The sequence below is a fragment of the Microbacterium sp. GCS4 genome (assembly GCF_001262495.1).
Lineage (GTDB): Bacteria > Actinomycetota > Actinomycetes > Actinomycetales > Microbacteriaceae > Microbacterium.
Genome location: NZ_LGYE01000003.1, coordinates 1 through 57,671 on the forward strand (window position 1 = coordinate 1; position 57,671 = coordinate 57,671).

General features: G+C 69.1%; 49 protein-coding genes and 1 pseudogene (1 of these 50 running past the window's edge). 20 read left to right on the top strand and 30 right to left on the bottom strand.

Annotated elements, in window-relative coordinates:
• The 10 genes from AKH00_RS11825 to AKH00_RS11870 all read right to left on the bottom strand — a co-directional run.
• Window positions 1–3,263 (bottom strand): LamG-like jellyroll fold domain-containing protein (locus AKH00_RS11825; protein WP_050722967.1); only part of this gene is annotated, 3,263 nt, incomplete at its 3' end.
• Between the two features lie 220 nt (window positions 3,264–3,483).
• Complete coding sequence (locus AKH00_RS11830; RefSeq protein WP_050722968.1) at window positions 3,484–4,170, bottom strand: hypothetical protein; 687 nt, start codon at window positions 4,168–4,170, stop codon at window positions 3,484–3,486.
• A complete protein-coding gene (locus AKH00_RS11835) occupies window positions 4,170–5,081 on the bottom strand; it encodes an ABC transporter ATP-binding protein (protein ID WP_050722969.1) in 912 nt (303 codons plus the stop codon). Before AKH00_RS11835 ends, AKH00_RS11830 begins: the two co-directional genes overlap by 1 nt.
• Complete coding sequence (locus AKH00_RS11840) at window positions 5,078–5,473, bottom strand: GntR family transcriptional regulator (RefSeq protein ID WP_050722970.1); 396 nt, start codon at window positions 5,471–5,473, stop codon at window positions 5,078–5,080. The genes AKH00_RS11835 and AKH00_RS11840 overlap by 4 nt, the downstream gene beginning before the upstream one ends.
• 269 nt (window positions 5,474–5,742) lie before the next feature.
• Entirely contained in the window at window positions 5,743–6,453 is a 711-nt protein-coding gene (locus AKH00_RS11845) for a FadR/GntR family transcriptional regulator (RefSeq protein WP_050722971.1), read from the bottom strand.
• Window positions 6,454–6,497: 44 nt separating this feature from the next.
• Window positions 6,498–7,967: an APC family permease gene (locus AKH00_RS11850; RefSeq protein WP_050722972.1), complete on the bottom strand. Its 1,470-nt coding sequence runs from the start codon at window positions 7,965–7,967 to the stop codon at window positions 6,498–6,500.
• Between the two features lie 92 nt (window positions 7,968–8,059).
• On the bottom strand, window positions 8,060–8,839 hold the full coding sequence (locus tag AKH00_RS11855) for a carbon-nitrogen hydrolase family protein (protein WP_200903852.1): 780 nt from the start codon (window positions 8,837–8,839) through the stop codon (window positions 8,060–8,062).
• 104 nt (window positions 8,840–8,943) lie between these two features.
• Window positions 8,944–9,744, bottom strand: coding sequence for an ABC transporter permease subunit (locus AKH00_RS11860; protein WP_050722973.1), 801 nt, complete (start codon window positions 9,742–9,744; stop codon window positions 8,944–8,946).
• The gene (locus AKH00_RS11865) at window positions 9,741–10,814 is read right to left on the bottom strand and encodes an ABC transporter ATP-binding protein (RefSeq protein ID WP_050722974.1); all 1,074 of its coding nucleotides are present in this window, start codon (window positions 10,812–10,814) and stop codon (window positions 9,741–9,743) included. Before AKH00_RS11865 ends, AKH00_RS11860 begins: the two co-directional genes overlap by 4 nt.
• Complete coding sequence (locus AKH00_RS11870; protein WP_050722975.1) at window positions 10,811–11,467, bottom strand: TetR family transcriptional regulator; 657 nt, start codon at window positions 11,465–11,467, stop codon at window positions 10,811–10,813. The genes AKH00_RS11865 and AKH00_RS11870 overlap by 4 nt, the downstream gene beginning before the upstream one ends.
• A 61-nt stretch (window positions 11,468–11,528) precedes the next feature.
• Between AKH00_RS11870 and AKH00_RS11875 the strand changes: the two genes are divergently transcribed.
• The 5 genes from AKH00_RS11875 (at window position 11,529) to AKH00_RS11895 (ending at window position 17,928) form a co-directional block, all read left to right on the top strand.
• Window positions 11,529–12,638 (top strand): class I SAM-dependent methyltransferase, encoded by a 1,110-nt coding sequence (locus AKH00_RS11875; RefSeq protein WP_235556765.1) that lies wholly within the window; start codon window positions 11,529–11,531, stop codon window positions 12,636–12,638.
• A 321-nt stretch (window positions 12,639–12,959) separates the two neighbouring features.
• Window positions 12,960–14,279 (top strand): quaternary amine ABC transporter ATP-binding protein, encoded by a 1,320-nt coding sequence (locus AKH00_RS11880; protein WP_050722977.1) that lies wholly within the window; start codon window positions 12,960–12,962, stop codon window positions 14,277–14,279.
• Window positions 14,279–15,277 (top strand): ABC transporter permease, encoded by a 999-nt coding sequence (locus AKH00_RS11885; protein WP_050722978.1) that lies wholly within the window; start codon window positions 14,279–14,281, stop codon window positions 15,275–15,277. The genes AKH00_RS11880 and AKH00_RS11885 overlap by 1 nt, the downstream gene beginning before the upstream one ends.
• A gap of 56 nt (window positions 15,278–15,333) precedes the next feature.
• Entirely contained in the window at window positions 15,334–16,251 is a 918-nt protein-coding gene (locus tag AKH00_RS11890; protein ID WP_050722979.1) for a glycine betaine ABC transporter substrate-binding protein, read from the top strand.
• 216 nt (window positions 16,252–16,467) lie between these two features.
• Entirely contained in the window at window positions 16,468–17,928 is a 1,461-nt protein-coding gene (locus AKH00_RS11895) for a lipase maturation factor family protein (protein ID WP_050722980.1), read from the top strand.
• Window positions 17,929–18,057: 129 nt separating this feature from the next.
• On the opposite strand, the gene AKH00_RS11900 is transcribed toward AKH00_RS11895, so the two are convergent.
• The 8 genes from AKH00_RS11900 to AKH00_RS11930 all read right to left on the bottom strand — a co-directional run bounded on the left by AKH00_RS11900 (window position 18,058) and on the right by AKH00_RS11930 (window position 23,755).
• Entirely contained in the window at window positions 18,058–18,825 is a 768-nt protein-coding gene (locus tag AKH00_RS11900) for an ABC transporter permease (RefSeq protein ID WP_050722981.1), read from the bottom strand.
• Entirely contained in the window at window positions 18,822–19,634 is an 813-nt protein-coding gene (locus tag AKH00_RS11905) for an ABC transporter ATP-binding protein (RefSeq protein WP_050722982.1), read from the bottom strand. Before AKH00_RS11905 ends, AKH00_RS11900 begins: the two co-directional genes overlap by 4 nt.
• Window positions 19,631–20,002 carry a DUF1048 domain-containing protein gene (locus AKH00_RS11910; RefSeq protein WP_050722983.1) on the bottom strand — a complete coding sequence of 124 codons (372 nt, stop codon included), beginning with the start codon at window positions 20,000–20,002 and terminating at the stop codon, window positions 19,631–19,633. The genes AKH00_RS11905 and AKH00_RS11910 overlap by 4 nt, the downstream gene beginning before the upstream one ends.
• A gap of 1 nt (window position 20,003) precedes the next feature.
• Complete coding sequence (locus AKH00_RS11915; RefSeq protein WP_050722984.1) at window positions 20,004–20,360, bottom strand: PadR family transcriptional regulator; 357 nt, start codon at window positions 20,358–20,360, stop codon at window positions 20,004–20,006.
• Window positions 20,361–20,582: 222 nt separating this feature from the next.
• Window positions 20,583–20,714, bottom strand: a complete 132-nt coding sequence (locus AKH00_RS18400) for a hypothetical protein (protein WP_268768108.1) — start codon at window positions 20,712–20,714, stop codon at window positions 20,583–20,585.
• Between the two features lie 62 nt (window positions 20,715–20,776).
• Entirely contained in the window at window positions 20,777–21,778 is a 1,002-nt protein-coding gene (gene corA / locus AKH00_RS11920) for a magnesium/cobalt transporter CorA (protein ID WP_050722985.1), read from the bottom strand.
• A 280-nt stretch (window positions 21,779–22,058) separates the two neighbouring features.
• Window positions 22,059–22,904 carry an SDR family NAD(P)-dependent oxidoreductase gene (locus AKH00_RS11925; protein WP_050722986.1) on the bottom strand — a complete coding sequence of 282 codons (846 nt, stop codon included), beginning with the start codon at window positions 22,902–22,904 and terminating at the stop codon, window positions 22,059–22,061.
• The gene (locus AKH00_RS11930; protein ID WP_082297585.1) at window positions 22,901–23,755 is read right to left on the bottom strand and encodes a hypothetical protein; all 855 of its coding nucleotides are present in this window, start codon (window positions 23,753–23,755) and stop codon (window positions 22,901–22,903) included. Before AKH00_RS11930 ends, AKH00_RS11925 begins: the two co-directional genes overlap by 4 nt.
• Window positions 23,756–23,967: 212 nt before the next feature.
• On the opposite strand from AKH00_RS11930, the gene AKH00_RS11935 reads away from it, so the two are divergent.
• Complete coding sequence (locus AKH00_RS11935) at window positions 23,968–24,846, top strand: alpha/beta fold hydrolase (protein ID WP_082297586.1); 879 nt, start codon at window positions 23,968–23,970, stop codon at window positions 24,844–24,846.
• Window positions 24,843–25,934, top strand: coding sequence for a M20 family metallopeptidase (locus tag AKH00_RS11940; RefSeq protein ID WP_050722988.1), 1,092 nt, complete (start codon window positions 24,843–24,845; stop codon window positions 25,932–25,934). The genes AKH00_RS11935 and AKH00_RS11940 overlap by 4 nt, the downstream gene beginning before the upstream one ends.
• A gap of 113 nt (window positions 25,935–26,047) precedes the next feature.
• Here AKH00_RS11940 and AKH00_RS11945 read toward each other — a convergent pair whose 3' ends face one another.
• Window positions 26,048–26,779, bottom strand: a complete 732-nt coding sequence (locus tag AKH00_RS11945; protein ID WP_050722989.1) for a TetR/AcrR family transcriptional regulator — start codon at window positions 26,777–26,779, stop codon at window positions 26,048–26,050.
• A gap of 187 nt (window positions 26,780–26,966) precedes the next feature.
• Between AKH00_RS11945 and AKH00_RS11950 the strand changes: the two genes are divergently transcribed.
• Entirely contained in the window at window positions 26,967–28,799 is a 1,833-nt protein-coding gene (locus AKH00_RS11950; protein ID WP_050722990.1) for a S9 family peptidase, read from the top strand.
• A gap of 54 nt (window positions 28,800–28,853) precedes the next feature.
• On the opposite strand, the gene AKH00_RS11955 is transcribed toward AKH00_RS11950, so the two are convergent.
• Both AKH00_RS11955 and AKH00_RS11960 read right to left on the bottom strand, forming a co-directional pair.
• Window positions 28,854–29,504, bottom strand: a complete 651-nt coding sequence (locus tag AKH00_RS11955) for a B3/B4 domain-containing protein (RefSeq protein ID WP_050722991.1) — start codon at window positions 29,502–29,504, stop codon at window positions 28,854–28,856.
• Between the two features lie 6 nt (window positions 29,505–29,510).
• A complete protein-coding gene (locus AKH00_RS11960; RefSeq protein WP_050722992.1) occupies window positions 29,511–30,122 on the bottom strand; it encodes a LysE family translocator in 612 nt (203 codons plus the stop codon).
• Window positions 30,123–30,423: 301 nt separating this feature from the next.
• Between AKH00_RS11960 and AKH00_RS11965 the strand changes: the two genes are divergently transcribed.
• The 6 genes from AKH00_RS11965 (at window position 30,424) to AKH00_RS11990 (ending at window position 37,243) form a co-directional block, all read left to right on the top strand.
• On the top strand, window positions 30,424–32,124 hold the full coding sequence (locus AKH00_RS11965) for an ABC transporter substrate-binding protein (RefSeq protein ID WP_050722993.1): 1,701 nt from the start codon (window positions 30,424–30,426) through the stop codon (window positions 32,122–32,124).
• 40 nt (window positions 32,125–32,164) lie between these two features.
• Window positions 32,165–33,130 (top strand): ABC transporter permease, encoded by a 966-nt coding sequence (locus AKH00_RS11970; protein WP_050722994.1) that lies wholly within the window; start codon window positions 32,165–32,167, stop codon window positions 33,128–33,130.
• Window positions 33,127–34,029: an ABC transporter permease gene (locus AKH00_RS11975; RefSeq protein ID WP_050722995.1), complete on the top strand. Its 903-nt coding sequence runs from the start codon at window positions 33,127–33,129 to the stop codon at window positions 34,027–34,029. The genes AKH00_RS11970 and AKH00_RS11975 overlap by 4 nt, the downstream gene beginning before the upstream one ends.
• The gene (locus tag AKH00_RS11980) at window positions 34,026–35,042 is read left to right on the top strand and encodes an ABC transporter ATP-binding protein (protein ID WP_050722996.1); all 1,017 of its coding nucleotides are present in this window, start codon (window positions 34,026–34,028) and stop codon (window positions 35,040–35,042) included. The genes AKH00_RS11975 and AKH00_RS11980 overlap by 4 nt, the downstream gene beginning before the upstream one ends.
• The gene (locus tag AKH00_RS11985; protein WP_050722997.1) at window positions 35,039–36,067 is read left to right on the top strand and encodes an ABC transporter ATP-binding protein; all 1,029 of its coding nucleotides are present in this window, start codon (window positions 35,039–35,041) and stop codon (window positions 36,065–36,067) included. Before AKH00_RS11980 ends, AKH00_RS11985 begins: the two co-directional genes overlap by 4 nt.
• Window positions 36,068–36,163: 96 nt before the next feature.
• Window positions 36,164–37,243 (top strand): tartrate dehydrogenase, encoded by a 1,080-nt coding sequence (locus tag AKH00_RS11990; protein WP_050722998.1) that lies wholly within the window; start codon window positions 36,164–36,166, stop codon window positions 37,241–37,243.
• A 59-nt stretch (window positions 37,244–37,302) separates the two neighbouring features.
• On the opposite strand, the gene AKH00_RS11995 is transcribed toward AKH00_RS11990, so the two are convergent.
• Window positions 37,303–37,653 (bottom strand): TraR/DksA family transcriptional regulator, encoded by a 351-nt coding sequence (locus tag AKH00_RS11995; protein ID WP_050722999.1) that lies wholly within the window; start codon window positions 37,651–37,653, stop codon window positions 37,303–37,305.
• Between the two features lie 265 nt (window positions 37,654–37,918).
• On the opposite strand from AKH00_RS11995, the gene mscL reads away from it, so the two are divergent.
• The gene (gene mscL, locus AKH00_RS12000; protein WP_050723000.1) at window positions 37,919–38,332 is read left to right on the top strand and encodes a large conductance mechanosensitive channel protein MscL; all 414 of its coding nucleotides are present in this window, start codon (window positions 37,919–37,921) and stop codon (window positions 38,330–38,332) included.
• 241 nt (window positions 38,333–38,573) lie between these two features.
• On the opposite strand, the gene AKH00_RS12005 is transcribed toward mscL, so the two are convergent.
• Together AKH00_RS12005 and AKH00_RS12010 are read right to left on the bottom strand one after the other, a co-directional pair.
• The gene (locus AKH00_RS12005) at window positions 38,574–39,311 is read right to left on the bottom strand and encodes a hypothetical protein (RefSeq protein ID WP_050723001.1); all 738 of its coding nucleotides are present in this window, start codon (window positions 39,309–39,311) and stop codon (window positions 38,574–38,576) included.
• Entirely contained in the window at window positions 39,311–40,450 is a 1,140-nt protein-coding gene (locus AKH00_RS12010) for a Dyp-type peroxidase (RefSeq protein ID WP_200903854.1), read from the bottom strand. The genes AKH00_RS12005 and AKH00_RS12010 overlap by 1 nt, the downstream gene beginning before the upstream one ends.
• A gap of 65 nt (window positions 40,451–40,515) precedes the next feature.
• Between AKH00_RS12010 and AKH00_RS12015 the strand changes: the two genes are divergently transcribed.
• The 3 genes and pseudogenes from AKH00_RS12015 to AKH00_RS18490 form a co-directional block, all read left to right on the top strand.
• Window positions 40,516–41,847: a right-handed parallel beta-helix repeat-containing protein gene (locus tag AKH00_RS12015; RefSeq protein ID WP_050723002.1), complete on the top strand. Its 1,332-nt coding sequence runs from the start codon at window positions 40,516–40,518 to the stop codon at window positions 41,845–41,847.
• Between the two features lie 113 nt (window positions 41,848–41,960).
• Window positions 41,961–46,643: an SdrD B-like domain-containing protein gene (locus AKH00_RS12020; RefSeq protein WP_050723003.1), complete on the top strand. Its 4,683-nt coding sequence runs from the start codon at window positions 41,961–41,963 to the stop codon at window positions 46,641–46,643.
• Between the two features lie 124 nt (window positions 46,644–46,767).
• Window positions 46,768–47,109: pseudogene (locus AKH00_RS18490) on the top strand (SdrD B-like domain-containing protein); the annotation flags it as partial.
• Here AKH00_RS18490 and AKH00_RS18160 read toward each other — a convergent pair.
• Window positions 47,064–47,234 (bottom strand): hypothetical protein, encoded by a 171-nt coding sequence (locus AKH00_RS18160; protein ID WP_200903865.1) that lies wholly within the window; start codon window positions 47,232–47,234, stop codon window positions 47,064–47,066. The pseudogene AKH00_RS18490 and the gene AKH00_RS18160 overlap by 46 nt on opposite strands.
• Window positions 47,235–47,368: 134 nt before the next feature.
• Between AKH00_RS18160 and AKH00_RS12030 the strand changes: the two genes are divergently transcribed.
• The gene (locus AKH00_RS12030; RefSeq protein WP_050723005.1) at window positions 47,369–52,414 is read left to right on the top strand and encodes an SdrD B-like domain-containing protein; all 5,046 of its coding nucleotides are present in this window, start codon (window positions 47,369–47,371) and stop codon (window positions 52,412–52,414) included.
• 101 nt (window positions 52,415–52,515) lie between these two features.
• Here the strand turns inward: AKH00_RS12030 and AKH00_RS12035 are convergent, their stop codons facing one another.
• The gene (locus AKH00_RS12035) at window positions 52,516–52,839 is read right to left on the bottom strand and encodes a cupin domain-containing protein (protein ID WP_050723006.1); all 324 of its coding nucleotides are present in this window, start codon (window positions 52,837–52,839) and stop codon (window positions 52,516–52,518) included.
• Window positions 52,840–52,941: 102 nt separating this feature from the next.
• A complete protein-coding gene (locus AKH00_RS12040; protein ID WP_050723007.1) occupies window positions 52,942–55,437 on the bottom strand; it encodes an MMPL family transporter in 2,496 nt (831 codons plus the stop codon).
• Window positions 55,438–55,506: 69 nt separating this feature from the next.
• Between AKH00_RS12040 and AKH00_RS12045 the strand changes: the two genes are divergently transcribed.
• Window positions 55,507–56,079 (top strand): TetR/AcrR family transcriptional regulator, encoded by a 573-nt coding sequence (locus tag AKH00_RS12045; protein ID WP_050723008.1) that lies wholly within the window; start codon window positions 55,507–55,509, stop codon window positions 56,077–56,079.
• Window positions 56,080–56,093: 14 nt separating this feature from the next.
• Here the strand turns inward: AKH00_RS12045 and AKH00_RS12050 are convergent, their stop codons facing one another.
• The 3 genes from AKH00_RS12050 to purL form a co-directional block, all read right to left on the bottom strand.
• Window positions 56,094–56,837: a hypothetical protein gene (locus AKH00_RS12050; protein ID WP_152926178.1), complete on the bottom strand. Its 744-nt coding sequence runs from the start codon at window positions 56,835–56,837 to the stop codon at window positions 56,094–56,096.
• 468 nt (window positions 56,838–57,305) lie between these two features.
• Window positions 57,306–57,452, bottom strand: a complete 147-nt coding sequence (locus tag AKH00_RS18165; protein WP_200903855.1) for a hypothetical protein — start codon at window positions 57,450–57,452, stop codon at window positions 57,306–57,308.
• Window positions 57,449–57,671: the end of a phosphoribosylformylglycinamidine synthase subunit PurL gene (purL, locus tag AKH00_RS12055; protein ID WP_050723010.1), read on the bottom strand. 2,108 nt of this gene lie beyond the right edge of the window; 223 of the gene's 2,331 nt are visible here — the last part of the coding sequence; the start codon falls outside the window, past its right edge; it ends in the stop codon at window positions 57,449–57,451. Before purL ends, AKH00_RS18165 begins: the two co-directional genes overlap by 4 nt.

A 57,671-nucleotide genomic window follows, 5' to 3' on the forward strand; every position in this document is an offset into this window, starting at 1 on the left:
GTGCCCGTGTCACCGAAGTCCCACGCGTACGACGCGATCGTGCCGTCCGGATCCGCCGACGCCGACCCGTCCACCGCCACCGACAGACCCGTCGCCGTCGGCGTGAACGCCGCCACCGGAGCCTGGTTCGGCGCCCCCAGAGCGATCTTTCTGTGCGATGCCATCTCGCTCGGGGTCAGGACTCGGTCGTAGATGGCGACGTTCGAGATCGCGCCCTTCAGATACGGGCTGGTGCCGGCGTTCGGCCAGCCACCGATCGTGTCGCCGCCGATCCGCCAATAGCCGGAGTAGGGGTGCGCGGACGTCGTGTCGAGGCTTGCTGCGATCTCGACGCCGTCTACGTACAGCTTCTGACCGAAGGGGCTGAGCGTGGCGACGACATGATGCCAGCGGTCGTCGTTGAAGTTCGTACCACCACCGATGGCCCGCGTCTCTCCCGGATAGACGCCGAACGACACACGTCCTGCGCCGTCGATGTAGACGTTGCGGTCGTTGTTCACGGAGTCGCGAGTGGCGGCGTCTCCGAAACCGATGATCTTGCCTCCGCTGGTGCTGTCGGTCTTGAACCACGCCTCGATCGAGAAGACCTGCGGCGCGGGAGCCGAGGTGAGCGTCCGTGCTCCCGAGCCTGCGGTACCCGCGAACGTGGTCGTCGGTGCGGAAGAGGTGGTGACGGGACCGGTCGATCCTCGCGTCCCGTTGTCCACGATGAGGTGGTTGCTGCCGGCCCGGTCGAATCCCGCGTTGCCGCTGCTCTCGTTCAGAGGCCAGTAACTGACCGGAGCCGCCGTGAGCACTGCCTCGTCGTATGCGGTGGGCGCCGGCGTTGCCGTCGGGGTGAGCAGGCCCGCCTGCCGGTGCGCGGCGATCTCGCTCGCCGACAGTCCGCGGTCGTAGATCGCGACGTTCGAGACCGCGCCTTTGAGGAACGAACTGCTGCCGGCATTCGCCCACGCCGTCGTCATGCTGCCGCCGACTCGCCAGTGCCCCGTGTACGCATCGGCGGTGGTCACCGTCGGCTTCGATCCGATCTGCACGCCGTCGACGTACAGTGTCTGCCCGGCGGAGCTCACGGAGGCGACGACGTGGTGCCAGGTGTCGTCGTTGAACCCGGGAGCGCTCGTGACCGTCTGCTGCGATCCCTTCCACACCCCGAACGTGACCCGTCCGGTGTTGTCGAGGTAGACGTCCCTGTCATGGGTGCCCGCCTTGCCGTTCTGGGTCGCGTTGAAGCCGACGATCGCGCCTCCGGTCTTGCTCGCGGTCTTGAACCACGCCTCGATCGTGAAGACCTGCGGCGCCGAGAGGGAGTTCTTGCTGCCGCCGCCCGAGGTGTCGGCGCCGGTGAACGCTGTCGACTTCGACGTCGGAGTCGACGCGAGCGGGCCGGTGGCCCCCAGAGACGCGTTGCTCATCACGAGGTCGTTGGCACTCACCCCGTTGAGCCCCGCTGCGGCGCCGCCCTCGTTGAGCGGCCAGTACGCGGTCGGGTTGCCAGCGAGCACGGCCTTGTCATAGGAATTCGATGTCGTGATGCTCGCGGCCGTGACGACGGGCGTCCAGTCCGTCTGCGTCGAGTTGCCGAACCCGTCGATCGCCTTGATGCGGTAGTTGTACGTCGTGCCCGAGGCAGCGGTCGTGTCGATGAACGACATCGTCGGGCGGGTCCAGAAGTTGGAGATCGCGGTCGTCTCGGTGAGGGGAGTCGTCATCCCCCTGTCCTGACGGAACACCTGGTAGGTCAGCTTCTGGCTGTCGCGGTCGTAGTTCGCGCTCCACGTCAGCTTGTTCCCCGCGCGCACAGCGGAGGTGGTGAGCTTCCATGCGCTGCCCTGCTCCTGCGGTCCCTGCTTGTTCGGCGCGACGTTCTTCGAGGCGAAGCGCACGATGCCCTGCTGGGCGACGCCGTTCACCTTGAGGAACTCGCCGCCGATCAGCACGTAGTCGCCGGCGGCGGTCACCTGCCACGGGCCCTGGGACTGGCCGGTGTACGTGCCAGGGGTCCAACTCGGGTACCACTGCAGCAGCGTCGGTGCCTGATTGCCCTCGAAGTTCCCGTAGGCTCCTCCGACCTTGTCCTTCGTGATGACCGGGCCGGTCGGCGCCTGCGAGAAGGCCAGCGAGTTCTTGAACCGCAGTTCGGACGACTCAGGGAAGCCGCCGATGTTCGAGCAGTTGTGCGGGTGTCCGACGACGTAGACGGTCGACGGCGTGGGGGCGACGTCGTAGCTGTCGCCGTGGCAGTCCTCCATCCAGACCAGGCTGCCGTCGCTCCAGTTCGCACGGAACGCACCCTCGAAGGCGCCGCCGTCGGCCTGGAAGTTGTGTGCGGCGCCGGTGCCGTACACGCTCTCGCCGTCCGACGAGAGCGAGTACATGATGCCGTAGCCGCTCGCGCTCGCGCCGCCGTTGCGGAGCACGCTGTTCATGGCCCACGGCATGATCGCACCCGTGCTCGCGTTCAGGGCGGTGATGCCTCGGCCCGGGTTCGTCGATCCGTTCACCGAGGTGAACGATCCCGAGACGACGACCTTGGAACGGTCGGGGGACACCACGACGGCCTTGGCTCCGTAGCCTCCCTGCACGTTCGCGGTGAAACCCGTCACCGCGCCCGTCGTCGTCGACACGGCGGCGACCTTGGTGCGCTGAGTGCCGTTGATCGTGGTGAACTCGCCCGCCAGATAGACGGCGGACTCGGTGACGGCGAGGCCGTCGATGCGTCCGTTGGCCTCGGGAGCCCAGTTCGTGACGAGCGCTCCGGTCGCGGTGTCGAAGGCGGCGACCCGATACCGCCACGCTCCGCCGGCCTTCGAGAACATGCCGGCGACGTAGATGCGGGTGCCGTCGGCGGACTTCTTGATGTCGAGCACGGTGTTGTTCGCGCCCGGGTTCCACGACGCGATGAGCTCGCCGGTCGTGAGGTCGTACGCCAGCAGGTTCGCGCGAAATGTCTCGTTCGTGCCGGGAGCGGCGCCGGCGGGTCGGGCCTTGGTGAAGCTGCCGCCGACGTACACGGTGTTGCCGACGACCTCCTGTGCGTAGACGACCCCGTCGATCTGGACGGTCGGCAGCCCGTCGGCGGCGACCGTCTCCGGCGTGCCCGGCGCCGGAGAGGTGTCGGCCGTCGACGCGGCGGGAACGGACAGGCCCCCGAACGTGAGCCCCAGTGTCAGGGCGACGGCTCCCCAGAGCGTCGTCCTTCGCGCGCGGCGAGCGCCGCCGTTCCCGGCCGCGCCGAAGCGGCCATCCCCAATGGTGTGCACGTCGTTCTCCCCAGAATTCAGCACAGAGCACGCCCCAGCGTGCGGATCGATGTATGGTCGCCGCCGCCCACGGGTGGACGGCGGCGGGTATGGGAATGAGGGTAGAGGAGGGGTGTTCACACTATGCCGTCGGTGCTGTGTACACGCGTCGGCGCGGCACAGGAGAAGGGGTGGGACCGCGTCGAGACGCGGTCCCACCCCTCGGAGTGGTCGTGAGAGGTCAGGGGATCGCCCGGCGGAACGCGAGGAACGACACCCCCGCGAGGACCGCGACCACGACGAGCCCCCACAGCGCCAGGCCGAGGGCACCGAGGTCGCCGATGCCGCGTCCGACGTGACCCCACAGCTCGAGGCGAGTCACGAGGAACACGAGCCCGACGAGCACGAGTGCCAGCGCGATGCTCGCGATCGTGAGCACGAGTGGACCCCAGCTCTTGTAGATCGTCGCGCCCGTGAATCCCACGACGAAGAAGAACAGTGCGAGCGTGAAGTAGACGATGAACGCCCCGACCGGACCGGCCTCCCACAGCCACGGCAGGTAGAAGACCCACCCGTTCACGCCGTATCCGTTCGTGAGGGTCTCGACGGCTCCTCCGAGGAGGAACAGCACGCCCATGAACGCGCTGCCCAGCACGGCCGTCAGCACGGTGCCGAGGAAGAAGTCGCGTCGCGTGATGCTCATCGCCTGGGAGAACGGGAAGGTGAGTGTCATGGCCGACATCCCGATCGCGAAGAAGTACCAGAGGGGCGCCTGTCCGCCGCCGCCGTACTTGGGCTCGTCGCCCGGGATCATGGCGTAGATCAGCACCGAGATCAGGGTCGCGGCACCGAGCACGATCAACGGGACCCAGACGAAGGTCTGCCGGTTGATCAGCTGCAGGCGGATGACGTTGAGTGTGCGTCGCATCAGCGGACTCCTTCCTTCGCGGCGTCGCCCGTCGGGGTCGACTCCGCCTTCTGCGTGAGCCGGACGATCAGCTGCTGCAGCGAGACCGGCGCGAGATCCAGACCGGATGCCGTGATCTCGGCGCGCTCCTCGGCGCTGAGCCGCCCCAGTACGGTGACGGACGCCACCCGGCCGAGCGACTCGCGGTGCAGGACCTCGCGGCCGGAGGCCCAGGCATCCACCTTCGCGGCATCGCCGACGACGGTGACGGCGCGGTCCCGCACGGCATCCGTGTCCTCGTTCAGCAGGATTTGCCCGTTGTCGATCACGATCACCTTCTCGATGAGGTTCGAGACCTCGTCGATCAGGTGCGACGAGAGGACGATCGTGCGCGGGTGCTCGGCGTAGTCCTCGAGCAGCCGGTCGTAGAAGATCTGCCGCGCCACGGCGTCCAGGCCCAGGTAGGGCTCGTCGAAGAACGTGAGGTCGGCCCGCGAGGCGAGCCCGATGATCACCCCGACCGCCGACAGCTGGCCGCGGGAGAGCTTCTTGATGGTCTGCTTCATGGGCAGCTGGAACTGCTCGATCAGCTCGTCCGCGAGCGCCTGGTCCCAGTTCTCGAAGAACAGGCTCGCGGCCTGGAAGGCGTGGCGCGGATAGGCGTCGTCCGGGTACTTCTGGCTCTCGCGCACGAAGCAGACCCGGTTGAGGACGTGCGTGTTCTCGTAGGGGTGCTCTCCGAACACCTTCACGGTGCCGGACGACTCGAAGTTCTGCGCGGTGAGGATCGACATGAGTGTCGTCTTGCCGGCGCCGTTGCGCCCGAGGAGGCCGTAGATCGCGCCCCCGTCGAGGCTGAGCGACACGTTGTCGAGTGCGCGCTTGTCCTTGTAGCGCTTCGTGAGGTTCTGCACCTCGATGACGGCGGTCATGCGGGGTTCTTCCCTTCTGTCTGTGCTGCATCGGTCTGGGCGGCCCGCTCGGTGAGCAGGGCTGCGAGGTCGTTGGCGCTGAGCCCGAGCGTGCGGGCTTCGGCGAGGAGCGGGTCGATGTAGCGGTCCGCGAACGCCGAGCGACGCTCCCCGAGCACGATGTCGCGGGCGCCGGCGGCGACGAACATGCCGATGCCGCGGCGCTTGTACAGCACTCCCTTGTCGGTGAGCATGGCGACTCCCTTCGCTGCCGTCGCAGGGTTGATCCGGTAGAAGCCGGCGAGCTCGTTCGTCGAAGGCGCCTGCGTCTCCTCCTCGAGCGAGCCGTCGATGATCGAGTCCTCGATCTGCTCGGCGATCTGGAGGAAGAGGGGCTTTCCTTCTTCGATCACGAGTCCTCCGCGCTGGTTGGTGGGTTAGTTACTGGACTAGGTAACCACTTAACCCCGCGCGTGTCAACCGTGCGGTCGCGGGACTGCTCTGCCCGGGCACAAGTTCGGAGCGGATGCCGCGCCACGCCGGTACGGCAGGGAAACGACCGGCGTGGCGGCCGCGGGCTCCGCAGTTGTGCCCGGGGTGGGGGCGGGGTCCGAGGGTGGGGGCGGGGCCCCGGGGTGTGGAGGGGCGCTCGGGACGGGGCGGGGTCGGACCGGGGCCCGCTTCAGGCGCGCGGGCGGCCCACGTACATCGACCCGTGCAGCTCGGCGACGTGGTCGAAGGCGAGACGGCTCGCAGCACCGGCATCCCCGGCGCGCAGCGCGTCGACGAGGCGGGCGTGCTCCTCGTTCGACTCCCGCAGATACTCGATGCGGTAGGGGATGAAGTACGCGTAGAGCTCGTGCGAGACCCGGTGGTGCAGGTCGACGGCGCCCGCAGCACCGCCCATCGCGGCGAGCTCCTCGTGGAACGCCGCGTCAGCGGTGCGGAAGCCCGTCCAGTCCGGCACCGTGCGCATCTCCTCGACCAGGGCGTCGAGCCGCGCGAGCCGGGCGTCCTCGGGCGCGGCACCCGCCACCGCCGCGAGGCCTGCCTCCAGTACGGCGCGCTGGTCGATCAGGGCGTGCACGTGCGCGGCATCCGCCCGGTACGCGTCGATCTCGCCGACGGTCCCGACGGCCGGCGAGTCGGCGATGAATGTGCCGCCCGCGTGGCCCTTGCGCCGCACGACCACGCCCTCCTCGCTCAGCGCGCGGTAGGCGCGGCGCACGGTCATCTCGCTGACCTCGAACGCGCGGGCCGTGTCGTCCGTGCCGGGCAGGCGCTGGCCGGGCACCAGCATCCCGAGCTCGACGGCCAGGGAGATGCGGGCCCGAACGGTGTCGACGGCCGTGGTGCGGCGGATCGCGCCGAGCGCCGGGGAGGCCAGGTCCATCGTGCGTCCTCGTCTCGGGTCGGCACCGGCCGGGCCTGGTCGGCCTAGCTCGTCGCGCGTTCCTCCGCGCGGTCCGGTGCGGCGTCGTCCTCGGCGGGGTCGGCGTCGAGGCGGAAGCGCCTGCCCCACACGATACCGACGACCATCGCCGCGGCGGGGATGAGCGCGAGCACGGTGCTCACCACGACGCTGCCGCCGGTGACGAGCGTGAAGTTCGACAGCACGAGCCACAGCGCGAGCACGAGGCCGATCACCGCGAGCACCGGGAAGACCCTGGACTTCACCGAGCGCCCGGAGGCGAGCTCGGGGCGTCGTGCGAAGAACACGAGCACCGCGATCGAGGTCGTCAGCATCAGCAGCACCATGCCGACCGTCGCCACTCCGGCCATCGAGCCGAAGACCCCGACGAGCGGGTCGAGACCCAGCACGGCCAGCACCGCGAGCACGATGGCCGCCGTGATCGTCTGCACGACCGAGGAGAACGCCGGGGAATGGTGCGAGGCGTGCCGACGGCCGAGCCGCGCGGGCAGCACGGACTTCTGCGCGAGTGTGAACTGGTAGCGCGCGATCACGTTGTGGAACGAGAGCACGCACGCGAACAGGCTCGTGATCAGCAGCACCTGCACGACGTCGCGCACGATCGGCCCGAGGTACTGCGTCGTCGTGTCGAGCAGCAGGTTGCCCTCGCCGGCGAGCGTCTGCTGCGCCACGGCCACCGCGTTCGCCGCACCGACGCCCGTGACGAGCGCCCAGCACGAGATCGCGTAGAACACGCCGATGATGATGACCGCGAGGTAGGTCGCCCGTGGGATCGTGCGCTCGGGCGCGCGCGCCTCGTCGCGGAACACCGCCGTCGCCTCGAAGCCGATGAATCCGGTCAGAGCGAACAGCACGGCCACGCCGATGCCACCCGTGAACACGTTCGCGGGATCGAAGGTCTCGAGCGCGATGCCGTCGGCGCCGCCCGTCGCGAAGATGACGACGTCGAGCACGACCACCACGAGGATCTCGAGAGCCAGGGCGATGCCGAGCACCTTGGCGCTCAGGTCGATGTGCCGATAGCCGAGCACCGCGACGATCGCCATGGTCGCGAACGAGTAGAGCCACCAGGGGAGGCTCGGTCCGCCGAAGAACGTGACGAGGTCATCGACCGCCCAGCCCATGTAGCCGTACACGCCGACCTGGATCGCGGTGTAGGCGACCAGCGCCGTGAAGGCGGTGCCGAGACCGAGGCGTGAGCCGAGGCCTGCCGTGACGTAGGAGAAGAAGGCTCCGGCCTCCTTCACGAACGGGGTCATGGTCACGAAGCCGACCGAGAACACGAGCAGGATCACGGCGGCGAGCGCGAAGCCGATCGGCGCACCGGGGCCGTTGCCCGAGCCGATCGCGATGGGCACGTTGCCGCCGATCACGGTGAGGGGTGCGGCGGCGGCGATCACCATGAAGACGATCGCGCCGGTGCCGAGCTGGCCGTCGAGGCGCTGGCGCGGCTCGGCGAGGGGGGAGACGGTCATGAGGGTCACTTTCGACTGAGCATCCATGCACGGATGCGGGAGCGGAGGGTTCGGGACAGCGAGAGTGGTGCGGGTGCGGGTGCGGGCCGAGGTCAGTACAGGTCGGTGCGGCGGTCGTGGAGGTACGGGTTCTCCCGGCGAGCGCTGCGGGTGGTCTCGGGATCGATCGTGGCGATCAGGAGACCGGTGTCGTGCGGGCCGAGGGCGGCGAGCGTCGTGCCGTCCGGGGCGGCGATGCTGCTGCGGCCGACATAGGCGAGGTCGCCCTCGACGCCCACGCGGTTCACGTAGACGACATGTATCTGGCTCTCCCAGGCGCGCACCGGGATGAGCCGTTCGGCGATGTGCGCGTAGGGCTCCATCTGCGCGGTCGGCACGATCACGGCATCCGCTCCGTCGAGGGCCGCGGCGCGCACGGTCTCGGGGAACTCGACGTCGTAGCAGATGAGCGCCGAGAGCCGGACGCCGTGCAGCTCGACCGTGCCGGGGAGGGCGTCGCCCGGCACGAACAGGCTGCGGTCGAGGTCGCCGAACAGGTGCGTCTTGCGGTAGCGGAGCAGTTCGCGCCCGTGGCGGTCGATCAGGACGAGGGAGTTCGCGATCCCGCCTCCGGGCATCGGCTCGGGGAGTCCGGCGACGATCGCGATGCCCTCGGCGGACGCGATCGTCGCGACGCGGTCGGTGAGGTCGGGGGTCGCGAGCGGGGCGAGGCGCTCGCCGATGTTGTACCCGGTCACGAACATCTCGGGGGTCACGAGCATCTGCGCGCCCTGAGCGACGGCATCCCGCGCGGCGGCGGCGACGATCGCCAGGTTGGCGTCGACGTCTCCCGGGACGCCCTCGTGCTGCAGGCCGGCGATGGTCAAGGTCATCGGATGCTCCTCGTGGTGCGACGATGCACCCATCAAACAGATCATTGTGATCTATTAGATGACCATTGTGTTCCGATCGTGTTACCTCCGCAAGGGCGAGTCCCTCAGCCGCGCAGATCGCGGGCGCGCAGCGCGACAGCCGACGCGACCACGAACACGACCGCGAGACCCCACGTGAGCGCCAGACCCCCGGCATCCACTCCCTCGGCCAGAGGCGACTGCCGGTACACCCAGGCGTACGGCGAGAGCGCGTTCATCCACTTCAGATCGCTCGATTGCTTCGCGAGTGCCTGCAGGATGTACCCGAGCACCGCGATGCCTGCGCCGACGCCGGTCGCCCAGATCCGGCGACCCGTCGCGGCCCCCGCGAGCAGTGCGGCGGATGCCGTGAGGAACGCGAGGCCGGTGAGGGCGGCGCTCGCACCCACGATGCGCCAGCCGTCGAGCCCGAGGTCGGACGGGCCGTTCAGCGCCGCCACCATCAGGCCCGAGAGCCCGCCGAGCCACAGCAGCCGCACGAGCACACCGAGAGCTGACTCGAGCGCGTACTGCCCGCGACCGATGCCGTGCGCGAGGTCGAGTTCGGCACGGCCGCTCTCCTCGGCGCCGGCCAGCGCGGCAGACCCCCACACGACCGCGGCGATCGTCAGCAGGAGGAAGCCCATCAGTCCGTAGAAGGTGCTCTGCGTGTAACCAGCGCCGCTGGAGATCTGGTCGTAGCCGATGGTCTCGACGAGCTGCTTCGGGAGGGCGGCGATGAGGTCCTGCAACTGTGCGCTGCCGCCGAGGCTCGGGTACAGCGGCAGGTAGAGGGCCAGGACGGCCGCGAGTCCGAGGGTCCAGCCCAGCAGGCTGCGCCACGACTCGCGAAGACTGCGGCGGAACACCGGGAGGATGCCGTTCATCGCCGCTCCTCCCGCCGTGCTCGTCGTGTTCGTGGAGCGGTGCGCGCTCCCTCGACGCCCCTGCCTGGCGCCGAGGCCCCTGCGGGATCGCGTGAATCGGAGGGGGCGTCGGCGACGGAGGGGGGCGTCGGCGTCGGCGCGGCCGGTGAACCGGATTCGCCGTAGAGGCGCAGCACGGACTCCTCCAGGTCGGGCTCCTCGACCGTGAGATCCTGCACCTCCCACGCGGCGAGCGTCTTCACGAACGGATCGATCGCACCCTCCACCGTGCCGTTGACGTGCAGGATGCCGTCGGCGTCGCGCACCTCCAGGCCTGTGACCCCGGGCAGGGCCTGGAAGGCGGATCGCGCAGCCACGGCATCCGTCGCCCTGATCGCGGCGCGGATGCGGCGGACCGACCCCAGACGCAGCGAGGCGACGTCGCCGTCGGCCACGACCCGCCCGTCGGCGAGCACCGCCACCTCGTCGGCGGTCTGCTGGATCTCGCTGAGCACGTGCGAGCTGAGCAGGACGGTCTGCCCGGCATCCTGCGCCTCGCGCACCATCTGCAGGAACTCGCGCTGCACGAGCGGATCGAGGCCGCTGGTCGGCTCGTCGAGGATCAGTAGTTCCGGGCGGTGCATGAACGCCTGGATCAGGCCGACCTTCTGCTTGTTGCCTTTCGACAGCGTGCGCACGGGGCGGTTCAGGTCGACGCCGAGGCGGTCGGCGAGCTCTCGCGCGGTACGCAGCGTCGTGGCGGTGTCGCGGGCACCGGACACCTGCGCGTAGAACGACAGCATCCGGTGCCCGCTCGATCGTCCGTCGAGGCGCAGCTCGCCCGGCACGTAGCCGAGTCGGCGGCGCAGCGCTGCACCGCCGTGCCGGGGGTCTTCGCCGAGCACACGCACGCTTCCCGAGGACGGGCGGATCACGTCGACCAGAGTGCGCAGCGTCGTGGTCTTGCCGGCTCCGTTCGGGCCGATCAGCCCGAACACGGTGCCCGGGCGCACGTGGAGGTCGAGCTCGTGCACGGCGACCCGATGGCCGTAGCGCTTGTGCAGCCTCTGGATCTCGATCGCGTCGGTCATGACGTCTCTCCTTCCGTCGCAGCCTCGTCGTCGGCGAGGGCCTGCCGCGTGCCCTCGAGCAGCGCGGTCGTCGAGTACACCCCGTGGGTCAGCAGCTCCATGGTGGGCAGCGTCAGACGTCGGAGTCCGGCCGCGCTGAGCTGGTCGGAGCCGAGCACACGGGTGAGCTGTGCCCGCATGACGAGCGGGCCGAGCCCGATCAGCGTCACGAGCAGCGTCGTCATCTCGGGGTCGCTCATCGGCTCGAGCATCCCGGCGTCGCGCTGTCCGTCGAGCACGGCGCGGGTTCCATCGAGGATGCTGTCGAACAGCCGGTCGGCCGCGGGCGAGCCGTCGACGAGCATGCGCGCGAGGTAGTCGATGTAGGGGCCGTAGCGCTCGATGTCGTGCATGGCGGCGCGGATGCGGTCCTGCGTCGGGGCGTCGATCACCCCGTGGTCCTCGTCGATGAAGACGCTCACGACATAGGAATCGCACTCGTCGCGCAGCGTGTTCTTGTCGCCGAAGTGGTGCACGATGAGCGCCGCGCTGACGCCGGCCTCCCGGGCGATGCTGCGCAGGCTGGCGGCGGCGAAGCCGTCACGGGCGAAGGCGACGATCGCCGCGTCGCGGATCCGCGCGCGGGCGGTGAGGTCATCAGATGCTGAACGCATGTACAGAATGCTAAACGTACGTTCAGTCCGCGTCAAGAGGTCGCGCTCGTACGCTGGTGGAGTGGACTTCCCCTACTCGCGCCTGCGCCGTCGCCCCGACGTCGAGGCGGAGAACCTGCAGGCGCACGACGCGACCGACCTGCTGCTCGTCGACCGCGCACTCTCCCTCGGCGTGGAGGGGCCCGAGATCGTCGTGATCGGCGACGAGTACGGTGCGGTCACGCTGCCGTTGACGGCGGCCGGGCTCCGCGGCATCCGCGTGCACCAGGATCTCGCGACCGGCCGCCGTGCGCTCGCGCTCAACGCCGCGGACCTCGGTCTCGAGGGATTCGAGCCGCACGAACTCGGGGCGGCGCTGCTGTCCGGGGCGAGGCTCGTGTTGCTGCAGCTGCCCAAGTCGCTCGCCGAGCTCGAGGAGATCGCGGATGCCGTCGCACGGTGGGCCGCTCCCGACGTCCTGCTCGTCGCGGGAGGCCGGGTCAAGCACATGACTCTCGCGCAGAACGAGGTGCTCGCGCGAAGCTTCGGCCGTGTGCAGGCCGAGCGCGCCGAGCGCAAGTCGCGTCTCATCGTCGCCGCCGAGCCGCGGGAGGTCCCAGTCGAGCCGCCGTTCCCGGTGGAGCAGCGGCACGGAGACTTCGTGATCTCGGCCCACGGCGGTGCGTTCGCCGGCGCGAAGCTCGACATCGGCACGCGGGTTCTCCTCGATGTGCTCGGCGAGATGGATACCGCGGCGGCGGACGCCGTGGTAGACCTCGGCTGCGGCACGGGCGCGCTCGCCGTCTCGTACGCCCTGGCCCACACCGATGCCCGAGTCATCGCGACCGACCGCTCCGCCGCGGCCGTCGCCTCGGCGCGCGCCACCGCCGTCGCGAACGGCGTCGCCGACAGGGTTGCCGTCATGCACGACGACGCGGCCTCGGACCTGGCTGACGCGAGCGTCGACCTGGTGCTGCTCAACCCTCCGTTCCACCTGGGGACGAGCGTGCACACGGGGGCCGCGACGCGGCTGTTCGAGGCCGCCGCACGCATCCTCCGCCCCGGCGGCGAGCTGCTCACCGTGTTCAACTCCTCGCTCGGCTATCGCGCCGAAATGACCCGCCTCGTCGGGCCGACAGACCAGCTCCACCGCACCCCGAAGTTCACCGTCGCGCGCAGCATCCGGCGCTGACGAAACGCCCGGGCGACACCCGGGCAATCCCCCGGTCAGGCGGAGAAAGTCAGACAGGCTAGCAAATGCGGATTTGCCCCTGACCGGCCATTTCGTTACGTTGGAAGTCGGGCCTGACGGTCCGTAGACCAGTCCGCGGTCGCGTCCTTCTTTCGATGAGCTGTGCTGCGAAGAGGCGTGGGCGTACGGTCGATGCTCTATCGCGGTGGATCCGAAATCCGCCGTCCGCGCCGCCACAGCAGCATGTCGAAACGGCCGGGAGCGTCACCCGGGCGTAACCGAAGCAGGCTCAGCCACCCGAAGGCGAGCCGCAGGGGAAACGTGTCCGAAATCGCTCTTGAAGCGCGCAATCTGTACAAGGTGTTCGGGAAGAATCCGACCGCCGCTGCCCGTCGGTTGAAGGCCGGTGAGAGCCGCGCCGACGTCGCCGACAACGGAACCGCTGCCGTCATCGACGCCAGCTTCACCGTGAACCGCGGCGAGATATTCGTCATCATGGGGCTCTCGGGCTCCGGCAAGTCCACCATCATCCGCATGCTCAACGGCCTGCACGAGGCGACCGACGGCTCCGTCCTCGTGGGCGGCGACGCCATCACCGGCATCCCCGGTTCGCGTCTGCGCGAGATCCGCCGCGACCGCGTCTCCATGGTGTTCCAGCACTTCGCCCTGCTGCCGCACCGCACGGTCGCTGCGAACGTCGCCTACCCGCTCGAGCTCAAGGGCGTCGGCAAGGCCGAGCGCCTCGCGAAGGCCGAGGAGATCCTCTCGCTCGTGGGCCTCGAGGGCCAGGCCGACAAGCTGCCCTCCGAACTGTCCGGCGGGATGCAGCAGCGCGTCGGCATCGCCCGCGCGCTCGCCGCCGACTCCGACATCCTGCTCATGGATGAGGCGTTCAGCGCCCTCGACCCGCTCATCCGACGGGAGATGCAGGAGCAGCTGCTCGAACTGCAGGAGAAGCTGCAGAAGACCATCGTGTTCATCACGCACGATCTCAACGAGGCCATGTTCCTCGGAGACCGCATCGCCGTGATGCGCGACGGCCGCATCGTGCAGATCGGCACGCCCGAGGACATCCTCACCGACCCGGCCAACGACTACGTCGAGCAGTTCGTGCAGGACGTCGATCGTGCTCGGGTGCTCACCGCCGCGAACGTCATGGAGCGTCCGCGTCCGGTCGTCGCCGACACCGCCGGCCCCCGTACGGCCCTGCGCCACATGCGGGATGCCTTCATGTCGGCCACGTACGTCACGGGACGCGACCGCAAGCTGCTCGGCATCGTCACCGACCGCGACGCCGTCAAGCTCGTGCGCCAGGGCGTCACCACGCTCGACTCGATCCTCAAGCCCGCGCCGCAGAGCGTGAGCCAGGACGAGGTGCTGATGAACCTCTTCATCCCCTCGGTCGAGTCGCCCCTGCCGCTCGCCGTCGTCGACGCGCAGGGTCGCCTGGTCGGCGTCATCCCCCGCATCACCCTCCTCGCCGCTCTCGGCCCCGGGCCCGGCGCGACCGGCGAGCTCACGCTTCCGCTCCTGCCCATGCCGCAGGCGGAGATCGATGCCGTGCTCGACGACGGCTGGACCGCTGATCCCACCGCCGCGCCGCCGCGAGACGAGACCCCGACCCCGGAGGAGGTGCGCTGATGGACTTCCGCATTCCCCTCGGTTCATGGGTCGCTGCCGGTGTCGACTGGATCAAGACCAACCTCGACGGCCTGCTCGACGTGATCTCCTTCGTCGTGAGCTTCCTCGTCGACGGCCTGACCCGCGCGCTGCTCACCCCGCACTTCGCGGTCATCATCGTGATCGCTGCGCTGATCGCCTGGTTGGTGCGCTCGTGGCAGCTCGCGATCGGCACCGTCGTGTCGTTCACGCTCATCGTCGCGATGGACCTGTGGGTTCCTGCGATGCAGACGCTCGCGCTCGTGCTCGTCGCGGCCGTGATCGCGGTCATCATCGCGGTCCCGCTGGGCATATGGTCGGCCCGCAACGCGACGGTGCGCGCGATCCTGAAGCCGGTCCTCGACTTCATGCAGACGATGCCCGCGTTCGTCTACCTGATCCCCGCGATCGTGTTCTTCAGCATCGGCGTGGTCCCCGGACTCGTCGCGACCGTGATCTTCGCGCTGCCCCCGGGCGTGCGACTCACCGAGCTCGGCATCCGCGGCGTCGACTCCGAGACCGTCGAGGCCGGACAGGCCTTCGGCGCCAAGCCCGGTCAGATCCTCCGCGGCATCCAGCTCCCGCTCGCGATGCCGACGATCCTCGTCGGCGTCAACCAGGTCATCATGCTCGCCCTGTCGATGGCCGTGATCGCCGGCATGGCCGGCGCCGACGGGCTCGGCAAGATCGTCGTCGAGGCGATCTCGACCATCAACATCGCCAAGGGCGTCGAGGCGGGACTGGGCGTCGTGCTCATCGCGGTCTTCCTCGACCGCGTGACCGCCGCGCTCGGATCGCCGTCCGAGAACCGTTCCTCGCTGCTCGGCATCCTGTCGCGTCGCCGTGACCGTCGCCGTCTCGACGACACGGCCGCGTCGATGGCCCGCGAGAACGCGGCCTCCGACACGAAGGATGCTGCGGACGAGGCCGAGCGCATCAAGGCGTCGCCGCGTCGCGCACCCGGCGGCGGCATCGGCTGACTCGACTCATCCCTTCCCATCACACAGCACCCATACGTAACGAGAGTGAGACACACATGAAGAAGAAGCTCCTGACGATCACCGCGCTCGGCGCCGCCGCGACCCTGGCCCTCGCGGGCTGCAGCGGCGACGGCATGGGCGGAACCGGAGGCGGTTCCGGCAGCGGCAGCGAAGGCGGCGGCGACAAGGGCACCATCACGCTGGGGTTCCTGCCCTCGTGGACCGACGGCCTGAGCACCGCTTACCTGCTGCAGGACCAGCTCGAGAAGATCGGCTACACGGTCGAGATGAAGACGCTCACCGAGGCGGGCCCGCTGTACACGGGTCTCGCCCAGGGCGACGTCGACATCTACCCCTCGGCATGGCCCGAGCTGACCCACAAGTCCTACATGGACGAGTACGGCGACGACATCGAGGATCTCGGCGCGTACTACGACAACGCCAAGCTCACGATCGCGGTGCCCGAGTACTCCGAGCTGAACTCGATCGAGGACCTCGCAGGCAAGGGCGCGGAGTTCGACGGCAAGATCATCGGCATCGAGCCGGGCGCAGGCCTCACGGCGCAGACGCAGAAGATGATGCCCGAGTACGGTCTCGACGGCGAGTACGAGCTCGTCACCTCGTCGACCGCCGCGATGCTCACCGAGCTGAAGTCGGCCACCGACGCCGAGCAGGACATCGTCGTGACGCTGTGGCGTCCGTTCTGGGCCAACGACGCCTTCCCGCTGAAGGACCTCGAGGACCCCAAGGGCGCCATGGGCGAGGCCGAGGCACTCCACTTCCTCGGCACGAAGGGCTTCGCGGAGGAGTTCCCCGAGGCTGCCGAGCTGATCGAGAAGATCAAGCTCGACGACGAGCAGTACGGCTCGCTCGAGGACCTCGTCGTCAACGAGTACGGCGAGGGCAAGGAAGCGGATGCTGTCGACGCGTGGCTCGAGGAGCACGGCTCGGACTTCGACTGGGTGGTCAGCTGACCTGACGCCGGGGCACGCCCCCGGTCGTTGAGCGAGCGTAGCGAGACGAAACGCGGTGAGGTTCAGATCGCCTCACCGCGTTTCGTCTCCTCGCTTCGCTCCTCGCTCAACGACCCGCGGTCGTCGCACAACCGTCTTCCCGTGCCGCTGGTCGCGGCGCGCTCGTCGACCCGCAATCCCCTTCGCGACCGAGGCGGCGCGTCGTAGCCTGACTACGTGGACGGGTTCGCGGCGGTCGACTTCGGGTTCGCTCGCGAGGTGTTGCAGCGGGGCATCGCGGCGCTGTACCTCGTGGCGTTCGTGTCGAGCCTGAACCAGTTCCGGCCGCTGCTGGGCGAACGGGGTCTGCTCCCGGCAACCGTGCTGCTCGCGTGGGTCGGCGACAAGCCCTCGCGGCGACGGATGCTGCATCCCACGCTGTTCCTGCGGATCCGTTACACCGACCGGCGTCTGGTTGCGCTGTGCGCGGGCGGCATCGTGGTGTCGGCGCTGCTCGTGGTCGGCGTCCCGCAGCTCGGGCCGCCCTGGGTGCCGATGATCGCGTTCCTCGCGCTGTGGCTCGGGTACATGTCGATCGTCAGCATCGGGCAGACCTTCTACTCCTTCGGCTGGGAGATGCTGTTGCTCGAAGCCGGGTTCCTCGCCGCGTTCCTCGGCTCGCACGACCAGCCGCCGCCGACCGTCGTGATCGTTCTGTTCTGGTGGTTGCTGTTCCGGGTCGAGTTCGGCGCGGGCATGATCAAGATCCGCGGTGGGCGCGAGTGGCGCGATCTCACCGCGCTCATGTACCACCACGAGACGCAGCCGATGCCCGGGCCGCTCAGCAGGTGGGCGCATCTGCTGCCGCGCTGGTTCCACCGCGGGGAGGTCGTCGGCAACCACATCGCGCAGCTCGTCGTGCCGTTCTTCGTGTTCGCGCCGCTGCTGTCGGTGTGGGTGCCGGGCCCGGTGCCGCAGATCGTCGGGACCGTCGCGGCGCTCATCATGATCGCGACGCAGCTGTGGCTCGTCCTGACCGGCAACTTCGCGTGGCTGAACGGGGTGACGATCGTGATCGCCTTCTCGGCGGTGGCTCTCCCAGGCGTCGGGGCGCCCGAGGCCGCGGCCGCGCCGTGGCCCGGCATCCCGCTGTACTGGTTAGTGATCACGGCCGCCGTCGGTGTGCTCGTGATCGCTCTGAGCTGGCCGGCGCTGCGCAATCTGTTCGCGCGACGCCAGCTCATGAACGCGAGCTTCAACCGCTGGCAGATCGGCAACGCCTACGGCGCGTTCGGCACCGTGACGAAGGAACGCGTCGAGATCGTCGTCGAGGGAGCAGCGGATGCCGAGGGCGAGGACTGGCGGGAGTACGGGTTCCGTGGCAAGCCAGGGGACGTGCGCCGGGTGCCGGGGCAGTTCGCGCCGTACCACCTGCGCCTCGACTGGCTGATGTGGTTCCTGCCTCTCGGGCGTTCACTCGACGACTGGTTCACGGTGTTCCTGCTGCGGCTGCTCGAGGCCGATGCTCCGACCCTGGCGCTGCTGCGAACGGATCCGTTCGACGGGGAACCTCCTCGGTGGGTGCGAGCGGTGTCGTATCGCTACCGCTTCGCGACCCGGGCGGAGCGTCGTGCCGACGGTGTGGTCTGGGTGCGAACGCGCCAGCGGGTCGTGCTCGGGCCGCTGTCGTTGCGCTGATCGGCGAGCATCCCACCGACATCCGCTCTGCCCGCCCGGCATCCGCTCTGCCGCACCGCCGCCGAGCGCGGCGAAACGCCCCGGCCGGACGCAGGGTCCGGTCGGAGCGTTCCGCCTCGCTGGGCGAGGTCAAGAGATCTTCTTCTTGTAGGCGATCGTCGCGAACACGTACGCCACGACCAGGATGCCGATGCACCAGGCGAGCGCGACCCAGATGTCGTTCCCGACGGGCTGCTCGGCGAACAGCGCCTGGATCGTGTTCACGATCGACGTGACCGGCTGGTTCTCGGCGAACCAGCGCACCGGTCCCGGCATGGTGTCGGTCGGTACGAACGCCGAGCTGATGAACGGGAGGAAGATCAGCGGATACGAGAACGCGCTCGCTCCGTCGACCGTCTTGGCGCTGAGTCCCGCGATGATCGCGAGCCACGTGAGCGCCAGCGTGAACAGGAGCAGGATGCCGATCGCGCCGAGCCAGGCGAGCACGCCCGCCCCGGTGCGGAACCCCATCGCGAACCCGACCCCGAAGATGATCGCGAGGGTGATGGCGTTCGCGGTGAGCGACGTGAGGACGTGCGCCCACAGGACGCTCGACCGCGCGATCGGCATGGAGTGGAAGCGTTCGAAGATCCCGCTCTGCATGTCGGTGAAGAGTCGGAACGCCGTGTAGGCGATGCCGGACGCGATCGCGATCAGCAGGATGCCGGGGAGCAGGTAGTTCACGTAGTTCTCGGAGCCGGTGCTGGTGCGCAGCGCCCCTCCGAAGACGTACACGAACAGGAGCATCAGCGCGATCGGGGTGACCGCCGTGGTGATGATCGTGTCGGGACTGCGGAAGATGTGCCGCATGGAGCGGCCGGTGAGCGTCGCGGTGTCCGCGGCGAAGTGCGTGCTCATGCTGCGTGTCCTTTCGTTTCGTCTCGCTCCGCTCGCTCAACGACCGAGTCGGACGGGCCGATGAGGGTGAGGAAGATCTCCTCGAGGGTGGGCTGCTTCTCGACGTACTCGACCGTCGCGGGAGGCAGCAGAGCCTTGAGGTCGGCGAGCGTGCCGTTCGCGATGATGCGGCCCTGGTGCAGGATCGCGATGCGGTCGGCGAGCTGTTCGGCCTCGTCGAGGTACTGCGTCGTGAGCAGTACGGTGGTGCCGGAGTCGGCGAGCCGCTTCACGACCTCCCACACCTCGATGCGGGCCTCGGGGTCGAGGCCGGTGGTGGGCTCGTCGAGATAGATGACCTCCGGATGACCCACGAGGCTCATCGCGATGTCGAGGCGACGCCGCATTCCGCCGGAGTACGTGCCGGCTTTGCGGCCGCCGGCATCCGTCAGTCGGAACGTCGCGAGCAACTCGTCGGCGACGTTCCCCGGGTGCGGCAGGTGGCGAAGCTTGGCGACGAGCATGAGGTTCTCGCGTCCGGTGAGGATCTCGTCGACCGCGGCGAATTGCCCGGTGAGGCTGATCGACTCGCGCACCCGCAGAGGCTCTGCGGCGACGTCGTGTCCCTGCACGGCCGCCGTGCCGGCATCCGCTCGCAGCAGTGTGGAGAGGATGCGGACCATGGTGGTCTTGCCGGCGCCGTTCGAGCCGAGCAGGGCGAAGATCGTCCCCTTCTCGACCTCGAAGTCGACTCCGCGCAGCACGGCGACGTCCTTGTAGGACTTCTCGACGCCGCGGACGCTGATGGCGGCGGTTGCGGTGGCGGTCATGATCGGTTCTCCTTCTTCTTCGCATCGTCGACGGCCTCGATGAGGCGCGCGCGCTCCTTGTCGACCCACTGGGTTCCGCCGTAGGCCTCGGCGTAGCTCTCCGCGTACTCGACGGGGTCGTCTCCGACGATGTCGGCGATGGGGGTTCCGTCGACGGCCGCGCGCTCCCAGAGGTCGGCGAGGTCGAGGAAGATCTGCACGAGAGTGTCGCCGTCGGTGATCCCGCCGTAGTACATCGTGTAGCGGTGCTGGGCGTTCGCGACCGTACGGTACGGCTCGGGGAGGGCGTCGATGCGCTTCTTCGCATCGCGGTACTGCTTCTTCTGCTCGAGCGGTCCGGTGATGAGCTCGATCCACTTGGCGGCCATGTCAGTTCTCCTTGTTCGTGGTGTTCGTGATGTTCGTGGTGCTGTTCAGCTGTTCGATGTGCTGCGCGAGGAAGGTCCAGGTGGTCCAGAACTCCTCGAGCTCCTTCGTCCCCGCGGGGTTGAGGGAGTACACCTTGCGGGGCGGCCCCTTCTCGCTCGGGACCTTCTCGACGTCGACGAGCTTCTTCTGCTCGATGCGCACGAGGAGCGCGTAGATCGTGCCCTCGGCGATGTCGGTGAAGCCGCGTTCGCGCAGGCGGGCCGTGATCTCGTAGCCGTAGGCCGGCTGCTCGGCGAGGAGCGCGAGGACGATGCCCTCGAGAGTCCCCTTGAGCATCTCGGTCATCTGCTTGCCCATGAGCTGCTCCCTTCTGTCGGTTGAGTACTCAGTGTTGCTGGGTACCGGTACAAAGTAACACTGAGTACCGGTACTTAGCAACACCGAATACTGGATTGCTTTCGCGGGCCATCCACCGACGCCCCACCTGCGCGCCGACGCCCCACCTGGTCGACGTCGATCAGGTGGGGCGCGGACGCTCAGAGGGGGCGTCGGGATGGAGTGGGGGAGGCGCGGTTCGCGTCAGACCAGGCGGGCGGCGAGCACCTGCGCCTCGAGCAGCGGGAACGTGCGCGACACGGCAGGACGGATGCCGAGGGCGGCACCGGCGAGCAGGTCGGCGAGACGGGCGAGGTCGGATGCGGCGGAGGGCACGTTCCGACCTGCCCGCGCGCGTCGCGTTCACTGTCCGCGCAGAACGCGGGAAGCGGATGCCGTCACAGCCAGCGCTTGTACTTGAACACCCCGTACAGACCGACCGCGAACGCGGCCATCGCGCCGATCGCGAGCGGGTACCCGAACTGCCAGTGCAGTTCGGGCATGGCGTCGAAGTTCATGCCGTAGACCGTGCCGACGAGCGTCGGGGCGAAGATGATCGCCGCCCACGAGGAGATCTTCTTGATCTCGTCGTTCTGCGCGAGTCCGGCCTCGGACTGCCGCCGCGCCACGAGCGCCGACTGTACGGTGAGGGCGTTCTCGAGGATCGCCCGGAACGAGTCGACCTTCTCCTGCACACGGATCACGTGGTCGAGCACGTCGCGGAGCGACCGCTGCAGCTCCTCGTCGATGCGGTACTTGTCGGATCCGCGGCGCAGCCACTGCAGCATCCCCGCGAGCGGGTGCACGGCCCGCTGGAAGCCGATGACCTCGCGCGACAGCTGGTAGATGCGCCGGGAGAGCGCGTCGTCGTCGCTGTCGCCGAACAGCTGGTCCTCGATCTCGTCGATGTCGTTCTCGAGTCCTGCGACGATGGGCTCGTACTCGTCGACGACCTCGTCGAGGATCGCGTACAGCACCGCCTCCGGTCCCATGGCGAGCAGCTCGGGGTTCGACTCCATGCGGCGGCGCACCGCGGCGAGGTTCGGCGACTCGGCGTGCCGGATCGTCACGACGAAGTCGGGTCCGATGAACAGGTGCAGTTCGCCGAACTCGATCGACTCCTCCTTGTCGCGGTAGCGCGCCGGGCGCAGCACCGCGAACAGGGTGTCGCCGTAGCGCTCCACCTTCGACCGCTGGTGCCCCGAGAGCGCGTCTTCGACGGCGAGCGGATGCAGGTCGAACTCGTGCGCGACGGACTCGACCTCCTGCGGGCTCGGCCGGTACAGCCCGATCCAGGCGATGCCGCCGAGGGCGCCGAGCGTGCGCGCGGTCTGGTCGAGGTTCTGCACGGTCTCCACGCGACGTCCGTGGACGTACACGCCGTTGTCGATGAGGGCCATGATGAGGCTCCGTTCTCGCAGGTGCGCGCCGCGAAGGGTCGGCGATGCGCGCAGGATTCGTCAGGGGGCGGAAGACGCCGCCGACGGCTGCGGAGCAGGACGGGTCGGTGCGGAGCCGGAGCTCAACGCACGGAGGCCGTCAGGTGCGACGCAACGAAGGCGGCGTCGCTACTATCACCGGACATCGCCATCACCGCCTCTCGCACCTGGGGATTCGGGCCACTCGACCCGACGAGCCAGTGTACTCCTGCATCCTGGGTGTGTGACGCGTCCGCCCGATTCAGGATGCCGGGATGCCGACGAGCTCGGCGCTCCGCTGCCAGAGGGACTGGGCGAGCGCAGCATCCTCGATCCTGAGGTTCACGCGGCGGGTGTGCACGCGCTCGTCGTAGTACTCGCCCGACTGCCAGGTGTCGCCGGGGGTGCCGTCGATGAACCAGGTGAGGTTCGCGCCGCCCTTCTCGGTGCTGATCGTGAGCAGACGCTTCAGGGGCGTCCGGTAGATCACGCGCATGACGCTCGACGATCCGGCGGCGAAGTTCGAGCGCACGACTCCGGGGTGGAACGCGACGGCGCTGATCCCCTGGCCGTGGAACTTCGCGTGCAGGCTCTTCGTGAACAGCACGTTCGCGAGCTTCGCGTCGCCGTAGGCCTTGTTGGGGCTGAAGCGCCGCCGGTTGTCGAGGTCGTCGACGTCGATGCGTCCGAACAGCCGGTGCGCGACGCTGGAGGTGTTGACGACGGATGCCCGCCCGCGCAGCAGTGACGGCAGCAGCAGGTTCGTGAGCAGGAACGGCGCGAGGTGATTGACCTGGATCGTCTTCTCGTGGCCGTCGACGGTCGGGGTGCGGTCGCCGAAGATGCCGCCCGCGTTGTTCGCCAGCACGTGGATGCCGTCGTCGCCCGCGGCATCCGAGATCGAGGTCGCGAGGGCGCGGACGTCGTCGAGCACGGCGAAGTCGGCCGTGAACCATTCGGCGCCGATGCCCTCCGCGACCGCGCGCGTCTTCTCGGGTGAACGCCCGACCAGGATCAGGCGATGCCCTCCTGCGGCGGCGAGTTCGCGCGCGGAGGCCGCGCCGATGCCGTCGGAGGCGCCGGTGATGACGACGGTCCTGTCGCTCATGCCTCGGCGCCGGGGAACGTTCGCGGCTGCGCGGTCGGCTTCGGCTGCGCGATCGGATTCGGCTCTGCGGCCGGGATTCGCTGCGGCTCGGGTGCCGGGTCGCTCTCGGATGCCGGCGCCGTGGTCGTCGGCTCCGCGGGGAGCTCCCGGGCGACCTGCTTCTCGAGCACCTGCACGGCCTCGTCGCTCAGGAGGATCAGCCCGTCGAGCTCGTCGCGCACGCGCTTGTAGGCCACGTTGCGCTCGGCCTGGGTGGCCGATTCGTCGACCGCGACCTTGAGCAGCTGCTGTGCGCGGTCGAGGCGCTTGCGCTCGGGTTCGCTGAACGTCGTGGTGCGCAGCCGACGGGCATCCTTCTCGGCGATCTCGAAGGCGACCGCGTAGGCGCCGACGGCGTCGAGGTACTCCGTGACCCGCTGCTCGCTCACCTCGGACTCGGCGGATGCCGGGCGCAGGGCGTCGGCGGTCTTCTTGGCGCGCAGGAACGCGGCGACGAGCGGCTGGCGGCCGTCGCTCATGGCGGGGAAGGCGATGAGCTTGGCGACGTCGAGCTCGTAGTCGAGCCAGCGCGCGGTGATCTCGTCGTGCTCGGCGAACAGCCGCTCGAGCAGCGCGTTGGGGGCGACCGGGGCCGCCGTGGTGTCGACGACGGAGGGGCCGATGCGCCTGCCGCCGCCGCGTGCTTCGAGCTGGGCGGTCTTGATCTCGGCCTTGAGCTTCATGGTCTCGAGGCGTCGCTCGTGGCGGCGCTTCGCGCCCCGCTCCCACGCCTTCGCGGCCCCTCCTGCCATCCCCATGATCGGGAAGATGAGCCACCAGAAGCTGCCCGCCCACTGCAGAAACTCTTGCATGATGCGTTCAGCCTACTTCGCGGTTCTCCCCGGGGCACAGCCTCGGAGCCGGCATCCGACACGCCGCGGCACCGAGCGCGATCAGGGCGCGTCGTCCTCTGAGGTCCGAAGCCGTGCTCACCCTTGGGCGGTTCGCGGCGGATCGGGGGTGGCGGAATCGCTGGTCATTGCTATAGTCAACGCTATTGACTTGCAGTTCCGACGGTTGGACGATGATGACCAGACCCCGCACCGCGACACCCGTGACGATCGACTGCGACGGCATCCGGATCGCGGCGGAGACCCGCGGTTCCGGCCCGGCCGTGCTCCTGCTGCACGGCTACCCCGAGACCAAGGCGATGTGGGATGCCGTCGCCGAGGCGCTCGCCGCAGACCACACGGTCGTCGCCGCCGACCTCCGCGGGTACGGCGACTCCGGCAAACCGCGCGACGCCTCGTACGCCAAGCGCGACATGGCCCGGGACCAGCTCCTGCTCATGCGGGAGCTGGGACACGACAGCTTCGCCGTGATCGGCCACGACCGCGGTGGTCGCGTCGGTCACCGCCTGGCCCTCGACCATCCCGAGGTGGTGACCGCGCTCGCGGTGCTCGACATCGTGCCCACGCTGCACATGTTCGAGAACGTCGACCGGGCGATGGCGACCGCGTACTTCCACTGGTTCTTCCTCGCGCGTGACGACGGGATGCCGCAGGCGCTGATCGGCGCCGACCGCGAGACCTGGTTGCGCAGCCGCTTCACGGGGCGCCGCCATGACGGCGATGCGCTGCCCGACGCGTTCGACGAGTACCTGCGCTGCTTCGACCTCGACACCGTGCACGCCTCGAGCGCCGACTACCGTGCAGCCGCGACCGTCGACCTCGAGCACGACCGCGCCGATCGGGGAGCAGGGCGGACGGTCGGATGCCGCACGCTGGCGCTCTGGGGCGCGCACAGTTACGTGGGGCGGAGCTTCGATGTGCTCGCGACCTGGGAGGCGTACGCCCCGGGAGTCGTCGGGCAGGCGATCGAGGCCGACCACTATCTCGCGGAGGAGGCGCCGGACGCCACAGCCTGGGCCCTTCGGGGATTCCTCGCGGAGGTGGGGGCATGAGCGCGCGCGACGTCGACCGACTCGATCAGCTGGTGTCGATCGAGACCCCGACCGGTGACACCGCCGGCCTCGCCGCTGCGCAGGACCTCGTGCGCTCCTGGCTCGCACCGCTCATGGGCGAGGGCGAACTGGAGACCGTCGACGGCGTCACGCACCTGCGCTGGACGGGCGGCGAGGATCCGAGCGTCCTGCTGATCGGACACCTCGACACGGTGTTTCCCGCGGGCACCCTCGCGGAGCGTCCGTTCCGCGTCGACGGCGACCGCGCCACCGGGCCTGGGGTCTTCGACATGAAGGCAGGCATCGTCATCCTCGCCGCGGCCCTCGAGCGGGTCGCGCATCCGGAGCGGGTGGCCGTGCTGCTCACGAGCGACGAGGAGGTCGGGTCGATCACCTCGCGCGCCCTGATCGAGAGGGAGGCCGCGCGGGTCGGCACGGTGCTCGTGCTCGAGCCCAGTCTCGACGGTGCGCTCAAGATCGCCCGCCGCGGGGGCAGCATCTATCGGATCGGGTTCTCGGGACGTGCGGCGCACGCCGGCCTGGAACCCTGGAAGGGGCGCAGCGCGCTCGCCGAGCTCGCGCACCACGTGCTCGCGCTGCCCGATCTCGCCGACGACGAGCGAGGGACGACCGTGAGTCCTACGGTCGCGCAGGCCGGCACGGCGACGAACGTGATCCCCGAGCACGCGGAGCTGCGGGTGGACGTGCGCGCGTGGACCCTCGACGAACTCGAACGCGTCGACGGTCGGATGCAGTCGCTCGGCGCCCACACGCCCGATGTGCGCGTCGACGTGGACGGCGGCATCAACCGGCCTCCCATGGAGGAGACCGTATCGGCGGAACTGCTGGCGTGCGCGCGCCGGGTCGCCGGGCGGCTCGGGCATCCGAAGGTCGAGGCGGTGTCGGCGGGCGGTGCGTCCGACGGCAACTTCACGGCCGCGGTCGGGGCGCGCACGCTCGATGGGCTCGGCCCGCGCGGGGCCGGAGCGCATGCCGACCACGAGTGGGTGTCGCTCTCGTCGATGCACGAGCGGGTCGACCTGCTCGCCGGGATGCTCGACGAGCTCGACGTCGCCTCCCGGGCGTAGCGCGTTTCGTCTCGTCGCCGCGCTCGTCACCCCCCCGCTCGTTGAGCGAGCGAAGCGAGACGAAACGCGTCAGGTCTGTGAGGCGCGTTTCGTCTCGTCGCTGCGCTCCTCGCTCAACGACCGGGGCGACCCCCGGGCGCGTGGCGCTCGATGCTCTCCAGCAGCAGGTCGAGCGCAGTCTCCCAGGCGCGGGGATCGCGGATGCCGGGCAGCGCGTCGCCCGCCCAGGCGATCTCCGGGTATTCGGCGGGGTCGAGCCGGCGGTGATCCATCTGCCAGCTCAGCTCGTCGGCGTCCTGCACGTCGGCCGGCAGCACGCTCAACGCGGCCTCGATGCTGGATGCGGAGCGGATGAGCTGCCCGAGGGCCCGCGCGTAGAGGGCGGCCTGGTCGCGGTCGAAGCCGCCGCGACGCAGCGCTCCGATCGAGTACTCCATGGAGGAGAAGTCCGTCGGGCGCCGCAGCGCCCTCTGCAGGGCGAGCTCGGGGTAGCGCATGTAGTGGTCGTGGATGAGGTGCGCCTGTGACCGCAGATCGGCGAGCCAGTCATCCGTGGCGACCATGGCGCCGCTGTACGAGCGCGTGCGGAGCATGTCGATGAGCGCGAGGAGGAGCTCGTCCTTGTCGCGGAAGTGACGGTAGATCGAGGTCGGGTGGGCGCCGAGCTCCTCGCCGATCGCCTGGAACGTGAGGCGGTCGAGGCCGTCGCGTTCGACGACGCGGTCGGCGGCGGCGACGATGATCTCGCGGCTGAGGGAGTCGCGGGCGCGGCGCGGGCGTGTGCTCTTCGCGGAGGCGGTCGCCTTCTTCGTGCCAGCGGGGCTCGCATCCTTGCGTGTCGCCATCGGGGACTCCGTTCGCAGATCGGCCGGGTCCCGGCCGCAGACATCACGGTACCTCACGTCTGTCAGCGTGTCTGTCAGGGGCGTGGACAACGTCGGAACACTGGCCGATCACGATAGCCACTGTTATAGTCAACGACGTTGGCGAGGTGCGCGCGGCGTACCGTGAGAACGACGAGAAGGAGCAAGGATGCTCGAGGTCCCCGCAGTCCCGTCCGATGAGGCGCTCGAGGCGCGCTTCGCGGTACCGTACGTCCTGACGGTGCGCCCCGTGCCCGGCCCGGCCGACCTCGCCCTGCTCGTCGAGAACCACCCCGACGGCTCCCGGGCCCGCATCTGGCGCGGTCGCGAGGCCCCCGGCGACCTCCTCCCCTTCCCCGTGGGAGTCGGCGCGATCCTCACCTCCGATGCGCAGTGGGTCGTCGATCTCGACGACGGCGGCGGCTCCGAGGTCGGCGGACTCGTCGCGATCGCGGTCGACGGGGCCGAGCGTGTGGCCCTCACGCCCGGCCGCGCCCCCTACGTCCTCCGTGGTCTGGAGTCGTCGTGCGACGGCCGTTCGATCGTTGCGACGGTCGTCGACGAGGAGGGCTTCCACGTGCTCGTGATCCCCGCCGCGCCCTGGGGCGAGCCACGGGTCGTCTACTCGAACCCGGTCGAGGCCTGGTACGGCCAGATCTCGCCCGACGGATCCCTGGTCTCGGTCGACACGACGGCGCACAACCCGGGCATCCGCCGCCCTCTGCTCACGGTGGTCGACGGCGCCACGGGCGAGGAGGTCGCGACGCTCGACGATCTCCCGGCAGGGCCCGTGCGGGGCGTGCGCTTCGCCACGGATGCCGGTGACGACCGCCTCCTGCTGAACACCGAGCGCAGCGGCTTCTCACGGCCCGCGATCTGGAACGTCCGCACGGGCGAGCGCGTCGACTTCGACCTGACCGAGCTGGCGGGCGAGGTGGTCCCGGTCGACTGGCATGCGCCGAGCGGCCGGATCCTCGCGGTGCACGTCGCCGACGGCATCCACCGCCTGATCGAGGTGGATGAGGAGTCGGGCGCCGTGCGCGTCGTCGTCGAGGGCGGCAGCGTCTTCGACCCCGACGTCGCCGACCTGCATCCGTTCCAGTGGGCGTCGTACTACGCGCCGGGTGGCGAGATCCGTGCCGTGCGCTCCACGTGGGACGTCCCCCTGCATGTGGAGGAGATCACGACCGACGGCAGTGCCATCACGCTCATCGAGCCGGCCCCTGTGCCGGCGGGAACGCCGCTCGCCTCGGCCATGGTCGCCAGCGCGGACGGCACGCGCGTGCAACTGTGGTGGGCGCGGCCCGCGCAGGGCGAGCCGCTCGGCACCGTGCTGACGATCCACGGCGGCCCGAACCTCGTGACGGTCGACAGCTACGACCCCTCGGCGCAGGCCTGGCTGGATGCCGGCTTCGCGGTCGCCTCGCTCAACTACCGCGGCTCGGTGACGTTCGGACGGGACTTCCGCGAGGGCTTCTGGGGCGTCGGCGGAGATCGCGAGATCGAAGACGTCGCCGCCGCGATCGGCTTCCTGCGCGAGCAGGGCCTCGCCGACCCGACCACGACGTTCATCACGGGCGCCTCCTACGGCGGCCACATGACGCTGTTGAGCGTGGGTCGGCTCCCCGACTTGTTCGCCGGCGGGCTCGCGCACGTCGCGGTGGCCGAGTGGTCGGCGGCGATCGAGGCCATGAACCCCGCCGTGCGCAGTGTGTGGAGCTCGTGGGTGCCACCGGAGCTCGTGAAGCCGTTCTCGGCCATCACCTACCTCGACGACGTCACGGCATCCGTCTGGATCAACCAGGGCGACGTCGACACCCGCACGCCGATCGTCGGGGTGCAGCGCTACGTCGACGAGCTGAGCGCGCGCGGCGGCGATGTCGTGCTCGACGTCTTCGAGGGAGGGCACGAGCCCACCGGTCTGGAGGCCGCCGCCGTCGACCAGCGCCGCATGCACGAGCTCGCCCGCCGCACCCTCACGGGGGAGCGCTGGGACGCCTGATCCGCGGTGCGCCAGTCAGAGAGAGGCGCACGCTGCACCCTGACGACGTGCTCGCTATCCGCTCGGTCGCCAGTGCTGTGCGAGCGCGTCGGACAGTTCGCGACGGAGTGCGACGACGTCTGCAGAGGCCGTATCGTGCAGCGCCTCGCTGACGATGATGGCGCGGTGCGTGTCGGGGCGGACTGCCGAGAGCGCACTCTGCCGGTTCGTCCACCTGCGGCAATGGGCGTTGCCAGCCTCGTCCAGGAAGATCACCTCGCGCGCCTCGGGGGCTTCTGTCTCGCCGGCGAAGCTCAGATACTTCTCCGAGCCTGTCGCACGGGTGACGGTCAGGTCGCCGGTCACCTGTGAGAGGTCGAAGACGGCGATCGGAATCGCGTACGCGATCGAGACCGCGTTGCAGAGGTCGACGAGCGGATGGATCGCCGGGAGCCGGCCGTCCTTCTTGAAGCGTCGGAGGAGGGCTTCTGACGCGCACCGGTACTGGGTGGGCTTCAATCCCATCTGACTGAATGCGCGTCGCCACGCCGCGATCTCAGGGAACTCGCTTTCGGGCCGGTCGGCGAGACGCGCAGAGGCGCGCTCCAGGAACGGTGCTGCTGTCCTGGTCACGTCGACGCTGGAGGTCACGTCGTCCAGGGTGAGTGTGGCGACGGCGAGCTGAGGGAAGTCGGCGAGCAGGGCCGGGTCGTGGGTGACGCGCATCGGCGACTACCGCGACTCGAAGGCGAGGCGGCCGGCCAGGAGCACGTAGGTGGCGGCGAAGGTGCGACGCAACCACGCCATGACCTTGGGTCGGGTGATCACCTGGTTGCGCATCACGGCGGCGAACACCCCGTACAGCGCGAAGACGACGAACGTCAGACCCATGAACACCAGGCTGAGCCCGACCATGTGCCAGGTGCCGTTGGCCTCGCCAGCGGGCACGAACTGGGGCAGGAAGGCGAAGAAGAAGATCGTCAGCTTCGGGTTGAGCAGGTTGATGAGTATCGCGGTGCGGATGACGCGCCAGAACGACGCCGGCGCCGCGTTCTCGTCGACGTCCATCATCGACTTGTCGCGGAGCGTCTGCCAGGCGAGATAGATCAGATAGGCGACCCCGAGCCACTTGATGGTCTGGAATGCGATCGCGGAGGCGTTCAAGATCGCGGCGAGACCAGTGATCGCAGCGATCATGTGCGGAATGACTCCGAGTGTGCAACCGAATGCGGCAACAATGCCTGCTTTGGTGCCCCGGGAGAGTCCCGCAGCGATGGAGTACACGGCGCCGGTGCCGGGGGTGGCGACCACCACGAGCGTGGTCAGCAGGAATGCAATGCTCATTTCGTCCCCTTGAGAGTCGTTGCCTCCGTACAGTACAGCGTGCCCGAGTCCGTCGGCGTCTGGGTGTTTGTGGATTTCAGCGCTCACCGGAAACGATCGGTGTCGACGGTGTGTCCAATGCCGATGCCCGACGCTCCAGACCCCACGACACCGGCAGGCAGAGCATCTGCCCGTCTCATAGTCACGAACATTGACTAAAGTGCTTGCTATCTCGTCTCGACCGTCCTAGAGTCAGACCACCACCCGCACCACAGCACGGTCGTACCCGCCCGATTCGCATCGATCACTGGAGATCCGGCTCATGTCGCAATCACGTCTTCGCACTGCTGTACCCGCTTCCCGCCGCATCGTCATCGCGGCCCTCGCCGCCGCCGCCCTGGTCGGATCCCTCGCCGCGTGCAGCTCCTCCGGCACGACCCCCGAGCCGAGTGACGTCGCGGTCGTCGACGGCGGCGAGCTCGTGATCGGCGCCGAGCAGGAGCCCGACTGCGCCGACTGGATCGCCACGTGCGGCGGCTCTATCTGGGGCACCTACGTCATGCAGATCCCGACCATGCCGAGCGTGTTCCAGACCCGTCTCGACGGCGACGACTGGAAGCCGGTCCCCTCCGACCTCGTGACCGGCGAGCCCGAGACCGTGGTCGCCGACGACGGCACCCAGACCATCACCTACTCGATCAACCCCGACGCCGTGTGGTCCGACGGCGAGCCGATCACCTCGGCCGACTTCGCGTACACCGCGCTGCAGATCCGCGACGGCGACGACATCTTCGACAAGACCGGCTACGACCGCATCACAGCCGTCGATTCGAGCGACCCGGCGACGGCGGTCGTCACCCTGAACTCTGCGTACGCCGGCTGGCGCACCCTCTTCAGCGTGTACGGCATCATGCCCGCGCACCTCCTCGAGGGCCAGGACCGGGCGGCGATCATGGCCGACGGCTACGACTTCAGCGGCGGCCCATGGAAGATCGAGAAGTGGACCCGAGGCACCTCGGTCACGCTCGTCCCGAACGAGAACTACTGGGGCGAGAAGCCGCACCTCGACAAGGTCACCTTCCTCTTCCTGCCCGACACGACCGCGGCGTTCCAGGCGCTCAAGAGCGGCCAGGTGAGCGTGCTCGCCCCGACGCCGCAGCTCGATGCGCTCACGCAGATCGACGCGGGCCTCCCCGGCATCCGCTCGCAGGTCGACGCACGCAGCGGCAACCTCGAGGCGATCTGGCTCAACAACTCCGTGGCCCCCTTCGACTCCGTCGCCGTGCGACAGGCCCTCGCCTACTCGATCGACCGCGATGCCATCGTGAAGCGCCTGTTCGGCAGCCTCGGCATCGACAAGGCCCAGCAGAGCTTCAACTCCCCGATGGTCGCGCCGTTCGCGGCAGACGGCTTCGCGCAGTACACGCTCGACCTCGACAAGGTCGACGAGCTGATGACCGGCGACGGCTGGAAGAAGGACGGCGACGGCGTCTGGGCCAAGGGCGGCGAGACCGCGAGCTTCTCGATCAAGACCCTCGCCGGCAACAAGCGCCGCGACCTCACGGTGCAGGTGCTGCAGTCGCAGCTGGCGGATGCCGGGTTCGACATGTCCATCGACCAGGTCACGCCCGCCGACCTGTTCGGCACCATCGCTCCGCAGGGCGACTTCCAGGCAGGGATCTGGGCGCTCGTCGACACGTTCCCGGACCCCACGCTCTCGTCGACGTTCTCCTCGGTGAACATCCCCAGCGAGGCGAACGGGTTCTCCGGCATCAACTTCTACCGCGCGGACATCGCCGGGCTCGACGACCTGCTCGCCCAGGTCGACACCGAGGTCGATCAGGACGCCCGCATCGAGGTCTCGAAGCAGGCCGATGCGCTGATCGCCGAGAACGTCCCCTCCCTGCCGCTCGACGTCGTGCCCAACGTGCTCCTCTGGAGCGAGAAGGTCGGCGGCCCGCTGCAGATCAACCCCATCGAGGGTCCCTTCTGGAACCTCGCCGAGTGGGGCCTGGCCGGCTGAGCCCGCGCTTCGGCACAGCAGGACAGGAGACGAGGCGACGATGCTCACGTTCATCACGAGACGGGTGCTGTATTCGATCCCGGTGATCGTCGTCGCCTCGTTCATCCTGTTCTGGGCCGTGCGGTCGACGTTCGACCCGCTGGCGAAGCTGCGCCAGGCGCACGACCCCGCGGTGATCGCGCGGGAGATCGAGCGACTCGGCCTCGACCGCAGCATCCCCGAGCAGTACTTCCTGTGGCTGCGATCGCTCGTGACGGGCAATTGGGGCCTCAGCACCCGCACGGGCACCCCGGTGCTCCCGCTCATCGGCGACGCCCTGTGGCCCACGCTGCAGCTCGCGTTCTGGGGACTGCTCGTCGCGGTGCTGATCGCCGGCGGCGTGAGCGTGTACTCCGCCGTGCGGCAGTACTCCCTCGGCGACAACATCCTCACCGGTGCCTCGTACCTCGGCATCGCCATGCCGGCGTTCTGGTTCGGCCTCATCCTCATCCAGACCTTTGCGGTGTGGCCCAAGGAGACGTTCGGTCTGAGCGAGCCGCCGCTGTTCTTCATCGGCCTGAACTCGCCAGGGCAGAGCGATCCGCTCGACTACATCCGGCACCTGATCCTGCCGGTCGCGGCGCTCATGATCGCGCTCGTCGCCTCGTGGAGCCGCTTCGGCAGAGCGGCCATGCTCGACGCGCTGTCGAGCGACTACGTGCGCACCGCCCGCGCCAAGGGCGTGCCGCGTCGTCAGGTGATCTGGCGTCACGCGGTGCGCAACTCGCTCGCTCCGTTCGTCACGGTCGTGGCGCTCGACGCGGCGATCCTCATCGGCGGTCTCGTCGTGACCGAGCAGATCTTCGCGATCCCCGGGATGGGGCGGCTGTTCCTGCAGTCTCTCGTCGCGGGTGATGTGTACGTGCTGCTGCCGTGGATGATCGTGGTCGCCGTGGCTGTGGTCATCTGCAACCTGATCGCCGACATCGCCTACGCGGTGCTCGATCCGAGAGTGAGGCTGTCATGAGCGGTGCAGGCATCGCCGGCCAGGAGGGTCTGCTCACCGAGCAGGACCCGCAGAAAGCCCCGACGCGTCAGCTGCTGAAGGGGTTCCTGAAGCACCGGCTCGGGGTCGTGAGCCTCGTCGTGCTCGTGATCCTGCTGGTCGCGTGCTTCGGCGCGGGCTGGATCGCACCCTACCCGCAGGGGCAGCAGGACCTCCTGACCGGACCCACCCCGCCCTCGGGTGCGCACTGGCTGGGCACCGACGAGCTGGGCCGCGACTACCTCAGCGAGATCCTGTTCGCCGGGCAGATCTCGCTCGCGATCGGCCTCGCCGTCGCCCTCCTCGCGACCGTCGTCGGCACCGCGCTCGGCGCGATCGCCGGGTACGTGGGCGGGTGGATCGGCGAACTCATCATGCGCATCACCGACCTGTTCCTCATCGTGCCGGCGATCGCGCTGCTCGCGGTGATCCTGCAGGGGCTCGGGGCCTCGCCCACCACGATCGTGTTCGCGCTCACGGCGCTCGGGTGGACGTACATCGCCCGCGTCGTGCGCGCCCAGGTCCTGTCACTGCGCGAGAAGGACTTCATCGATGCGGCACGCGGCATCGGAGCATCCGGGTTCCGCATCGTCGTCTCGCACCTGCTGCCCAACCTCGCGGGCGTCATCGCCGTCGCGATGAGCCTGGCCGTCGCCTCGTCGATCATCGCCGAGTCGACCCTGAGCTTCCTCGGGTTCGGCGTGCAGCCGCCGCAGACCAGCTGGGGGTCGATGCTCAGCCAGGCCGCGGGCTACGTCGGCACGCCTCAGGTGTACCTGCTGTACTTCCCCGGCCTGTTCATCCTCGTGACCGTGCTGTGCGTCAACTTCATCGGCGACGGACTGCGCGACGCGCTCGACCCCCAGGGGAAGAACCTATGAGCACTCACCCCGATGCCGCCGAGATCCTCCTCGAGGTCGAGGACGTGTCGATCGCCTTCCGCACGGATGCGGGGCTGGCGCGCGCGGTCGAGGGCGTGTCCTTCGTGCTCCGCACCGGCGAGACCGTCGGCATCGTGGGCGAGTCCGGTTCGGGCAAGTCCATGACCGCCATGGCGATCATGGGGCTGCTGCCGAAGAAAGCGGTCGTCACGGGATCGATCAAGCTACGCGGCCGTGAGCTCGTCGGGCTCTCCGACGACGAGCTGCGCGAGGTGCGCGGCAAGGACATCGCGATCGTCTTCCAGGACGCCCTCACCGCGCTCAACCCGGTCATGACCGTCGGCGAGCAGCTGGTCGAGGCCGTGCGCGTGCACGATCCCCGGAGCACCCCGGCCGACCGCAGGGCGCGGGCCGTCGAGCTGCTCGACGTCGTCGGCATCCCCTCTCCCGAACTGCGCGTCGACCGCTACCCCCACGAGTTCTCGGGCGGTATGCGGCAGCGCGTCATGATCGCCATGAGCATCGCGAACGAGCCCGACCTGCTGATCGCCGACGAGCCGACCACCGCGCTCGACGTCACGGTGCAGGCGCAGGTGCTGGAGGTGCTGCGCGAGGTGCAGCGGCGCACGGGCACGACCGTGCTGCTCATCACGCACGATCTCGGCGTGGTCGCCGGCACCGCCGATCGGGTCATGGTGATGTATGCGGGCGGGCTGGTCGAGACCGCCGACGTGGATCCGCTGTTCTACGAGACCGCGCATCCGTACACGGCGGGGCTGCTCGCGTCGCTGCCGCGGCTCGACAGGAGGTCGTCGCGCGACGAGCGGCTGTACCAGATCGCCGGACACCCGCCCGTGGCGACGGAGTGGCCCGAGGGATGCCGGTTCGCCCCGCGCTGCGCGCACGCCGTCGCGGGGCTGTGCGATGTGAGCGTGCCCGAGCCGGTGGCGGTCGGGACAGGGCATACCGCTGCGTGCGTGCGGGTCGACGAATGGCAGAAGGAGGCGTCATGAGCGGAACTCCGGTCGTGGAGCGCACAGGGAGCACCGGGCTCATCGTCGACGGACTCGTCAAGGAGTACCGCGTCGGCGGCGGGCTGTTCGGGCGAGGTCGTGACGTGGTGCAGGCCGTGTCGGACGTCAGCCTCGCGATCCCCGGCGGTCAGACGTTCGGGCTCGTCGGGGAATCCGGATGCGGTAAGTCCTCTCTCGGCCGCAGCGTCGCCCGCCTCCAGCCCAGTGACGGCGGGTCCATCCGGCTGGGCGACGACGATGTCACGGCGGTCTCGGGAGAGCGACTGCGCCGGCTGCGCCGCCGCGTGCAATTCGTGTTCCAGGACCCGTACGCCTCGCTCAACCCGCGCAAGTCCGTGCGGGCGACGCTCACCGAGCCGCTCGTGATCCACGGTCTGCACCGCGGATCGCGAGATCGTCGGGTCGAGGAGTTGCTCGACCAGGTGGGGCTGAACCCGGCGCACGCCGACCGCTTCCCGCACGAGTTCTCGGGCGGACAGCGACAGCGCCTCGGCATCGCGCGGGCGCTCGCGGTCGAACCCGAGGTGATCGCGCTCGACGAGCCGGTCAGCGCGCTCGACGTGAGCGTGCAGGCCGGGGTGCTGAACCTCCTCGACGACCTGCAGCGCGACCTCGGCCTCACGTACCTGTTCATCGCGCACGACCTGTCGGTGGTGCGGCACCTCAGCGACCGCGTCGGCGTCATGTACCTCGGAAAGCTCGTCGAGGAAGCGCCGGTGGACGAACTGTACGAGCGCCCGCTGCATCCCTACACGCAGGCGCTGCTATCGGCGATCCCGGTGCCCGACCCGCGTGCCGAGCGGGCGCGCGAGCGCATCGTGCTGACGGGAGACGTGCCGAGCCCGGTGTCGCCGCCGAGCGGATGCCGGTTCCGCACGCGCTGCTGGAAGGCGACCGAGATCTGCGCCGAGGTCGTGCCCGAGCTCGCCGAGCCCGACCTTCTCGACCCCGCTCCCACGCATCGCGTCGCCTGCCACCACCCCGCCGAGCGCGACGTGCTCTGAACTGCCCGGGCTTTCGAATCGCCTGTGCGACTTTCCACCTCGAGATCTTGCACATCAGGCGATTCGCAAGCCGCCACCCCTTCCGGAAGGACCCTCATGACCACCACGCACCGCATCGCCGTGATCGCCGGAGACGGCATCGGCACCGAGGTCATGCCCGAGGGACTGCGCGTGCTGCGCGCCGCCGCGGCCCGCTTCGACATCGCCCTCGAGTTCGAGGAGTTCGGCTTCGCGAGTGCCGCCTACTGGCAGGAGCATGGACGGATGCTGCCGGACGACTGGTTCGAGACGCTCCGCGGATTCGACGCGATCTACTTCGGGGCGGTCGGTTGGCCCGAGGTCGTGCCCGACCACGTGAGCCTGTGGGGGAGCCTCATCCAGTTCCGCCGGGCGTTCGACCAGTACGTCAATCTGCGGCCCTGCCGGCTGATGCCGGGCGTCGTCTCGCCGCTGGCCGGGCGTGAGCCGGGCGACATCGACTTCTATGTCGTGCGCGAGAACACCGAGGGCGAGTACTCGTCGATCGGCGGTCGCATGTTCGAGGGCACCGACCGGGAGTTCGTGCTGCAGGAGACGGTCATGACCCGCACCGGCGTCGACCGGGTGCTGCGCTACGCCTACGATCTCGCGGCCCGCCGATCGGGACACCTGACCTCGGCGACCAAGAGCAACGGCATCTCGATCTCGATGCCGTATTGGGACGAGCGGGTCGCCGCGGTCGGCGCCGACTACCCCGACGTGACGCGCGACCAGTTCCACATCGACATCCTCACCGCGAACTTCGTGCTGCACCCGGACTGGTTCGACGTGGTCGTCGCGAGCAATCTGTTCGGCGACATCCTGTCGGACCTCGGACCCGCGTGCACCGGCACGATCGGCATAGCCCCCAGCGCGAACATCAATCCCGAGGGGGTGTTCCCGAGCCTGTTCGAGCCCGTGCACGGCTCGGCTCCCGACATCGCCGGACGCGGGATCGCCAATCCGATCGGACAGATCTGGTGCGGTGCCATGATGCTCGAACACCTCGGATACCGGGATGCCGGTGCAGCGGTGCTCGCGGCGATCGAAGAGGTCCTCGCCCGCGGCGCGGAGGACGCACCCTTCACGCCCGACCTCGGCGGCACCGCCACGACGGTCGAACTCGGGTCGGCGATCGCGAAGGTCGTCGCGGGCTGAGACCCGTCGGTGCTGCCCGTCTCGTCTCGTCGCTGCGCTCCCGCTCGACGACCAGCTGCTCAGAGGCCGAGCCGCTCCGCGCACGCGACGCAGTGCGTGGCGAAGGGACGCACCTCAAGGCGTGCGGCCGGGATCTCGCGACCGCACGCGGCGCAGACGCCGTAGGTTCCCGCATCCACTCTCGCTATCGCGTCGTCGACCTGCCGGAGTTCGGATGCCGCGGCTCGCGCGAGCCCGGTCAGTCGCGACCACTCGGACGACAGCGTCACACCCTCGGGATCGTGCTCGTCGTCGTCGTTCGACCCCTCGCGGTCGTGCGTGAGCTCGTCGAGCGTGGCGGACGCCGCGGCGATGCGAGCTTCGGCGTCGGCTCGCAGCCGCACGAGCACGGAGCGGGGGTCGGGGTCCATCCGCTCACCCTAGACCGAGCCTCCGACATCGGCCTTCGCGTGGGCCGGAGACATGTCGCCATTTCGTGCAATTGCGCGGTCAGATTGCGGTGCGAATAGACCAATTCCGTCGCCACGATATCAGCATTGCGTTCACAGAAAAGTGCCACAACAGTGAACGCGCAGAATGTTGGAATTGTTGCTCGAAGACCGTCATCATCGGTGGGGACAAATGCGCGGGAGATGCCTATCTGCGCGCTCTCGACGACACGGAATGAGAACGACAATGCTCAAGGGCTTCAAGGAATTCATCTCGCAGGGCAACGTGATCGACCTCGCGGTCGCCGTCGTCATCGGCGGGGCGTTCACCGCGATCGTGAACGCGGTGGTCGCGAGCATCATCACGCCTCTCGTGAGCCTGTTCTTCCGCGCCGACGACAGCGGCAAGTTCGGGCCTTCGGTCACGAACCTGTACGGCGACACCGTGGTGTTCCCCCTGGGCGACCTGATCTCGGCCGTGATCAGCTTCTTCGCCGTGGCGCTCGTGGTCTACTTCGTCTTCGTCCTGCCCATGAACCACCTCAAGGCGCGCCAGGCGGCCCGTCAGCCCGTGGTCGTCGAAGAGGTGCCCGTGACCGAGACCGACCTGCTGGTCGAGATCCGCGATCTGCTGCGCGCATCTCGCGGAAGCGCGGACTGAACGTCGTCTACTGAACCCGGGGACGGAGTTCGTACCCGTCCCTGATCATCGTCGAGCCCGGTTAGCTGTGGCGGGCTCGGCCGTCGCTCCGCCTTCCTCACGGGCTGGACGACGTGGACTCGGGCCGCACCGAGTCCGACACGGTGCCGCAGGACTCTCCCCCTGCGCACCGCGAGGGGTGGTCGTTCGGGCGACCACCCCTCGTTTCCGCGCACAGCGAGGATGCTCGAGTCCGCGGTCGTCACCCGAGCTCAGGTGCGGCCGCGATGGGCACGTGCTCCTCGATCCCGAGGTCGATCACGACCCCGCCCGAGGGCAGGTCCGCCTCGATGCGATGGACGGCGCCGCGGTCGTCGACCCAGTACCGGACCGTCCCGGCCCCCTCGCCGGTGTCGGCATCCGAGGGGCCCGCGAACACATCGACCGGCACGCCGTCGACCTCGTCCGCGCGCATCCACGCGGCATCCGACTGCTGCAGCAACTGGGCGTTCTCGGGACGATCGCCTCCGAGCGAGAGCAGCAGCGCGAGCACCGTGTCGACGCGAGACGCGGAGGGATCGAGGGGACGAGCACCACCCGGCTCGCTCGGGGCGGCCACAGGGATGCCGTCGCCCACGCTCGCTTCGGCCCAGCCGACGAACGTCGCGCCGTTCCATGTGATGACGGCGCTCTCGTCGCCGGCCCTCGCGCTCGCGAGGCCGATCCCCGCGCGGTAGTCGACGCGTCCCTCGAGCTGCACGACGACACCGTCTGCCGAGACCTCGGTGCGGAACGTGCGGCTGCCGTCCTGGTACGCGAGGAATCGCCCCACAGCCAGGCGTTCCGACTCCTCCGTGGTGAGCGCTCGGGGTCCGGCGGAGGCCGAGGCGGACGCCGTCGGCTGCGGACCGGATGCCGGGTTCGCGAGCACCACCGCGGTGATCCCGCCCGCCAGCACGACCGCAGAGGCTGCCGCGACCAGCACCCAGCGCCGTCGCATCACGATGCTCCGAACAGCGTGGAGCCGAGCGGTCGCGACCGATCGAAGCCGGGGAGCACGAGGAACGTGCCGGAGGCGGTCGTGGTCGTGAAGGCGAGCAGGGCATCGGACTCGCTCATCCGCTCCAGCGTCCGCACGAAGGTGCGGAGCTCGGTCTGCATGCTGACGAAGAGCAGCCCCATCGGATCCTCCATCGAGTACGAACGGCGCAGCATCAGCGGGGCGCCGATCGGCCGCGGATGCGCTCTGCGGGCGTGCGCGTCCGCCGGCAGCCGGTAGCGACCGTCGGACGTCTTGGCCTGCAGGTCGACGTCGTCGGCGATGCGCCCGCCCGAGAGCGGAGCCCCACTCGAACGCCGACGGCCGATCGCGGCTTCTTGCTCGCCGACCGACAGCGCCTGAAACGCCGGGACGTCGATGACCATGCGCCGCACGACCATGATCGTGCCGCCCGCCGCGGGGCCGTCGTCGATCCAGACCGAGTCGGCGAGATCGGTCTTCGAGGTCGGCACCGCGATTCCGTCGATGAACCCCAGGACGTTCCGTGCGGCGGTATGACCCCGACGCACGGGCACGGCAGGACCACGGATGCCGCGCTGCCGCCAGCGTTCCCGCAGCCCGGGCGCGACCCGCATCAGGTGGGCGACGGTGAGCGGCAGCAGCAGCGGGTCCGAGGCGCAGACCTGGAGCACCACATCGCCGCCGCGGTGGCGGTCGTCGATGGCCTCACGGGGGAAGGGAGGGAGGTCGGCGCCGCCGGGGGCAGAGGGCCGCGCGGCCGCGGCCAGGCGCGGACCCACGCCGACCGTGACGGTCAGGTCGCCGGCCGGGATGCCGGCCAGCGCGGGGTGATCGTCGTCGACGAGATCGACGATGGCCCGCCCGAGGTCGGCGAGCACGGGACCGGGCGATTCGTCGAGGTCGAACACCACGAGGAGCAGATGCGGCTGCACCTGCACGGGGCGCGCGACTCCCGCCTGATGACGCCCCTCCGGCCGCACCCGCGCAGTGGCGGTGGTACCGGTCTCGACCGCATCCTGCCGGGGTTCGCGGCCACCGAGCACGGTGCCGAGGGCAGCAGCGCCACCCGCGCCGAGCAGGGCCCGGCGCGTCAGATCCCCGGGTCGGTTCGCGTGCACGAGTTGATGATAGCCATGACCGCGGCCGTGTCCAGCGCCCTCGGACGGATGCCTATGATGGGGCGATGTTCGCCCGAGAGCTCTCCGCCGCCGCCTTGCTCGCGGCCCTCGTCCTGGTCGGATGCGCGCCGACGCCGTCCGCCGACAAGCCCGCGGAGACAGCATCCGTCGCGCCGCGGATGCTGTCCGTTCCCGCCGACTTCCCGACGATCTCGGCGGCCGTGGACGCGGCATCCGAGGGCGACACGGTGGTCGTCGAGTCCGGTGTCTACCGCGAGACCGTCGCGATCGACACGGCGGGCGTGACCCTGCGCGGGAAGTCCCGCGACGGCGTGGTGATCGACGGCGAGGTGCTGCGCGGCAACGGGATCGTCGTGTCCGCTCCGCGGGTCACGGTGCAGAACCTCACCGTCCGCAACGCGACCCAGAACGGCGTGCTCGTCACGGGGATGCGCGACGACGATGGCGCGCCGGTGGGCGGCCATGACGGGTATCGGGCGATCGACCCGGAGGACTTCCCGCTGCTCGACGGATTCCGCGTCGACCATGTGACGGCGTCGAACAACGGGCTCTACGGCATCTACGCGTTCAATGCGTCGAACGGCGTGATCACCGACTCGTATGCGTCCGGCGGCGCGGACTCCGGCATCTACGTGGGGCAGTGCGACCGCTGCAACATCGTCGTCTCGGGCAACGTCGCCGAGCGGAACGCGGTGGGATTCGAGATCGCGAACGCGGGCGGCGACCTGTTCGTGGTGGGCAACAGGTTCGCGGGCAACCGCGTCGGCGCGACGATCGCCTCGGACTACCAGGAGGCCTACGTGCCCCAGACCGCGGCGACGTTCGCGGGCAACGTCGTGGCGGCGAACGGGCAGGCCGACACCCCGGAGCAGGCGGAGGGGGCCTTCGGCATCGGGGTGGGCATCGCCGGCGGCGTCGACAACCTCGTCGCCGCGAACCTCGTCGAGGCGAATCCCGCGGCGGGGGTCGTGCTCGCCTCGGCCGAGGACATCGGGCCCGAAGGAAATCGGCTCACCGGCAACGTCTTCGCCGGGAACGGGACGGATGCCGTGTTCGCGGCGTCGTCGCGAGCACCGGGTGAGGGAAACTGCTGGGAGGGGAACGTGCTCGCGACCACCGAGCCTGCCGGGCTGCAGGAGCTGTCGCCGTGCGGGTCTCCCGGTGCTGTGACGCCCGGGGTGTTCGCGCCCCCGGCTGCGCCGTCCGGCATCCCGTTCACCGATGTGGTCGCGCCGCCTGCGCAGCCGGATCTCGGTGGGCTGGATGCTGCAGCGAAGCCATGGGCGGGAGCGAGCGACGTTCCCGTCGTCGACCTCGCGGCGATCACCGTGCCGGATGCGTCGCTGTTGGCGGAGTGGGCCGCGATCCGCTGGTGAGTCGCGGTCGGCTGCGCCCGCCGACGCGGTATCGCCGACCGGCTGTACACAGTCGACTCGATTTCGTGTGAACACGAGATTGCTAGCTTCTCCCCGTCAGTAGAGGGAGCAGCATGGGGGTTGTCTGGGGTGTCGCGAGCACGCGCGGGGAATCGGTGATCCGCAGGGTGGTCGCTGCCGCGATCGTGGCGATCATCGTGATCGCCGGTCTGATCGGGGGAGCCGAGGCGGCCCACGCCGTGAACGGCACCGTCGCCGGTGCCGTGTATCAGGACTTCGACGACGACGGCACGCGCGATCCGGCCGCTGGGGACTTCGGCGGCGACACAGGCTTGGCCGGCGTCGCCGTGACGGTCACCGATTCGACCGGTGCCGTGGTGGGCACGGCGACGACAACCGCGAACGGCTCCTATTCGGTCAACGCGGTGAATGCCGCGACCGCGGCGGTGCGGGTGGAGTTCACCCTTCCGAACGACTTCCGTTCGGCGCGGATCGGCGCCGGCAATGGCAGCACCGTGCAGTTCGTGAACCTCGGTGCGACGAACGTGAACGTCGGCATGACCCAGGACGGCATGGTCATGACCGAGCGGCCGCCGTTCGTGGTCGTCCCGAATCAGCGCGCGCGCATCACGGCGAACACATCGCCGCAACCTCCGACCAGGCCGACACCGAATTTCGGTTCGCTGCCCGCACTGTTCCGGGTTCCCTACTCCACGATCGGCAATCCGGGATCCGGACGCACGACGATCGCCCTGCAACGGCAGATCGGAACCACATGGGGAACGGCGAACTACGGCACCGCCTTCGTGCTGAGCGGCGCCTCCTTCCGGCGAGGCACAGAGGTGGGTCCCGCCGGACTCGGGGCGATCTACCTGACGGATGCGACGTCGGCCACCCCGAACGCGACGCCCTTCGTGCAGATCCCCAACCCCGGGGTCGATCCCCGCGGGCCGATCAACCCCGCGAACTACGACTGGTTCCATGACTCCGCGGCCTTCGATGCGGTGGGAAGGATCGGCCTCGGCGACCTGGAGATCTCCTCCGACCAGCGCACGCTCTACGCCGTCAACCTCAACGACCGACAGCTCTATGCGGTCCCGATGATCCCCGGCGCCAACCGAGGCGCGGCGCCGACGGCCGGCACACCTGAGGCCATTTCGATCCCTCTGTCCGCGGCGAGCGGCTGCGCCCCCGAGAACGTGCACCCGCACGGGCTCGGGACGTTCCGTGGAGCGCTCTACGTCACGCTGACGTGCGTCGGCCCGACGACATCGGACCTGCGTGCCTACGTCATCCCCATGGATCAGAGCACGCGGCAATTCGGGGCGCCGGTCCTGAATGTGCCTTTGAACTTCTCGCGCCCGGTCTACTACTCGGAGGACCCGCCGACCACGGCGACGTCGCCCTACGGTTCCTGGCGGACCACTTTTCAGTCGAGCCCGACGAGTCCGACGGCACGCGATACGCCGACACCGCTCGCGTCGAGCGTCACGTTCGACGAGGCAGGCAACCTGGCGCTCTCCATCAAGGACAGGACAGCCGACCAGAACGGCGTTGCGATGGGCAGCCTCAACCCGAACGACAACGCGGTGTACAACTACATCGGCGTCGGCGATCTCCTCCGTGCGTGCGTGTCTGCGAGCGGAGAGTACGTGCTCGAGAATGACGGCCGGTGCGGTGCCTTCACTGCCACTCAGCCCATCAACAACTGGGGGCCCGGTGGGGGCAAGTTCTACGAGACCGTATTCGCTCGCAGCAACAACACTGCCTATCACGGCAACACGGGCCTGGGATCAGCACTCCAGCTTCCCGGCTATCCCAACGTGCTCGGAACCGTGATCAATCCGGTGACCTTCGGCAGTGATGGCGTTCGTCTCTTCAACAACGTCAACGGCCGCGCGATCCGCAGTGCGCTGCTCGGAGGCGGCCCTGACGAGGAGGGCACGGGTGCGTTTGCGAAGGCCGGTGGTTTGGGTGATTTGTCGGCGCTGGTGGCGGTGGCGCCGGTGGAGATCGGTAATCGGGTGTGGTTCGATGCGGATGGTGATGGTGTCCAGGATGCGGGTGAGCGGCCGATTGCCGGGGTGACGGTGCGTCTGTTCGATGCGAATGGGATTGTTGTGGCGACGGCGGTGACGGACGCGCAGGGCAATTATCTGTTCTCGTCGTCTGCGGGGACGTCGTCGGGGTCGGCGATCTATGGTTTGGGGCTGCTGCCGGACACGGAGTATGAGATCCGTCTCGACAATGCGAATGATTATGGTCCGGGTGGGCCGCTGGACAACCTGATCCCGACGCGGACGAGAGCGGGGTCTGATCCTGCGGTGGATTCGAACGGGGTGGTCGAGGGGCCGACTCTGATCACCGCGACGGTGCGGACTCCGGGTCCGGGTGCCGCGGACCACACGTTCGATTTCGGGTTCGCGCCCGAGCTGTCGCTCGGCAACAGGCTCTGGTTCGACACCGGGGCGGGTGCGGCGACGAACAACGGGGCGTTCGATGCGGGTGAGCAGCCCGTCGTCGGCGCTGTGGTCGAGCTCCTTGGCGCGGACGGCGCTCCGGTGCTCGACGCCGACGGTGACCCGATCACCACGACGACCGACGCGAGCGGCTTCTACCGCTTCGACGGCCTCACCCCGGGCGACTACATCGTGCAGGTGGCGCCGAGTGCGTTCGCTACGGACGGCCCGCTGCATGACTTCCTGTCGAGCACGGGGTCTTCTCCGGCGTTCGACGGGGCGTCGAACAATTTCGACAAGGGCGTCGATGCGCCGTTCCCTGCGATCACGGGCATTCGGTCCGGTCTGATCGCTCTGGCTCCCGGTGTGACCGGCGAGGTCGACCCCGGCGCGAACGGTCCCGGCGCGAACGGCCCGTTCGGGGACCAGTTCGACAACCTGACGGCGGACTTCGGGTTCGTGCCGGCATTGTCCCTGGGCAACCGCCTGTGGTTCGACAGTGGCACGGGTGAGGGCGCGGCGAACAATGGCCGCTTCGACGCGGGCGAGGCCCCGGTGGTCGGCGCCGTGGTCGAGTTGCTCGACGGGACGGGCGCGGCGGTGCTCGACGCGGATGGTGACCCGATCACGACGACCACCGACGCGAACGGCTTCTACCGCTTCGACGGACTCGCCACCGGCGACTACACGGTGCGAGTCGCGGCGTCGAACTTCGCACCCGGCGAAGCCCTCGATGGCTGGTTCTCGTCGACACCGACCTCGACGAATGCGCAGGAGAACAACGCCGACAAGGGGGTGAACGCTCCGACCCCCGCGGCGGCCGGAATAGTGTCCAACGTCGTCACGCTGTCGCACCTCACCGCCCCGCTCGGCGACGTCGATGCGGGAGCGGACGGTGCGGGCGGTCATGGTCGCAATGGCGATGCCGCGGATCTCCTGACGGTCGACTTCGGTTTCACGCAGGCGTTCGCGGTCGGTGACTTCGTCTGGCTCGATAACGACGGGGATGGACAGCAGGATCCCGGCGAGCCTCCCGTGCCCGGTGTCCTCGTGACCCTGCTCGACGAGGAAGGCAGCCCGGTCGTCGATCTCAACGGAGTTCCCGTCGCTCCCGTGCGCACGGATGACAACGGACACTACGTGTTCGACAACCTCCCTCCCGGGATCTATCGGGTCGGGTTCAGCGACCTGCCCGCGCAGCATCGACACACTCGTCATCACGAGGGCGACGTCACGACCGACTCCGACCTCGAACCCGACGGCATGTCGCCCGGGTTCGTGCTCGGCCCGGCGGGCGACAACACCACGGGTGTGGTGCCGGGTGATGGGGTGACGGTCGCGCAGCGGATCGATCGGACGATCGATGCGGGTATCGTGCCGGTGCTCGCGGTGGGTGATTTCGTGTGGATCGACGCGAACCGGGATGGTCGTCAGGATCCGGGTGAGGTCCCAGTGGCGGGGGTGACGGTGGAGCTGCTCGATGCGAACGGCGACCCGGTGCTCGATGCGAACGGTGACCCGGTCCCGGCGACGACGACCGACGCGGCGGGGCATTACGTGTTCGACAATCTGTTCCCCGGTGACTACCGCATCCGTTTCTCGGGGTGGCCCGCGGGGTATGTGCCCACGATCCAGTCCGCGCCGGGGACATCCACCGCCGAAGACTCCAACCCCGATGCGACAGGTCTCACACCGGTGTTCTCGATCACGGGCGGGGGCACGAACATGCGGCCGGTCGAGGCGGGGGACGGGACCACGCGGGCGTTGCAGATCAACCCGACGATCGACCTCGGTATCGTGGCGCCGCTGTTCGCGGTCGGTGACTACGTCTGGTTCGACAAGGATCGCGACGGGGTCCAGGACGCGGGCGAGAAGCCGGTTCCGGGGATGACGGTGACGTTGTTCGCTGCCGATGGCACGCCGGCGCTCGACTGGCGCGGACAGCCCGTCCCGCCGGTGAAGACCGACGGCAACGGCCACTACCTGTTCGACGGGCTTCCCGCCGGTGACTACTACGTCGAGTTCTCCGGAGTCCCCGCCGGATACCGGTTCACGGGCCAGGGCCCGGGGGGAGCATCCGATTCGAATGCGAACACGCTCGGACGCACCCCCGTGTTCACCCTCGGCATCGGTGCACGCGATATGCGCACCGTCGTCGCGGCGGACGGGACGATCCTCGCGTCGTTCCTGAATCCGACCATCGATGCCGGTCTCGTCGAGATCGAGAAGCCGCTGCCGCCCACCGGCGCGGTGATCCCCTGGATCCTGATCGTCCTCAGCCTCGTGCTGGTCGGCGGAGGAGCGACTCTGCTGACGCTCCGACGCCGGCGAGGCTGACGCCGACACAGGAAAAGAGGAGGGCCTCCACGAGCGCGGAGGCCCTCCTCAACCTGTAAACATCGCGCGGCCAGATCAGTAAACACGAGATTGCTAGTTTCTCCCCGTTAGCAGAGGGAGCAGCATGAGCGTTGTCTGGGGTGCCGCGAGTTCGCGCGGGGAATCGGTGATTCGCCGGGTGGTCGCTGCTGCGATCGTGGCCGTCATCGTGATCGCGGGTCTGATCGGGGGAGCCGAGGCGGCCCACGCCGTGAACGGCACCGTCGCCGGGGCCGTGTATCAGGACTTCGACGACGACGGCACGCGCGATCCGGCCGCCGGGGACTTCGGCGGTGACACGGGTCTGGCCGGTGTGACCGTGACGGTCACCGATTCGACCGGTGCCGTGGTGGGCACGGCGACGACGGCCGCGAACGGCTCCTACTCGGTCAACGCGGTGAATGCCGCGACCGCGGCCGTGCGGGTGGAGTTCAGTCTCCCGAACAACTTCCGTTCAGCGCGCATCGGCGCCGGCAACGGCAGCACCGTGCAGTTCGTGAACCTCGGCGCGACGAACGTGAACGTCGGCATGACGCAGGACGGCATGGTCATGACCGAGCAGCCTCCCCTCGTCGTCGTCCCGACGCAGCGCTCCCGGATCAGCACCAATAACGTGCAGACCACGCAGGCACCCACGCAGAACATCGGCGGCCTTCCCGCACTCTTCCGAGTGCCTTACGGCGCGAGTGGGAACCCCCCCCACCGGTCGCATAGTCATCGCGCGTCAGTTCCAGATCGGCACCACCTGGGGCACGGCGAACTACGGCCGCGACTTCGTGTTCAGCGGCGCCTCGTACAGGCGCAGCACCGAGGTCGGTCCGAGCGGTCTCGGCGCGATCTACCTCACGAACGCGAACAACCCGTTGCCCAATGCGACTCCCTTCGTACAGATTCCCAACGCCGGCACCGATCCGCGCGGCTCGTTCAACCCCGCGACCTACGACTGGTTCCACGACTCCGCCGCCTTCGACGGCGTCGCCAAGGTGGGGCTCGGTGATGTCGAGATCTCGACCGACCAGCGCACGCTCTACGCGGTGAATCTCAACGATCGACAGCTGTACGCGGTGCCCGTCATCCCGGGGGCGACTCCTGCCGCAGCGCCGACCGCAGGGGCACCGGTGGCGATTCCGCTGCCGTTGACCGCTGCGACGGGATGTGCTCCCGACCAGGTGCGGCCCTACGGACTCGGCACCTTCCGCAAGTCCCTATACGTCACGCTGACCTGCACGGGCCCGACCGTGAACGATCTGCGCGCCTACGTGATCCCGATGGACCAGGCGACGAGGCAGTTCGGTGCCGCGGTGCTGGACGTACCGCTGACCTTTCCCCGAGCGATGGCGTACTCCGACGGTGCTCCCGGGGGTTCGGCTCCCTACGCGCCGTGGCGGAGTACGTTCGCGATCGACCCGAACATCCCCACCCGGGCCGCAGGCCCGACACCGGTCGCGTCTTCGGTGACGTTCGACGCCGCGGGGAACATGGCGCTGTCGATCAAGGATCGCTCCGCCGATCAGAACGGAGCCGCACTCGGCAGCACAGACAGTACCGATCAGCGGATCTACAACTACATCGGCGCCGGTGACCTTCTGCGCGCGTGCGTGTCTGCGACCGGATCGTACGTGCTCGAGAACGACGGGCGGTGCGGCGCGGCCGTCAGCACACAGCCCAACAACAACTGGGGACCCGGTGGGGGCAAGTTCTACGAGACCGTGTTCGACACGAACGGCTCGAACTCGCACGCCAACACGGCTCTGGGCTCCGCGCTCCAGCTGCCGGGGTACAACAACACGTACGCCACCACGATCGACCCGACCCAGCTGTTCAGCGATGGCGTCCGCCTGTTCGGGAACAACGACGGCCGAGTGATTCGCGGCGCGATGCTCAGCAGCGCGTCCTCGGAATCCGGCTCGGGTGCGTTTGCGAAGGCTGGTGGTTTGGGTGATTTGTCGGCTCTGGTGGCGGTGGCGCCGGTGGAGATCGGTAATCGGGTGTGGTTCGATGCGGATGGTGATGGTGTTCAGGATGCGGGTGAGCGTCCGATTGCCGGTGTGACGGTGCGTCTGTTCGATGCGAATGGGATTGTTGTGGCGTCCGCGGTGACGGACGCTCAGGGCAATTATCTGTTCTCGTCGTCTGTGGGGACGTCGTCGGGGTCGGCGATCTATGGTCTGGGTCTGCTGCCGGACACGGAGTATGAGATCCGTCTCGACAATGCGAATGATTATGCTCCGGGTGGGCCGTTGGACAATCTCATTCCGACGCGGACGACGGCGGGGTCTGATCCTGCGGTGGATTCGAACGGGGTGGTCGAGGGGCCGACTCTGATCACGGCGACGGTGCGGACTCCGGGTCCGGGTGCTGCGGATCACACGTTCGATTTCGGGTTCTCGCCTGAGCTGTCTTTGGGTAACAGGCTCTGGTTCGACACCGGGGCGGGCGCGGCGACGAACAACGGCCGGTTCGATCCTGGTGAGCAGCCGATCGTCGGCGCGGTGGTGGAGTTGTTGGACGGGGCCGGGCTGCCGGTGCTGGACGCGGATGGTGATCCGGTGACGACGCGGACGGATGGGAACGGGTTCTATCGGTTCGATGGTCTGCTGCCGGGGGATTACCGGGTGCGGGTCGCGGCGGAGAACTTCGCTGCGGGTGAGGTCCTCGAGGGGTGGTTGTCGTCGACGGGTGCGTCGTCGGCGTTCGATGCGGCGAGCAACAACACCGACAAGGGTGTGGATTCGGCGGATCCTGCGTCGACGGGGATCACGTCGGGGACGGTCACGTTGGCGTTGAACGCGGTCACGGGTGAGGTGGATGCGGGTGCGACCGGTGCGGGGGCGAACAGCCCGGGCGGGGATGCTGCTGACAACCTCACGGTCGATTTCGGGTTCATCCAGCCGTATGACCTGACTCTGGTCAAGCAGCTCACCTCGGGCGCGGGCCCGTACCAGCTTGGCGACGAGGTGACGTTCTCGTTGACGCCGACGAACAACGGCCCCGGTGATGCGGTCACCGGGTTCACGGTCACCGACCGGCTCCCGGCGGGTCTGGTGTTCGTCGAGGCGGAGGGTGAGGACTGGTCCGCTGCGGTGGTGGCGGGGCAGGAGATCACGCTGACGTGGAACGGCCCGGCGCTGGGTGGCGGGGATGCGGCGGAGCCGGTCACGGTGACGGCGCGGGTGAGCGCGATCGATGCGGGCAGGTTGCGCAACGTCGCGGTCGTGGAGCCCTCTCCTGGCCAGCGCACCCCGGAGACGATCCCGGTGGGTTCGACTCCGGACCGTTTCGAGAACGGGGATCCGACCCCGGATCCGTCGAACCCGTCGAACAACGACGACGGGGTCGAGGTGCCGATCGCACCCCCGACGCTGTCGCTCGGGAACCGGCTGTGGTTCGACACCGGCACCGGCCCGGATTACGACAACGGTGCGTTCGATGCGGGTGAGCAGCCCGTCGTCGGCGCTGTGGTCGAACTCCTCGACGCGAACGGCGCACCCGTGCTCGACGCCGACGGCGACCCGATCACCACGACCACCGACGCGAACGGCTTCTACCGCTTCGACGGCCTCACCCCGGGCGACTACGTGGTGAGCATCCCCGCCCGGAACTTCGCGGCCGACGGTCCCCTGCGCGACTTCCTCTCATCGACCGGATCGTCCGCGGCGTTCGACGCCGCGAGCAACAATGCCGACAAGGGCGTCGATGCGCCGTTCCCCGCTGTGACCGGCATCCGGTCGGGTGTCATCGCGCTCGCCCCCGGAACGACGGGCGACGTCGATGAGGGTGCTGCAGGTGCGGGCGCGCATGGCCGCTTCGGTGACCAGTTCGACAACCTGACGGCGGACTTCGGGTTCGTCCCCGGGCTGTCGCTGGGCAATAGGCTGTGGTTCGACAGCGGCACCGGCGACGGAGAGGCCAACAACGGCCGCTACGACGCTGGCGAGGCCCCGGTCGTCGGCGCCGTCGTCGAGCTGCTCGACGATGCCGGTGAGCCGGTGCTCGACGCTGACGGCGAGCCGATCACCACGACGACCGACGCGAACGGCTTCTACCGCTTCGACGGACTCACCGCCGGCGACTACCGTGTGCGCGTGGCCGCGTCGAACTTCGCCGACGGTGAGCCACTGGCCGGCTGGTTCTCGTCCTCGCCCACCTCGACGGACGCGGAGGAGAACAACGCCGACAAGGGCGAGAACTCTCGGACGCCCGCGACGACCGGGATCAGCTCCGGGGTCGTGACTCTCTCGCACCTCACGGCGGCGCTCGGCGATGTCGATGCGGGAGCGGACGGCGCGGGCGGTCATGGTCCCAACGGCGACGCCGCGGATCTTCTGACGGTCGACTTCGGCTTCACGCAGGCGTTCGCCGTCGGCGACTTCGTCTGGATCGACAACAACGGCAACGGCAGGCAGGACCCGGGCGAGCCCCCGGTGCCCGGTGCTCTCGTCAGTCTGCTCGATGAAGAAGGCGACCCGGTCGTCGACCTGAACGGAGACCCGGTCGCCTCTGTGCGGACCGATGACAACGGACACTACGTCTTCGACAACCTCCCGCCGGGCGTCTACCGGGTCGGCTTCGCAGACCTCCCGGCTCAGCACGTACCCACGCGGATCCGCGAGGACGGCGTGCCCTCGACGGACGACTCCGACCTCCGGCTCGACTTCACCTCGCCCGGGTTCGTGCTCGGCCCGGCGGGCGACAACACCACGGACGTGGAACCCGGTGACGGTGTGACGGTCGCGCAGCGCATCGATCGGACGATCGATGCGGGTATCGTGCCGGTGCTCGCGGTGGGTGATTTCGTGTGGATCGACGCCAACCGGGATGGTCGTCAGGATCCGGGTGAGATCCCGGTGGCGGGGGTGACGGTGGAGCTGCTCGATGCGAACGGCGACCCGGTGCTCGATGCGGATGGCAACCCGGTCCCGGCGACGACGACCGACGCTGCGGGGCATTACGTGTTCGACAATCTGTTCCCCGGTGATTACCGGATCCGTTTCTCGGGGTGGCCCGCGGGGTATGTGCCCACGATGCAGTCCGCGCCGGGGACATCGACCGCAGAGGACTCCAACCCCGATGCGACAGGTCTGACACCGGTGTTCTCGTTGACGGGTGGAAGCACGAACATGCGGCCGGTCGAGGCGGGGGACGGGACGACGCGGGCGTTGCAGATCAACCCGACGATCGACCTCGGCATCGTGGCGCCGCTGTTCGCGGTCGGTGACTATGTCTGGTTCGACAAGGATCGCGACGGGGTCCAGGATGCGGGCGAGAAGCCGGTCCCGGGGATGACGGTGACGCTGTTCACAGCCGATGGCACGCCGGCGCTCGACTGGCGCGGACAGCCCGTCCCGCCGGTGACGACCGACAGCAACGGCCGCTACCTGTTCGACGGGCTTCCCGCGGGTGACTATTACGTGGAGTTCTCCGGGGTTCCCGCGGGTTACCGGTTCACGGGCCAGGGCTCGGGGGGAGCGTCCGATTCGAATGCGAACACGCTCGGACGCACCCCCGTGTTCACCCTCGGTATCGACGCGGCGGACATGCGCACGGTGGTCGCGGCGGACGGGACGATCCTCGCGTCGTTCCTGAACCCGACCATCGATGCCGGTCTCGTCGAGATCGAGAAGCCGCTGCCGCCCACCGGCGCGGCGATCCCCTGGATCCTGATCGTCCTCAGCCTCGTGCTGGTCGGCGGAGGAGCGACTCTGCTGACGCTCCGACGCCGGCGAGGCTGACGCCGCCACAGGAAAAGAGGAGGGCCTCCACGAGCGCGGAGGCCCTCCTCGACCTGCATCCGTGACCGTGGCGGTCACATGCCAACGGCGAATGACGTCGACTATTCGAGCCACTCCGTCACGAAGCGGTCGTTCGCATGGATGTGCGTCGCGTTGTAGGTTCCGCCGTCGAGCACCTCGAAGCGATGCGACACGAGGCCCGGCACCACGAGCACCTGTCCGCCCGAGCCCACGACCTGTTCGTCGCCGACCGTGAACAGAGCGCGGCCCGAGTGGATCAGGAAGGTCTCCGCGTAGGGATGCCGATGCAGACGCGGACCCGACCCGGCCACCGCCGTGAACTCTCGGATCAGGCTCACGGGCGAGCCGATCAGGTATCCCTCGATGTTCTCGTCGGGTCCGATCGGGGTGGGCTGGATGGTCATGGCGCCTCCTTGCTCGCCGAGGCTACCGTGACCGCGGGCCTCCCGCACAACGGGTGGCGCGGATTGCTCCGGGCGAGGCGGTCCTTCCGCCGGGCAGGCGGGTCAGTCCGCGTGCACAGACGGATGCGCGCGCTCGAGCGCCGCGCCCTCCATGTCGACGTTCGGCAGGAGGCGGTCGAGCCATCGCGGCAGCCACCACGCCGAACGACCCAGCAGGTGCATGAGCGCGGGCATCAGCAGCATCCGCACGACGAACGCGTCGAGCAGCACACCGAACGCGAGGCCGAAGCCGATCGATCGGATGATGGTGGACTCCGAGAAGATGAACCCGCCGAACACTGACACCATGATGAGCGCCGCGGCGATCACGACCGACCGTCCGGCGCGGAAGCCCTGCGCGACGGCATCCCTCGCGCTCGCTCCGTGCACGTACGCCTCGCGCATTCCGGAGGCGAGGAACAGCTGATAGTCCATCGCGAGCCCGAACAGGATGCCGACGAGGATGACCGGCAGGAAGCTGAGGATCGGACCGGTGCTGTGCAGGCCGATGAGCTCCGCACCCCACCCGAACTGGAACACGGCCACGATGAGGCCGTACGTCGCGAACAGCGAGAGCACGAACCCACCGGTTGCGATGATCGGCACGAGCAGCGAGCGGAACACGACGATCATGATGAGCAGCGACAGCCCCACCACGACGACGAGGTACAGCGGCAGCACGCCTGCCAGTGCTTCGGAGATGTCGATGTTGATCGCCGCCTGACCCGCGACGCCGAGCGTGACGCCGTCCGTCGACGGCAGCGAGCGGATGTCCTGCACGAGGCGCTCGGTGGAGGAGCTGTTCGGCCCCTCGGCGGGGAGCACCTGGAAGGCGAGCAGGGTGCCATCGTCGGAGGCCGCGATCGGCGCGACGGCGTCGACGTCGTCCTGGTCGGCGAGCCGCTGCGCGATCTCCACCTGGGTCGTCAGCAGGTCGTCGTCACTCAAGGCGTCGTCGAGCGTGGCGGTGACCAGGAGAGGGCCGTTCGCGCCCTCGCCGAACTGCTCGTCGACGGTCTGGAACGCACGATAGCTCGTCGAGTCGGCAGGCTCGCTCGAGCCGTCGGGCAGTCCGAGTCGCATCGACATCGACGGGATCGCGACCACGAGCAGGGCGATCACGCTCACGAGCACGGTGACGATCGCGCGCAGCGTCGACATGGGCTTCACGGGCTTTCCCGCGGCGTGCGGCTGACCCACGGTCGCGCGCGCTCGGCGGCTCAGGAGGCGCATGCCGGCGAGTCCCAGCACGGCGGGGGTGAGCGTGATCGCGACGAGCACGGCGACCGCGACGCAGACCGCACCCACGGTTCCCATGAGGCCGAGGAAGGGCACGCCCGTGACGTTGAGCGCGAGCAGCGCCACGATCACGGTCGACCCGGCGAACACCACCGCGGTGCCGGACGTGCCGGTGGCGAGTCCGATGGATTCGTGGACGGGCGATCCTGCGAGCAGCTGCTTGCGGTGCCGGTTCACGATGAAGAGCGAGTAGTCGATGCCGACGGCGAGGCCGAGCATCACCCCCAGCACGGGGGTGACGGATGCCATGTCGACGACGCCGGAGAAGGCGAGGGATGCCGTGACGCCCACGCCCACGCCCACGATGGCCGTGATGATCGGGAACGAGGCCGCGAGGAGCGAGCCGAGCATAACGATCAGCACGACGGCGGCGAACGCCAGGCCGACCGCTTCGCCGACGCCGAAGATCTCCGGCACGCCCTGGGCGATGTCGGTGCCGAAGTCCACGTCGACGCCGTCGATCGGGGAGTCGGCGAAGTGCGCGATCGTCGCCTGCTTGACCTCCTCCGACAGCTCGAGGCGGGGATCCTCGAAGGAGACGTTCACGATCGCGGTGGAGCCGTCGTCGGAGACCACGCCGATGCCGTTCGCGAGGTCGAGCAGCGTCGAGCCCAGCTCGACCTGCTCCTCGTTGGTCTCGAGTTCCGTGCGGGACTCGTCGAGGGTCTTCTGCTGAGCCTCGACCTGGGCGAGCTGCGCGTTCAGGCCGGCGAGCTGGGCGTCGAGCGCGGCCATCTGCGCCGACGGGGCGCCTGCCGCTTCTGCCTGCGCCCGCGCGGCGGTGAGCTGGTCGAGTCCGGTCTGCAGCTGTGTCCTTCCATCGTCGAGCTGCGCCTGTCCCGCATCCAGCTGGGCCCGTCCATCGGCGATCTGCTTCTGACCGTCTGCGAGCTGCGCGGCCTGCTCAGCCTGCTGCGCCTGCGTCGCGAACGGGTCGATCACCCGGGCGACGCCGTCGAGATCCTCCGCGCTCGCGGCGAGGTCGGAGATCTCCTGCTTCTGCTCCTCGGTGAACTCCGCCCCGTCGGCGGTGCGGTACACGACGGTGCCGGTGCCGCCCGCGGTGTCGGGGAGCTTGTCGGCGAGCTGGTCGGTGACCGCTCCGGAGGCGGTGCCGGGGATGTCGAAGCTGTTGCTCAGCGTGCCGCCGAGACCGAGGAACGCGCCGACGCCGATGCCGAGGATCACGACCCAGGAGACGACCACCGCCCAGGCGCGACGTGCGGCGAACGAACCCAGACGGAACAGCAGTGATGCCAACGCGATCTCCTTCAGTCGTAAAGAGCATACGGTGCGTCTCGTCTAGAGTTCTGTGGTTATCCTGAACACGTGGTGAACGAGCATCGGAGCGGACCCGTGCGCAGCACGGCGGCGCGCGAGGCGATCCTCGACGCGACCGCGCAGCTCTTCCACAACAAGGGATACGACCGGCTCACGATCGAGGGGATCGCGAAGCAGGCCGGCGTCGGCAAGCAGACGATCTACCGGTGGTGGCCCTCGCGCGGCGCGCTCATCGGGGAGTGCCTGGCCGAAGGGCGGCTGATCCCCGTGGACTTCGTCGTTCCCGACACGGGAGACCTCGTCGCCGACGTCGAGACGTGGCTCCGCAGCGTGCTGTCGATCCTCGACGCCCCCGAGGGCGGGGCGCTGCTGCGCTCGCTGGTCGCCGCCGCGACCGAGGATGCCGGGGTGGGCGCGCACCTCGGCGAGAGCCTCGGCGTCGAGAAGTACCTGTCGGAGCGGCTGCGCGGCGGAATCCGCGACCAGCAGCTGTCGCCCGACGCGCCTGTCGAGCAGCTGGGGCGCGCGATCCTCGGCGCGATCATCGTCGAGTCGCTCGGACGCGAGGAGCACGACGCCGGCTCGGTCGTGGCCCTCATCCGCTTCCTCCTACGGCCCTGACCGACGGCAGGCGCTCAGAACTCCCAGTCGAGGGTGATCGTGCCGGGGCCGAAGTCGAACTCCGTGTGCGTGATGGCGGTGCCGTTCAGCGGCACTCGATGTGAACGCTCTCCCTCGGCGGACTCGACGGTCACCCGGCACATACGGGGTACGAGGTCGGGGTCGAAGACCGCGAACACCGTCAACTCCGCCTGGCGGCGAAGCGCCACGAGGGTGAGGTCGTACTCGTGCGGGTAGTCCGCGGGGCGGACGGATTCGCGTTCAGTCAGCGCGACGCTCCCCTGGGCGAGCGGGGCGTCCAGGCTCAGAGTGGCGCGGAGGAGGGCGAGATCGCGATCGATCCGGACGTCGGACAGCGAGCACCCGAGCGTCCCGCGCACCTCGGGCGCCTCGGCCTCGTGATCGGCGACGAAGAACACCGTGGCTTCACGGGCCCCGTCCTCGCAGGCCTGCCAGAGCGTCCGGTGCAGAGTGCGGGTGACCCGTGCGTCCGCGTCGACGAAGGCGCCGACGGATGAGGAGCGCGGCGTCAGCCCGGTCTCCATCTCGGTCGTGAACGGCGAGGGCGGCAGGCGCACCAGACTGGCGTAGCTGAGCTGGACGCCGCGCCGGACTCGGCGCGGAGGCCCCAGTGTCGTCTGCAGCTCACCTTCCTGCAGGCCGATGAGGGATTCGAGCTCGCGGATGACCTCGAAGGAGACCGATCGCCCCGGGTGGCGGACGCCGGTCTGCCACATCGAGAGAGTGGCGACGCTCACGTCGTAGCCTCGATCGCGCAGCCGCCCTCGCAGTGTGTGCAAGGACAGTCCTCGGCGTTGCACCGCAGTGCGGAACGTCCGTGCGAACTCCATCGGTTGATTCCCCTTCATCGGCCGTGATCGGCGCGTGCAGTGCCGTGATCGGCACGAATAGCGCCGTGATCGGCACGCTAGTGAAGGGGTGTTCACGTGGAAAAAGCTAGCTGTGAACAGTGCGCAGTGGGCGCGGTCCCGCCGGGGTCGGCGAGACGAACGGGGAGAGCGAACCACCCGAGAGCCGCTCTCCCCGGCTCTCGCGCGCGCATCCCTCGGGGCGGAGAGCACTGACGGCGGTCCCCCGACCGCAGATCGTCAGCGCACAGAAAGTAACATCCGACCGTTTACTGGTCGCATAAAGGAGAGTGAATGCCCGGTCAGATCAGCATCTTGCCGCATCCGGCCGCGCGGCGAATCGGATGAGGCGAGAGGTCAGCCGAGGATCAGCGTCACCAGGGTCGCGCCGCCGCCGCCCAGGATGAGCGCGACGATCACCACCCAGGCGATGACGCGGATGCGGCGGTTCCGACGCTCGCCGAGGTCGCCGTAGTCGTCGTCTGGCCGGCTGAGCTCGCTCATGCGCCGACCGGCTCCGCGACCGTCGGGCCGAACGCCGCGGGCAGCGTGGCCTGCGAGCGCTCGCGGATCTCGGCGACCGGGATCGTGAACACGTCCTGCACCTCGAGCTGCGGCTCGCTGTCGGTCACGCCGATGCGCGCGACGGGATAGTTCCGGCCCTCGCACAGACCACGGAACTTCACGTCGTCCTCGCGCGGCACGGTCACGATCACGCGACCC

Coding starts and splice junctions, on each gene's coding strand:
- AKH00_RS11830 (WP_050722968.1), bottom strand. CDS start 4,170: ATGCGACGCACACTCAACGTCATCCGCCTGCAGCTGATCAACCGGCAG.
- AKH00_RS11835 (WP_050722969.1), bottom strand. CDS start 5,081: ATGACCGCCGTCATCGAGGTGCAGAACCTCACGAAGCGCTACAAGGAC.
- AKH00_RS11845 (WP_050722971.1), bottom strand. CDS start 6,453: ATGGACCTGGCCTCCCCGGCGCTCGGCGCGATCCGCCGCACCACGGCC.
- AKH00_RS11850 (WP_050722972.1), bottom strand. CDS start 7,967: ATGACCGTCTCCCCCCTCGCCGAGCCGCGCCAGCGCCTCGACGGCCAG.
- AKH00_RS11855 (WP_200903852.1), bottom strand. CDS start 8,839: ATGACCTTGACCATCGCCGGCCTGCAGCACGAGGGCGTCCCGGGAGAC.
- AKH00_RS11860 (WP_050722973.1), bottom strand. CDS start 9,744: ATGAACGGCATCCTCCCGGTGTTCCGCCGCAGTCTTCGCGAGTCGTGG.
- AKH00_RS11865 (WP_050722974.1), bottom strand. CDS start 10,814: ATGACCGACGCGATCGAGATCCAGAGGCTGCACAAGCGCTACGGCCAT.
- AKH00_RS11870 (WP_050722975.1), bottom strand. CDS start 11,467: ATGCGTTCAGCATCTGATGACCTCACCGCCCGCGCGCGGATCCGCGAC.
- AKH00_RS11885 (WP_050722978.1), top strand. CDS start 14,279: ATGGACTTCCGCATTCCCCTCGGTTCATGGGTCGCTGCCGGTGTCGAC.
- AKH00_RS11890 (WP_050722979.1), top strand. CDS start 15,334: ATGAAGAAGAAGCTCCTGACGATCACCGCGCTCGGCGCCGCCGCGACC.
- AKH00_RS11900 (WP_050722981.1), bottom strand. CDS start 18,825: ATGAGCACGCACTTCGCCGCGGACACCGCGACGCTCACCGGCCGCTCC.
- AKH00_RS11905 (WP_050722982.1), bottom strand. CDS start 19,634: ATGACCGCCACCGCAACCGCCGCCATCAGCGTCCGCGGCGTCGAGAAG.
- AKH00_RS11910 (WP_050722983.1), bottom strand. CDS start 20,002: ATGGCCGCCAAGTGGATCGAGCTCATCACCGGACCGCTCGAGCAGAAG.
- AKH00_RS11915 (WP_050722984.1), bottom strand. CDS start 20,360: ATGGGCAAGCAGATGACCGAGATGCTCAAGGGGACTCTCGAGGGCATC.
- corA (WP_050722985.1), bottom strand. CDS start 21,778: ATGGCCCTCATCGACAACGGCGTGTACGTCCACGGACGTCGCGTGGAG.
- AKH00_RS11925 (WP_050722986.1), bottom strand. CDS start 22,904: ATGAGCGACAGGACCGTCGTCATCACCGGCGCCTCCGACGGCATCGGC.
- AKH00_RS11930 (WP_082297585.1), bottom strand. CDS start 23,755: ATGCAAGAGTTTCTGCAGTGGGCGGGCAGCTTCTGGTGGCTCATCTTC.
- AKH00_RS11935 (WP_082297586.1), top strand. CDS start 23,968: ATGATGACCAGACCCCGCACCGCGACACCCGTGACGATCGACTGCGAC.
- AKH00_RS11940 (WP_050722988.1), top strand. CDS start 24,843: ATGAGCGCGCGCGACGTCGACCGACTCGATCAGCTGGTGTCGATCGAG.
- AKH00_RS11945 (WP_050722989.1), bottom strand. CDS start 26,779: ATGGCGACACGCAAGGATGCGAGCCCCGCTGGCACGAAGAAGGCGACC.
- AKH00_RS11950 (WP_050722990.1), top strand. CDS start 26,967: ATGCTCGAGGTCCCCGCAGTCCCGTCCGATGAGGCGCTCGAGGCGCGC.
- AKH00_RS11955 (WP_050722991.1), bottom strand. CDS start 29,504: ATGCGCGTCACCCACGACCCGGCCCTGCTCGCCGACTTCCCTCAGCTC.
- AKH00_RS11960 (WP_050722992.1), bottom strand. CDS start 30,122: ATGAGCATTGCATTCCTGCTGACCACGCTCGTGGTGGTCGCCACCCCC.
- AKH00_RS11965 (WP_050722993.1), top strand. CDS start 30,424: ATGTCGCAATCACGTCTTCGCACTGCTGTACCCGCTTCCCGCCGCATC.
- AKH00_RS11970 (WP_050722994.1), top strand. CDS start 32,165: ATGCTCACGTTCATCACGAGACGGGTGCTGTATTCGATCCCGGTGATC.
- AKH00_RS11975 (WP_050722995.1), top strand. CDS start 33,127: ATGAGCGGTGCAGGCATCGCCGGCCAGGAGGGTCTGCTCACCGAGCAG.
- AKH00_RS11980 (WP_050722996.1), top strand. CDS start 34,026: ATGAGCACTCACCCCGATGCCGCCGAGATCCTCCTCGAGGTCGAGGAC.
- AKH00_RS11985 (WP_050722997.1), top strand. CDS start 35,039: ATGAGCGGAACTCCGGTCGTGGAGCGCACAGGGAGCACCGGGCTCATC.
- AKH00_RS11990 (WP_050722998.1), top strand. CDS start 36,164: ATGACCACCACGCACCGCATCGCCGTGATCGCCGGAGACGGCATCGGC.
- AKH00_RS11995 (WP_050722999.1), bottom strand. CDS start 37,653: ATGGACCCCGACCCCCGCTCCGTGCTCGTGCGGCTGCGAGCCGACGCC.
- mscL (WP_050723000.1), top strand. CDS start 37,919: ATGCTCAAGGGCTTCAAGGAATTCATCTCGCAGGGCAACGTGATCGAC.
- AKH00_RS12005 (WP_050723001.1), bottom strand. CDS start 39,311: ATGCGACGGCGCTGGGTGCTGGTCGCGGCAGCCTCTGCGGTCGTGCTG.
- AKH00_RS12015 (WP_050723002.1), top strand. CDS start 40,516: ATGTTCGCCCGAGAGCTCTCCGCCGCCGCCTTGCTCGCGGCCCTCGTC.
- AKH00_RS12020 (WP_050723003.1), top strand. CDS start 41,961: ATGGGGGTTGTCTGGGGTGTCGCGAGCACGCGCGGGGAATCGGTGATC.
- AKH00_RS18160 (WP_200903865.1), bottom strand. CDS start 47,234: ATGACCATGCCGTCCTGCGTCATGCCGACGTTCACGTTCGTCGCGCCG.
- AKH00_RS12035 (WP_050723006.1), bottom strand. CDS start 52,839: ATGACCATCCAGCCCACCCCGATCGGACCCGACGAGAACATCGAGGGA.
- AKH00_RS18165 (WP_200903855.1), bottom strand. CDS start 57,452: ATGAGCGAGCTCAGCCGGCCAGACGACGACTACGGCGACCTCGGCGAG.